At 69.3% G+C, this 54,648-nt stretch carries 63 protein-coding genes (2 of these 63 cut by a window edge); 22 read left to right on the top strand and 41 right to left on the bottom strand.

Annotated features, from left to right (window positions below):
- A protein-coding gene (locus TPAU_RS03275; protein WP_013125345.1) for a glutamyl-tRNA reductase crosses the window boundary here: on the bottom strand, positions 1-328 show its 5' end (the start). The gene continues 1,010 nt to the left of window position 1, outside the view; 328 of the gene's 1,338 nt are visible here — the first part of the coding sequence; its start codon is at positions 326-328; its stop codon lies beyond the left edge, outside the window.
- A 127-nt stretch (positions 329-455) separates the two neighbouring features.
- Positions 456-722 carry a glutaredoxin family protein gene (locus TPAU_RS03270; protein WP_013125344.1) on the bottom strand — a complete coding sequence of 89 codons (267 nt, stop codon included), beginning with the start codon at positions 720-722 and terminating at the stop codon, positions 456-458.
- Between the two features lie 76 nt (positions 723-798).
- Here TPAU_RS03270 and TPAU_RS03265 point away from each other — a divergent pair, with 76 nt between their 5' ends.
- A complete protein-coding gene (locus tag TPAU_RS03265) occupies positions 799-1,686 on the top strand; it encodes an HAD family hydrolase (RefSeq protein WP_013125343.1) in 888 nt (295 codons plus the stop codon).
- A 195-nt stretch (positions 1,687-1,881) separates the two neighbouring features.
- Here the strand turns inward: TPAU_RS03265 and TPAU_RS03260 are convergent, their stop codons facing one another.
- The 9 genes from TPAU_RS03260 to TPAU_RS03225 form a co-directional block, all read right to left on the bottom strand.
- On the bottom strand, positions 1,882-2,952 hold the full coding sequence (locus tag TPAU_RS03260; protein ID WP_013125342.1) for a lysophospholipid acyltransferase family protein: 1,071 nt from the start codon (positions 2,950-2,952) through the stop codon (positions 1,882-1,884).
- Positions 2,953-2,966: 14 nt separating this feature from the next.
- Entirely contained in the window at positions 2,967-4,052 is a 1,086-nt protein-coding gene (locus TPAU_RS03255; protein ID WP_013125341.1) for an NAD-dependent epimerase/dehydratase family protein, read from the bottom strand.
- 108 nt (positions 4,053-4,160) lie between these two features.
- Positions 4,161-4,262 (bottom strand): 30S ribosomal protein bS22, encoded by a 102-nt coding sequence (locus tag TPAU_RS22235; RefSeq protein WP_003402602.1) that lies wholly within the window; start codon positions 4,260-4,262, stop codon positions 4,161-4,163.
- A gap of 161 nt (positions 4,263-4,423) precedes the next feature.
- Positions 4,424-4,666 carry a helix-turn-helix domain-containing protein gene (locus tag TPAU_RS03250; protein ID WP_013125340.1) on the bottom strand — a complete coding sequence of 81 codons (243 nt, stop codon included), beginning with the start codon at positions 4,664-4,666 and terminating at the stop codon, positions 4,424-4,426.
- Between the two features lie 128 nt (positions 4,667-4,794).
- On the bottom strand, positions 4,795-5,610 hold the full coding sequence (gene proC, locus TPAU_RS03245; RefSeq protein WP_013125339.1) for a pyrroline-5-carboxylate reductase: 816 nt from the start codon (positions 5,608-5,610) through the stop codon (positions 4,795-4,797).
- Between the two features lie 11 nt (positions 5,611-5,621).
- Positions 5,622-6,452: a thioesterase family protein gene (locus TPAU_RS03240; protein WP_013125338.1), complete on the bottom strand. Its 831-nt coding sequence runs from the start codon at positions 6,450-6,452 to the stop codon at positions 5,622-5,624.
- A gap of 29 nt (positions 6,453-6,481) precedes the next feature.
- Positions 6,482-7,324, bottom strand: coding sequence for a sugar phosphate isomerase/epimerase family protein (locus TPAU_RS03235; protein WP_013125337.1), 843 nt, complete (start codon positions 7,322-7,324; stop codon positions 6,482-6,484).
- Positions 7,325-7,344: 20 nt separating this feature from the next.
- Entirely contained in the window at positions 7,345-8,502 is a 1,158-nt protein-coding gene (locus tag TPAU_RS03230; RefSeq protein ID WP_013125336.1) for an MFS transporter, read from the bottom strand.
- Positions 8,503-8,672: 170 nt separating this feature from the next.
- Positions 8,673-9,632 carry a Ppx/GppA family phosphatase gene (locus tag TPAU_RS03225; RefSeq protein WP_013125335.1) on the bottom strand — a complete coding sequence of 320 codons (960 nt, stop codon included), beginning with the start codon at positions 9,630-9,632 and terminating at the stop codon, positions 8,673-8,675.
- Between the two features lie 48 nt (positions 9,633-9,680).
- Here TPAU_RS03225 and TPAU_RS03220 point away from each other — a divergent pair, with 48 nt between their 5' ends.
- Positions 9,681-10,496, top strand: coding sequence for a DUF3109 family protein (locus TPAU_RS03220; protein ID WP_041944656.1), 816 nt, complete (start codon positions 9,681-9,683; stop codon positions 10,494-10,496).
- A 109-nt stretch (positions 10,497-10,605) separates the two neighbouring features.
- Here TPAU_RS03220 and TPAU_RS03215 read toward each other — a convergent pair whose 3' ends face one another.
- The 5 genes from TPAU_RS03215 to TPAU_RS03195 form a co-directional block, all read right to left on the bottom strand.
- On the bottom strand, positions 10,606-11,295 hold the full coding sequence (locus TPAU_RS03215; protein WP_013125333.1) for a response regulator transcription factor: 690 nt from the start codon (positions 11,293-11,295) through the stop codon (positions 10,606-10,608).
- A complete protein-coding gene (locus tag TPAU_RS03210; protein WP_013125332.1) occupies positions 11,292-12,485 on the bottom strand; it encodes a sensor histidine kinase in 1,194 nt (397 codons plus the stop codon). The genes TPAU_RS03215 and TPAU_RS03210 overlap by 4 nt, the downstream gene beginning before the upstream one ends.
- Positions 12,486-12,541: 56 nt before the next feature.
- Positions 12,542-12,838 (bottom strand): GNAT family N-acetyltransferase, encoded by a 297-nt coding sequence (locus TPAU_RS03205; protein ID WP_013125331.1) that lies wholly within the window; start codon positions 12,836-12,838, stop codon positions 12,542-12,544.
- Positions 12,839-12,932: 94 nt separating this feature from the next.
- Positions 12,933-13,679 (bottom strand): phosphoglyceromutase, encoded by a 747-nt coding sequence (locus TPAU_RS03200; RefSeq protein ID WP_013125330.1) that lies wholly within the window; start codon positions 13,677-13,679, stop codon positions 12,933-12,935.
- Between the two features lie 5 nt (positions 13,680-13,684).
- Positions 13,685-14,293: a TetR/AcrR family transcriptional regulator gene (locus TPAU_RS03195; RefSeq protein WP_013125329.1), complete on the bottom strand. Its 609-nt coding sequence runs from the start codon at positions 14,291-14,293 to the stop codon at positions 13,685-13,687.
- Positions 14,294-14,368: 75 nt separating this feature from the next.
- On the opposite strand from TPAU_RS03195, the gene TPAU_RS03190 reads away from it, so the two are divergent.
- The 6 genes from TPAU_RS03190 (at position 14,369) to TPAU_RS03165 (ending at position 20,656) form a co-directional block, all read left to right on the top strand.
- A complete protein-coding gene (locus tag TPAU_RS03190) occupies positions 14,369-15,220 on the top strand; it encodes a class I SAM-dependent methyltransferase (RefSeq protein WP_013125328.1) in 852 nt (283 codons plus the stop codon).
- A gap of 60 nt (positions 15,221-15,280) precedes the next feature.
- Positions 15,281-16,519, top strand: coding sequence for a sensor histidine kinase (locus TPAU_RS03185; RefSeq protein ID WP_013125327.1), 1,239 nt, complete (start codon positions 15,281-15,283; stop codon positions 16,517-16,519).
- Complete coding sequence (locus TPAU_RS03180) at positions 16,516-17,154, top strand: response regulator (protein WP_013125326.1); 639 nt, start codon at positions 16,516-16,518, stop codon at positions 17,152-17,154. Before TPAU_RS03185 ends, TPAU_RS03180 begins: the two co-directional genes overlap by 4 nt.
- 117 nt (positions 17,155-17,271) lie before the next feature.
- Positions 17,272-18,060: an ABC transporter ATP-binding protein gene (locus TPAU_RS03175; protein ID WP_049825929.1), complete on the top strand. Its 789-nt coding sequence runs from the start codon at positions 17,272-17,274 to the stop codon at positions 18,058-18,060.
- Entirely contained in the window at positions 18,057-19,421 is a 1,365-nt protein-coding gene (locus TPAU_RS03170; protein ID WP_013125324.1) for an ABC transporter permease, read from the top strand. Before TPAU_RS03175 ends, TPAU_RS03170 begins: the two co-directional genes overlap by 4 nt.
- Positions 19,418-20,656: a DUF418 domain-containing protein gene (locus TPAU_RS03165; protein WP_013125323.1), complete on the top strand. Its 1,239-nt coding sequence runs from the start codon at positions 19,418-19,420 to the stop codon at positions 20,654-20,656. Before TPAU_RS03170 ends, TPAU_RS03165 begins: the two co-directional genes overlap by 4 nt.
- 3 nt (positions 20,657-20,659) lie before the next feature.
- On the opposite strand, the gene TPAU_RS03160 is transcribed toward TPAU_RS03165, so the two are convergent.
- Entirely contained in the window at positions 20,660-21,436 is a 777-nt protein-coding gene (locus TPAU_RS03160) for an LLM class F420-dependent oxidoreductase (RefSeq protein ID WP_013125322.1), read from the bottom strand.
- Between the two features lie 14 nt (positions 21,437-21,450).
- A complete protein-coding gene (locus TPAU_RS03155) occupies positions 21,451-22,719 on the bottom strand; it encodes an MFS transporter (RefSeq protein ID WP_013125321.1) in 1,269 nt (422 codons plus the stop codon).
- Positions 22,720-22,748: 29 nt separating this feature from the next.
- Between TPAU_RS03155 and TPAU_RS03150 the strand changes: the two genes are divergently transcribed.
- On the top strand, positions 22,749-23,678 hold the full coding sequence (locus TPAU_RS03150) for a LysR family transcriptional regulator (RefSeq protein ID WP_013125320.1): 930 nt from the start codon (positions 22,749-22,751) through the stop codon (positions 23,676-23,678).
- On the opposite strand, the gene TPAU_RS03145 is transcribed toward TPAU_RS03150, so the two are convergent.
- Positions 23,668-24,426 carry a methyltransferase domain-containing protein gene (locus tag TPAU_RS03145; protein ID WP_013125319.1) on the bottom strand — a complete coding sequence of 253 codons (759 nt, stop codon included), beginning with the start codon at positions 24,424-24,426 and terminating at the stop codon, positions 23,668-23,670. The genes TPAU_RS03150 and TPAU_RS03145 overlap by 11 nt on opposite strands.
- 36 nt (positions 24,427-24,462) lie before the next feature.
- On the opposite strand from TPAU_RS03145, the gene TPAU_RS03140 reads away from it, so the two are divergent.
- The 5 genes from TPAU_RS03140 to TPAU_RS03120 all read left to right on the top strand — a co-directional run bounded on the left by TPAU_RS03140 (position 24,463) and on the right by TPAU_RS03120 (position 27,901).
- The gene (locus TPAU_RS03140) at positions 24,463-25,260 is read left to right on the top strand and encodes an ABC transporter ATP-binding protein (RefSeq protein WP_013125318.1); all 798 of its coding nucleotides are present in this window, start codon (positions 24,463-24,465) and stop codon (positions 25,258-25,260) included.
- Positions 25,223-25,705 (top strand): mycothiol-dependent nitroreductase Rv2466c family protein, encoded by a 483-nt coding sequence (locus TPAU_RS03135; RefSeq protein WP_425358563.1) that lies wholly within the window; start codon positions 25,223-25,225, stop codon positions 25,703-25,705. Before TPAU_RS03140 ends, TPAU_RS03135 begins: the two co-directional genes overlap by 38 nt.
- A gap of 83 nt (positions 25,706-25,788) precedes the next feature.
- Positions 25,789-26,376: a DinB family protein gene (locus tag TPAU_RS03130; protein WP_013125317.1), complete on the top strand. Its 588-nt coding sequence runs from the start codon at positions 25,789-25,791 to the stop codon at positions 26,374-26,376.
- A 54-nt stretch (positions 26,377-26,430) separates the two neighbouring features.
- Positions 26,431-26,913 carry a MerR family transcriptional regulator gene (locus tag TPAU_RS03125; RefSeq protein WP_013125316.1) on the top strand — a complete coding sequence of 161 codons (483 nt, stop codon included), beginning with the start codon at positions 26,431-26,433 and terminating at the stop codon, positions 26,911-26,913.
- A 1-nt stretch (position 26,914) separates the two neighbouring features.
- Positions 26,915-27,901, top strand: a complete 987-nt coding sequence (locus TPAU_RS03120; RefSeq protein ID WP_013125315.1) for an aldo/keto reductase — start codon at positions 26,915-26,917, stop codon at positions 27,899-27,901.
- A gap of 20 nt (positions 27,902-27,921) precedes the next feature.
- Here TPAU_RS03120 and TPAU_RS03115 read toward each other — a convergent pair whose 3' ends face one another.
- Both TPAU_RS03115 and TPAU_RS03110 read right to left on the bottom strand, forming a co-directional pair.
- The gene (locus tag TPAU_RS03115; RefSeq protein ID WP_013125314.1) at positions 27,922-29,046 is read right to left on the bottom strand and encodes a YbfB/YjiJ family MFS transporter; all 1,125 of its coding nucleotides are present in this window, start codon (positions 29,044-29,046) and stop codon (positions 27,922-27,924) included.
- A gap of 9 nt (positions 29,047-29,055) precedes the next feature.
- Entirely contained in the window at positions 29,056-30,441 is a 1,386-nt protein-coding gene (locus TPAU_RS03110; RefSeq protein ID WP_245537836.1) for an MFS transporter, read from the bottom strand.
- Positions 30,442-30,522: 81 nt separating this feature from the next.
- On the opposite strand from TPAU_RS03110, the gene TPAU_RS03105 reads away from it, so the two are divergent.
- Positions 30,523-31,203: a TetR/AcrR family transcriptional regulator gene (locus TPAU_RS03105; RefSeq protein ID WP_013125312.1), complete on the top strand. Its 681-nt coding sequence runs from the start codon at positions 30,523-30,525 to the stop codon at positions 31,201-31,203.
- Here the strand turns inward: TPAU_RS03105 and nagB are convergent.
- Positions 31,191-31,970 carry a glucosamine-6-phosphate deaminase gene (gene nagB / locus TPAU_RS03100; protein WP_013125311.1) on the bottom strand — a complete coding sequence of 260 codons (780 nt, stop codon included), beginning with the start codon at positions 31,968-31,970 and terminating at the stop codon, positions 31,191-31,193. The two genes, TPAU_RS03105 and nagB, sit on opposite strands and share 13 nt — an antisense overlap.
- A gap of 59 nt (positions 31,971-32,029) precedes the next feature.
- Positions 32,030-32,509, bottom strand: a complete 480-nt coding sequence (locus tag TPAU_RS03095; protein WP_147291142.1) for a hypothetical protein — start codon at positions 32,507-32,509, stop codon at positions 32,030-32,032.
- 143 nt (positions 32,510-32,652) lie between these two features.
- Here TPAU_RS03095 and TPAU_RS03090 point away from each other — a divergent pair, with 143 nt between their 5' ends.
- A complete protein-coding gene (locus TPAU_RS03090; RefSeq protein ID WP_245537835.1) occupies positions 32,653-34,131 on the top strand; it encodes an MFS transporter in 1,479 nt (492 codons plus the stop codon).
- Here the strand turns inward: TPAU_RS03090 and TPAU_RS03085 are convergent.
- The 4 genes from TPAU_RS03085 to TPAU_RS03070 are packed head-to-tail and all read right to left on the bottom strand — an operon-like array spanning position 34,073 to position 37,391.
- Positions 34,073-34,585, bottom strand: a complete 513-nt coding sequence (locus tag TPAU_RS03085) for a type III secretion system chaperone family protein (protein ID WP_013125308.1) — start codon at positions 34,583-34,585, stop codon at positions 34,073-34,075. The genes TPAU_RS03090 and TPAU_RS03085 overlap by 59 nt on opposite strands.
- An 8-nt stretch (positions 34,586-34,593) precedes the next feature.
- On the bottom strand, positions 34,594-35,934 hold the full coding sequence (mshA, locus tag TPAU_RS03080; protein WP_425358562.1) for a D-inositol-3-phosphate glycosyltransferase: 1,341 nt from the start codon (positions 35,932-35,934) through the stop codon (positions 34,594-34,596).
- Positions 35,921-36,775 carry an alpha/beta fold hydrolase gene (locus tag TPAU_RS03075; protein WP_013125306.1) on the bottom strand — a complete coding sequence of 285 codons (855 nt, stop codon included), beginning with the start codon at positions 36,773-36,775 and terminating at the stop codon, positions 35,921-35,923. The genes mshA and TPAU_RS03075 overlap by 14 nt, the downstream gene beginning before the upstream one ends.
- Before the next feature lie 16 nt (positions 36,776-36,791).
- A complete protein-coding gene (locus TPAU_RS03070) occupies positions 36,792-37,391 on the bottom strand; it encodes an SMI1/KNR4 family protein (RefSeq protein WP_013125305.1) in 600 nt (199 codons plus the stop codon).
- Positions 37,392-37,669: 278 nt separating this feature from the next.
- Here TPAU_RS03070 and TPAU_RS03065 point away from each other — a divergent pair, with 278 nt between their 5' ends.
- Positions 37,670-38,641 (top strand): pirin family protein, encoded by a 972-nt coding sequence (locus TPAU_RS03065; protein WP_013125304.1) that lies wholly within the window; start codon positions 37,670-37,672, stop codon positions 38,639-38,641.
- Positions 38,642-38,647: 6 nt separating this feature from the next.
- Here the strand turns inward: TPAU_RS03065 and TPAU_RS03060 are convergent, their stop codons facing one another.
- From TPAU_RS03060 to TPAU_RS03010, 11 genes are all read right to left on the bottom strand, one after another.
- Positions 38,648-39,925, bottom strand: a complete 1,278-nt coding sequence (locus TPAU_RS03060) for an MFS transporter (RefSeq protein WP_013125303.1) — start codon at positions 39,923-39,925, stop codon at positions 38,648-38,650.
- A 167-nt stretch (positions 39,926-40,092) separates the two neighbouring features.
- Positions 40,093-40,899 (bottom strand): IclR family transcriptional regulator domain-containing protein, encoded by an 807-nt coding sequence (locus tag TPAU_RS03055; RefSeq protein WP_013125302.1) that lies wholly within the window; start codon positions 40,897-40,899, stop codon positions 40,093-40,095.
- Positions 40,900-40,952: 53 nt separating this feature from the next.
- Positions 40,953-41,612, bottom strand: a complete 660-nt coding sequence (locus TPAU_RS03050) for a 3-oxoacid CoA-transferase subunit B (protein WP_013125301.1) — start codon at positions 41,610-41,612, stop codon at positions 40,953-40,955.
- Positions 41,612-42,274: a 3-oxoacid CoA-transferase subunit A gene (locus TPAU_RS03045; protein WP_013125300.1), complete on the bottom strand. Its 663-nt coding sequence runs from the start codon at positions 42,272-42,274 to the stop codon at positions 41,612-41,614. Before TPAU_RS03045 ends, TPAU_RS03050 begins: the two co-directional genes overlap by 1 nt.
- Positions 42,274-43,497: a thiolase family protein gene (locus TPAU_RS03040; protein WP_013125299.1), complete on the bottom strand. Its 1,224-nt coding sequence runs from the start codon at positions 43,495-43,497 to the stop codon at positions 42,274-42,276. Before TPAU_RS03040 ends, TPAU_RS03045 begins: the two co-directional genes overlap by 1 nt.
- Positions 43,490-44,692: a bifunctional 3-oxoadipate enol-lactonase/4-carboxymuconolactone decarboxylase PcaDC gene (pcaDC, locus tag TPAU_RS03035; RefSeq protein WP_013125298.1), complete on the bottom strand. Its 1,203-nt coding sequence runs from the start codon at positions 44,690-44,692 to the stop codon at positions 43,490-43,492. Before pcaDC ends, TPAU_RS03040 begins: the two co-directional genes overlap by 8 nt.
- Positions 44,689-46,029 carry a lyase family protein gene (locus TPAU_RS03030; RefSeq protein ID WP_013125297.1) on the bottom strand — a complete coding sequence of 447 codons (1,341 nt, stop codon included), beginning with the start codon at positions 46,027-46,029 and terminating at the stop codon, positions 44,689-44,691. The genes pcaDC and TPAU_RS03030 overlap by 4 nt, the downstream gene beginning before the upstream one ends.
- On the bottom strand, positions 46,026-46,625 hold the full coding sequence (pcaG, locus tag TPAU_RS03025; RefSeq protein ID WP_013125296.1) for a protocatechuate 3,4-dioxygenase subunit alpha: 600 nt from the start codon (positions 46,623-46,625) through the stop codon (positions 46,026-46,028). Before pcaG ends, TPAU_RS03030 begins: the two co-directional genes overlap by 4 nt.
- Positions 46,622-47,389 (bottom strand): protocatechuate 3,4-dioxygenase subunit beta, encoded by a 768-nt coding sequence (gene pcaH, locus TPAU_RS03020; protein ID WP_013125295.1) that lies wholly within the window; start codon positions 47,387-47,389, stop codon positions 46,622-46,624. The genes pcaG and pcaH overlap by 4 nt, the downstream gene beginning before the upstream one ends.
- A gap of 80 nt (positions 47,390-47,469) precedes the next feature.
- Entirely contained in the window at positions 47,470-48,093 is a 624-nt protein-coding gene (locus TPAU_RS03015) for a LysE family translocator (RefSeq protein ID WP_013125294.1), read from the bottom strand.
- 4 nt (positions 48,094-48,097) lie between these two features.
- Positions 48,098-48,655: a PadR family transcriptional regulator gene (locus TPAU_RS03010; RefSeq protein WP_013125293.1), complete on the bottom strand. Its 558-nt coding sequence runs from the start codon at positions 48,653-48,655 to the stop codon at positions 48,098-48,100.
- 97 nt (positions 48,656-48,752) lie between these two features.
- Between TPAU_RS03010 and TPAU_RS03005 the strand changes: the two genes are divergently transcribed.
- From TPAU_RS03005 to TPAU_RS02985, 5 genes are all read left to right on the top strand, one after another.
- Entirely contained in the window at positions 48,753-49,178 is a 426-nt protein-coding gene (locus TPAU_RS03005; protein ID WP_013125292.1) for a nuclear transport factor 2 family protein, read from the top strand.
- A 78-nt stretch (positions 49,179-49,256) separates the two neighbouring features.
- A complete protein-coding gene (locus tag TPAU_RS03000; protein ID WP_013125291.1) occupies positions 49,257-50,153 on the top strand; it encodes a metal ABC transporter solute-binding protein, Zn/Mn family in 897 nt (298 codons plus the stop codon).
- The gene (locus tag TPAU_RS02995) at positions 50,150-50,896 is read left to right on the top strand and encodes a metal ABC transporter ATP-binding protein (protein ID WP_013125290.1); all 747 of its coding nucleotides are present in this window, start codon (positions 50,150-50,152) and stop codon (positions 50,894-50,896) included. The genes TPAU_RS03000 and TPAU_RS02995 overlap by 4 nt, the downstream gene beginning before the upstream one ends.
- Positions 50,897-51,781, top strand: a complete 885-nt coding sequence (locus TPAU_RS02990) for a metal ABC transporter permease (RefSeq protein WP_013125289.1) — start codon at positions 50,897-50,899, stop codon at positions 51,779-51,781.
- A 10-nt stretch (positions 51,782-51,791) separates the two neighbouring features.
- Positions 51,792-52,553: a LamB/YcsF family protein gene (locus tag TPAU_RS02985; protein ID WP_013125288.1), complete on the top strand. Its 762-nt coding sequence runs from the start codon at positions 51,792-51,794 to the stop codon at positions 52,551-52,553.
- Positions 52,554-52,561: 8 nt separating this feature from the next.
- Here TPAU_RS02985 and TPAU_RS02980 read toward each other — a convergent pair whose 3' ends face one another.
- The 3 genes in view from TPAU_RS02980 to cysS are tightly spaced (at most 53 nt apart) and all read right to left on the bottom strand, a layout consistent with a single transcriptional unit that may run on beyond the window.
- On the bottom strand, positions 52,562-53,146 hold the full coding sequence (locus tag TPAU_RS02980; protein WP_013125287.1) for a TetR/AcrR family transcriptional regulator: 585 nt from the start codon (positions 53,144-53,146) through the stop codon (positions 52,562-52,564).
- A gap of 53 nt (positions 53,147-53,199) precedes the next feature.
- Positions 53,200-54,174 (bottom strand): 23S rRNA (guanosine(2251)-2'-O)-methyltransferase RlmB, encoded by a 975-nt coding sequence (gene rlmB / locus TPAU_RS02975; protein WP_013125286.1) that lies wholly within the window; start codon positions 54,172-54,174, stop codon positions 53,200-53,202.
- Positions 54,175-54,188: 14 nt separating this feature from the next.
- On the bottom strand, positions 54,189-54,648 hold the 3' portion of the coding sequence (cysS, locus tag TPAU_RS02970) for a cysteine--tRNA ligase (protein ID WP_013125285.1). The gene runs 938 nt beyond the window's last position; 460 of the gene's 1,398 nt are visible here — the last part of the coding sequence; the start codon falls outside the window, past its right edge — the gene reads right to left on this strand; it ends in the stop codon at positions 54,189-54,191.

The raw sequence follows: 54,648 nt of genomic DNA, 5'->3' as shown, positions 1-54,648 counted from the left end.
TCGAGTCGAGTCCGCTGGCCACCGAGAACAGGTGCTGCACCGCCGCCTCGGAGTACCGGACGAACGCGTGCTTGCTCAGTTCGTTGATAGTGAGGCCGGAGCGGGTGGAGAGGACGTCGGAGACGGCCTCCAGAGCGGGGTGGAACGCCTCGACGACGGCGTAGATCTCGACCCGGTTGCAGGTGGTGACCACCATGACCTCGTCGATGTGGGGCGACTCCATGAGCTGCGCCAGCACCTTGGGGCGATCGGTCTCGGTGATCGCCAATCGCTCGAGGACCGACACCGGCGCGCTGCGGTGCGACGCGCCGAACAGCAGAACCGACACCCTGGCTGCTCCTTCGCAGAACTCACGCGGGAACTACAGAACGTAGTTGTCCCGTTACCCTGCACGCTACCCCCGATCGGTCCCAGAGGGAAAACGCGCTGAGGCTTACCTACGTGTTAATCGGCGTTCACGCCGCGAGATCGGCGCGCAGCCTGGCCTCGTCGACCTCCCAGTAGCTGTGCTGCTCCCCGTCGAGCAGAACCACGGGCAGCATGTCGCCGTATTCGGCACGGAGCTCGTTGTTTCCTGCGGCATCCACATCGACCTGGAGGTATTCGACGGGACGCCCTGCGGCAGCGAGCTCCGCGACCAGCGCGGTGAGTTCCTCGCGGGCGTGAGCGCACATGCCGCAGCCCGCGCGGGTGAGAAGGGTGAGGGTCCGCAACGGTGCCATGTGTCGAGTGTCCCACCCGGCTACCGGCGAGCGCCGCTAAGGTTGAGAGACATCCGTCGCGAGTGGGAGGTGGCCAGTGTCCGACCAGGCCAGCGCCGAAGAGATTCGGCAGAGCGAGGCAGGCGAGGCGAGCGCCGATGCCGCGCATTCCCTGCTGGCCGAGAAGGAGGGCCGCGAAGAGGGTGCGGTGCCACCCGATCTCACCGCGGCCGCGTTCTTCGACGTGGATAACACGATGGTTCAGGGCGCGTCGATCGTCCACTTCGCCCGGGGACTGGCCGCACGTAACTACTTCAGTTACTCCGATCTGGCGTCCGCGATCTGGGCGCAGGCCAAGTTCCGGCTCACCGGCAAGGAGAACAGCGACGACGTGGCCGCAGGCCGCGAGAAGGCGCTTTCGTTCATCGCGGGCCGTTCCACCGAGGAGCTCAAGGCCGTCGGCGAGGAGATCTACGACGAGATCATCGCCGACAAGATCTGGCCGGGCACCCGTGCGCTGGCGCAGATGCACCTCGACGCCGGGCAGCAGGTGTGGCTGGTGACGGCCACCCCGGTGGAGTTGGCGCAGACCATCGCGGACCGGCTGGGACTCACCGGGGCGCTCGGCACCGTCGCCGAGTCGCAGGACGGGGTTTTCACCGGCAAGCTCGTCGGCGACATCCTGCACGGCCTCGGGAAAGCGCACGCGGTCCGGTCGCTGGCGATCCGTGAAGGTCTGAACCTCAAACGCTGCACGGCCTACAGCGATTCGCACAACGATGTGCCGATGCTGTCGCTGTGCGGCACCGCTGTCGCGATCAACCCCGACTCCGACCTCCGCGAAGTGGCCCGCGTGCGCGGTTGGGAGATCCGTGACTACCGCACCGGCCGCAAGGCCGCGAAGATCGGCGTCCCCACCGCCCTCGGTGTGGGTGTGGCAGTCGGCGGCGCCGCGGCTCTCATCAAACACTTCAGCGACAACTGATTCCGCGCCAGACGTGCATCACGCGTCGTACACAGTGCGCATACCCTCGCCAGCTCCCCCGAACCACGACCCGTCGGATCTGCCTTCAGCGACCCGATCCCGCTGAAATCCGTTACTGAATGCAGATTCAACGGAGGGCGAGGGGGCTGCGCGGCTCCCCGCGTCCGCGGCGTCGCGCACGCAGAACTGCCGGGATCAGAAGTCCTGGAAGATGTTCTTACGGCGGGCGAGGATGCGGTAGAGCGACTGCTGGATGGTCTCGCGCACGTTGTCGGTGAGCTCGAAGACCACCATCGGATCGTCGGCGTCGGCCTGGGCGAAGGTATCCGTAGGGATCGGTTCACCGAATTCGATGTGCCACTTCGACGGCAGCGGGATCATGCCCAGCGGGCCGAGCCACGGGAACAGCGGGGTGATCGGCGCGTAGGGCAGCCCCAGCAGCCGGGCGATCGGCTTCACGTCGGCCAGCATCGGATACGTCTCCTCGGCACCCACGATGGACACCGGGATGATCGGCACCTGCGCCTTGATGGCGGCGGTCACGAAGCCGCCTCGGCCGAACCGCTGCAGCTTGTACCGATCCCGGTACAGCTTGCCGATCCCCTTGAAGCCCTCGGGCCATACGGCGACGAGTTCGCCCTGCGAGAGCAGGGATTCGGCGTCGGCGTTGCAGGCGACGGTGGCGCCCATCTTGCGGGCGACCTCACCGATGAACGGGTACTCGAAGGCCAGATCGGCGGCCAACAGCCGCAGGTGCCGATCGTCGGGATGATTGTCGTGCACCGCGACCGAGGTCATCAGCCCGTCGAGCGGGATCACGCCGGAGTGGTTCGCGACCAGCAGCGCGCCGCCTTCGCGGGGCAGGTTCTCGGCGCCGGAGGTGTCCACCCGGAACCACTTGTCGTAGACCGGCCGCAGCGCCGGCAGGAACACCGCGTCCGTCAGGTGCGGGTCGAAGCCGAAGCGGTCGATGTCGTAGTCGCCGGTGAGCCGTTCCCGGACGAAGGCGGCACCGTCGATCACGGACTCGGCCGCGCGTTCGCGCCAACCGGCACCGGGCTCGTCGGATTGCGGTGCATCGGGCATGAAATCAGGATTGAGCGGGTGCACGGTGGCGCGGCCGGACCGGCCCGCGGTGGCGGGACCTCCGGTGAGCGACGAGGGATGCCGCTGTTGCGCCCGCTCGCGGCCCGTGGAGCGCTGAGTGTCGATGGACACGGGCAACTGCAGCACCTTCGCGTGCTGTGAACCTGAAGCGTTCGTCATCTGCTGCCTACCGTCTAGCCGTGCCGTACTCGTGCATCGATACCGGCGAACCGTCGGGCCAGTGCTGCGACCCGTTGCTCGACGGCCAGGATCGAGTCCACCCCGATTGTAGGTTCTATCGGCCCCTGGCGCGTGATGTCTTCCATCGCTTCCCGGGTGGTGAACTTCGGCGTGAAGCCGAGTTCGTCCCGCATACGAGCGGTATCGAAGGCGTTTCCGAAGCTCAGGAAGTCCAGCTGAACCCGGTTGTCGGTAGCGCCTCCGCGGCCACGAATCGCCGCGACGGTGGGCCCGAACGTCGATCGGAGCACGGGGATCGGAACCCGCCCGGCCAACCGGATCGCCTGCGACATGGCGATCGCACCGTCGCCGGCGATGTTGTACGTGCCCGGCCGGCCCGCGACCACCGCGTGCTCGAGCGCGCCCAGCGCGTCGTCCTGGTGCAGCAGTTGCAAGCGGGCGTCGCGGCCGACGATCGACGGAACGACGGGCCGTTCGAACAGCGATCGGAGCAGGGTTTCGATATTGGGCCCGAGGATCGGCGCCATCCGCAGAATGGTGAGCTCCAGATCGGCACGGCGGCGGGCCATGCTGCGGGCATAGGCCTCCGCGTCGAGCAGATCGCGCGGGTGCCCGTTGGCGGCGAGGCCGCTCACCAGGTCTTCGGTGAGAAGTGCGGCGTTGCGCGAGCGGGAACCGTAGACCTGCGTGGACGAGCGCATGATGACCCGTTTGACCGTCTCGGACTTCTGGCAGGCGGCGAACACGCGCATCGAACCGAAGACGATCGCGTCCTTGGTGGACGCCGACGGGAAATGGTTGTCGATCACCGAGGTGGCACCGTGCACCACCGTGTCCACCTCATTGGTGGCCATGATCTTGCCGAAGATGTGGCTGCGGTAGTCGACGCGAATGAACTCCGCGGGGTCCATCCGGCGATGCATCGCCTTCGTGGGCGGCACCGCGTCGACGCCGATCACGCGCTCGATATCGGGGCGTTGCGCAAGCCGGCGAACGAGGTATCCGCCCAGGAAGGTGGAAGCGCCCGTCACCATGACCACGCGCGGTCCCGGGCGCCCTCCGGCGGTCGACTCACTCATTACTGCAGGGTAACCGGAACACGAAAGAACCCGCCCGGGACCGGACGGGTTCTGACGAGATTGTGACGCGGACGCGGTGGACTCACCGATCCGGCGCCGCAGTAACGCTTACTTGCCGAGTTTCCTACGCTGCACGCGAGTGCGGCGGAGCAGCTTGCGGTGCTTCTTCTTCGACATGCGCTTGCGGCGCTTCTTGATCACTGAACCCATGGGTTCCTCACGTCTCTCTATCGATATGACTCGGTCACTTCGGCGCGGCGGGCGGACGGACACGCCCGCGCAACACGCAACAGGCATCCACTCTACCCGCCGTCTCGGCACGGACGAAATCCGCCCGGTGCGGCGTCAGCGGGCACGCGGCCCGCTGCGGCCTAGCCTGCGTCGAAGAACGAGGTCTGGAGGTAATCGTGCACGGCCTTCTCGTGCACACGGAAGGACCGACCGACGCGGACCGCCGGCAGCTCACCGTTGTGCACCAGGCGGTACACCGTCATCTTCGACACCCGCATCAGGGTGGCAACCTCGGCCACCGTCAGGAACGAGGAACCGGCGGCAGCGGGCTGACCCGGTGCGCCGATCTCGGCGGGCTTGCTGTTCTTGTTTGCAGACGCCATGTAATCCCTAACCTCCGGCACATGTCGCGCCGCCGGCTTCCCCTCCGGCGGACCTGACACGCACGTGCTTCGAGCAGCTTAGCGGTACCAATGGGAATAATGCGACGGGAGTGAGCTAACCGAAGCTTCTAGGATCGCTTGCCCAGCTCGGCCGAACGCTCCGCACACGCCCTCGTCGCCTCATAAAACGCAGGTCGGAGGCCATTTTTCTCCAGAGTACGGATCGCCGCCGCCGTCGTGCCTCCCGGAGAGGTCACCGCCGCCCGAAGCTCGACCGGCGACGAAGAAGTCTCAACCATTAGTGCACCCGCGCCCGCGATCGTATGGGTGGCGAGGGTCGTCGCCTGGTCCCGCGTGAGCCCCAGATCGACACCGGCATCGATCATCGCCTCGGCCACGAGGAAGGCGTAGGCGGGCCCGGAACCGGACAGCGCGGTGAGTGCGTCCAGCTTGGACTCGGGCACGACGAGGGTCTGACCGACCGCCTCCATGATGCCGCGGACCAGCGCCACGTGGGCCTCGCCGGCGTCCCGGCCGCCGGAAATCCCGCTCATCGACCGGCCCACCAGCATGGCGGTGTTCGGCATCACCCGCACCACCGGTGTCCCCGCGGGCAGCGCCGCCTCGTACGTCGGCGTCGGCACACCCGCCGCCACCGATGCCACGACGGCACCGTCGCCGAGGGCACCAGCCACATCGGGCAGGACCGACGCCACCACATCCGGCTTGACCGCGATCACCACGAGGCCGGCACCGTCGACCGCTTCGGCGATCGCGGTCACCGTCCGCACGCCGTAGCGCTCGGTCAGCTCGGCGCCCCGGCCGGCGTGCGGTTCGGCGACGACCAGCCGCTCCGGTGCGTGGCCTGCGGCCACCAGGCCGCCGAGCAGCGCTTCGCCGATGCGGCCCCCACCGATCAGGGCGATCGTCATGTTCTCCGTCATGTCCTTCTCCCTCACGCGTTCTCCGCCGGCGCGGCGACGGGCACCATCGCGAGTTGTCGCGAGGTGGCCACCACCCGCCCGGATTCGTCGACCAGGAGGTGATCCTCCTCGAACCACTGCTGCCCCACCACGGGCGACGAGGCGCGGAACCGCAGCCAGCCCGGTATCGGTTCGCGGCGCACCGTCGCGGTGAGGGTCAGGGTGGGCGCCCAGCCGATGGCGCCGGTGTTGGCCACCACGGGCAGTGAGATATCGGTGGCGAGCAGCGCGAACAGGGCCGACACCGGCTCCTCGCGCAGCCGGACCCAGCCGCGGGTCTGCGCCGCACCGGTCCGGCCGTGCAGCACGGGCAACGTCGACGGGTCGTAGCGCACCTCGGCGACCCGGCCCACCTTGAAGACCTTCGCCGCGGGGTGGTCGGGATCCCAGGCGAGCGCGTCGTCCGGCGGCGTGGCCGGCAGGTCGTCGAGCGGGGTCGGTTCGACGTACCGCTCGTCGCCGCTGTCCCGGCGGGCCAGGGTCACCGCGGCCTGCACGTACACCCGGTCACCCTGCACCGCCTGCACATTCACCACCGACGTGGTGCGTCCACGCTTGGCCACCTCGGTCCGCAGCGCGACGCTCCCCGGGTCCGGGGCGCCGAGGTACTCGGCCGCGATCACCACCGGCTGCACACCCTCATCACCACCGTCGGCGAGGTACGCCGCGCGACCGGCCGACGCGAGCACGGCCAACAGCGCCCCGCCGTGCACCTTGCGGCCCACCGACCAGGTGCGGTCGATGTCCGCGGTGAATCCGCCGGGCGCGGGCTCCACCGCGACGAGGTCGGCGAACAATGCCATTGTCAAGCTCCTTCGGCGATGCGACGCGGTCAGGCGACGGAGTCGGCGCGCAGGTGCTCGCGCGCGAACTCCAGCGCTTCCGTGAGCATTGCACGCCGCTCGTCAGGACTCTTCGCTGAGCCCGTCGCGATCTCCAGGATCACGTGTCCTTCGAAGCCGGTGGCCGCGAGCCGGCGGCACACCTGCGCGCAGGGCTGATTCCCCCGGCCGGGCACCAGGTGCTCATCGGTGGCGGCACCGAGCCCGTCGGCGAGATGCAGGTGACTGAGCCCGCCGCCCATCCGGTCGAGCAGATCCAGGGCGTCGACGCCGGCGGTCGCGGTGTGCGAGAGATCGAGCGTGTAGTGCGCGAAGCCCACATCGGTGGGGTCGATCGACGGCGCGAAAGCGGATACCGGCTTAGCGCGCCGCATCAGCCGTTCGGCGGTCTCACCGCGGCTGGCGAAGAAGGCGTCGAAGCGCAGCGGAAACATGTTCTCCACCGCGACCTCGATGTGGCTGTCGGATTCGAGCTCGTTCACCAGATCAGTGAAGTGCTCGGCGTACCGCCGCTGCCACCGGAACGGCGGGTGCACCACGACGGTGCGCGCCCCCAGGTCCTCGGCGGCGGTCACGGCGCGACCGAGCTTGGCCATGGGATCGCTCCCCCACACCCGCTGGCTGATCAGCAGACAGGGCGCGTGCACCGACAACACGGGCACGTCGTAGCGCATGGAGAGCCCGGCGACGTTGGCGATGTCCTGACTGGCGGACTCGTGCCAGACCATGAGTTCGACACCGTCGTACCCGGTCTCGGCCGCGTACCGGAATGCGGCCTCGAGCTTCTCGGGATACACCGAGGCGGTCGACAGGCCGACCTCGATGCCGCTCACAGCTTCGACGGTACCTGCGCTCAGTTCTGCGACGCGAGACTCATCAGCAGCGGGCCGAAGGTGATCACCAGGCCCACGAATAAGGCCAGCCCCAGGGTCAGGTAGTCGGTGGTCTTGCGCAGGTAGTGCGTGAAGGTGACGATCGCGATGATCACCACGAAGGCCAGCACCACGGTGAGCGCGATGGTCCAGGTACCGCCGCCCCAGTTCCACAGCTGGTAGAAGCCGTAGAACAGGGCAGCGCCGGCAACGACGCCGCCGAACACCTCGGCGATGAGCAGCAGCCAGCTGCGAGCGCCGCGCGGGGCCTGGTCCGCGTCGGCGGCCTCGTCGAACGCGACCTCGGTAGGGGTGTCCGTACTCGGCGCCTCGGTGTCGTGGGCGTCGCTGATCTGCTGCACGCTCATCGAGGCGGTGTCCGGGACCGGAACCACGGCGGGCTCGGGTGCGTCGGCGACCTGCGCCTCCTCGGCCAGGCGGGCCTGGCGCTCGCGCACCTGTGCGGTGTTGAAGTCGGCGGTCGCCATACCCGGGGCGGCACCGTCGCTCCACTGGGACCAGGCGTGGCTGACCTCGTCGCGTCCCTCGGTGGTGTGCACGGTCTCGACCACCTCGGCCTCGACGGCCTCGGTGACGGGCTCATCGACATGCGGCGCGTCCGCGGGCCCCTGCGAGATCGGGTACTCGTCGACGTTGCCGGGGTCGATCGCCTGGAACCGGCCGGTATCGGCGACGGCCTGGGCCAGCGACGCGGAACTCGCCGCCTCCTCCTCCGGCTGCTCGGTCCCGTCGGGCACGGCATCGAAGGTGTCGGTGGTGTCGGCGGGCGTGACCGGCGGCTCCGCGACCCGGTTGCGCGGGGCGGGCGGTGCGAACGGGGACTGGGGCGCGGACTCCTCAGGCGCCTGCGGCTGCGCCGCTGCCTCGGCCTGCGCCGCCTGGGTGGCGTCGGGCCGGGTGGCGGCCTCGGACTGGGCCGGCTGCGCGGCATCGGCCGAAGACTGCGCGGGCTGCTCGCCCTCGCCGTCGCGGACGACGGGGATCTCGCCCGTGAGTTCGGCGACGGTGATCGAGTTCTCCCCACCGCGATGCCGCCGCCGGCGACCGCCGGCAGGAGGCTGGGCACCGCCGTTGCGGGCGAGCAGCTCTGCGACCGAGATGCTCTGCTCGTCACTCATGTGAAGTCACCGTCCTCGACTCTCGTTCCGGTCCCGGTGGGACCTCCCGCGCGGGGCGGATGAGGTGGCACCCGCACCCACGTCCGTTTGGGTCTGTCGCAGATTCTACGTGTTAGTGCACGCGCACCTTCGGCGGCGCGCGCAGTGATCGACGATCGGGCCCGCCGGTGTCAGTGGGACTTCCCGCCGTTCTCGGGGGTGAATCCTGCCCGGGTGTCCAGATAGCGGAGGATCACACCCTCGCGCAGTGCCCACGGGCAGATGTCCAATTGCTCCACCTTCATCGAGCGCATGGCGGCCTCGGCGACCAACGCCCCGGCCACGATCTGACCTGCGCGGTCGGAGCTGAGCCCGTCGAGTTCCTTGCGGTCGGCCACCGTCATCCGGCTGATGAAGGCGATCAGCTGGCTCAGCCCCCGGGCGGTCAGGGTGCGCTTGACCCGGGGTCCCGCGGACGACGGTGCCGCGCCGGTCAGGCGGGCGAGCGTGCGCATCGTCTTCGACGTTCCCGCAACGAGGTCGGGCGTGCCGGCCGCCTCGAGCCGGGCGGCCGAGGGTGCGATCTCGGCATCGAGCCAGTCGCGGAGCATGGCGACGCGTCGGCGGCCGGGCGGGTCTTCGGTGAGCCACTCACGGGTGAGGCGGCCAGCGCCGAGCGGCAACGACAGGGCCACGTCCGGCTCCTCGTCGACCCCGTTGCTCATCTCCAGAGAGCCGCCGCCGATGTCGATGTTGAGCACGCGGCCCACGCTCCAGCCGTACCAGCGGCGCACGGCGAGGGCGGTCAGGCGCGACTCGTCCACGCCGGAGAGCACCTCGACATCGACGCCGGAGCTCCGCTTGACGTGCGCGAGCACCGAGTCGGTGTTGCTGGCGTCGCGGACCGCGGAGGTGGCGAAGGCCATCACCTCCTCGCAGCCGGAGCTCCGGGCGATGGTGGTGAACTCCTGCACCGCCGAAACCAACGCGTCCTCACCGGCCTGGCTCAGCCGACCGCTGGGTTCGATCTTCTCGGCCAACCGGAGCGTGGCCTTCGTCGAACTCATCGGGGTGGGGTGCGCGCCCCAATGGGCGTCCACCACCAGCAGGTGCACGGTATTCGAACCGATGTCGAGGACTCCCAGTCTCACAGTGCCAATCTAGACCGGACTACCGTGGAGTCCGTGACCGACCTTCCCATGCCGGGTGTGCGCACTCCAGTGCCGGAAGTCCCCCTCGACTTTCCGCGCGAATGGCTCGAGTTCACCGATCCGGAGAATTCCGAGCACCTCATCGTCGCCGATCTGACATGGCTGCTGTCGCACTGGACGTGCGTCTTCGGCACGCCCGCGTGCCACGGCATCGAACCGGGCCGCGAGAACGACGGCTGCTGCAGCCACGGCGCTTTCCTCTCCGATTCCGACGACCGCAAGCGTTTGAAGAAGGCGGTCGCCATGCTCACGGATGCCGATTGGCAGTTCCGGAAGAAGGGGCTCGGAAAGAAGGGGTACCTCGAAGAGGACGAGCTCGAAGACGAGCCGGCGCTGCGCACCCGCCGCGTCGACGGTGCCTGCATCTTCCTCAATCGACCGGGCTTCCCGGGCGGCGAGGGCTGTTCCCTGCACGCGATGGCGTTGCGCACCGGGGTCGAGCCGCTCACGGTGAAACCCGATGTGTGCTGGCAGCTTCCGGTGCGCCGCACACAGGAATGGGTGGAGCGGCCCGACGGTGAGCAGATCCTCAAGACCACGATCGGCGAGTACGACCGGCGCGGTTGGGGTGCCGGCGGACTCGACCTGCAGTGGTACTGCAGCGGTTCACCGGAGGCGCACATCGGCGCGCAGCAGGTGTGGCAGAGCTACGCACCGGAGCTCACCGAGCTCTTGGGCGAGGCGGCGTACGCGGCGCTGGCCCGCGAGTGCGAGGCCCGTCAGGACCGCCTCGTCGCCGTGCATCCGGCCACCGTCGCCGCCACCGAGCGGCAGAGCTACGACATGAAGTACGTCGAGCTCTGACTCCCTCCCCGACTTAACAGCGTTAGCCCAGACGGCTTCCTGGGGAAACGCCTGCTGCTAACGCTGTTAAGTCAGGGCTGGGTTCGTCGGGGGCTGGGTTCGTCGGGGGCTAGGGCTCGAGCTTGTAGCCCAGTCCGCGAACGGTGACCAGGTGCTTCGGGTTGGCCGGATCGGCCTCGATCTTGCTGCGCAGGCGTTTGACGTGCACATCGAGGGTCTTCGTATCGCCCACGTAGTCGGCACCCCAGACGCGGTCGATGAGCTGTCCGCGGGTGAGTACCCGGCCGCTGTTGCGCAGCAGGTACTCGAGCAGGTCGAACTCCTTGAGCGGCAAGGTGACGGCCTCGCCGGCCACGGTGACCACGTGCCGCTCGACGTCCATCCGCACCGGGCCGCCCTCGAGCACCCCGTCGTCGAGGCCCTCGCCGCCGGCGGTATCCGCACCGCGCCGCAGCACCGCCCGGATCCGGGCGATCAGCTCCCGGGCGGAGTAGGGCTTGGTGACGTAGTCGTCCGCTCCCAGCTCCAGGCCGACGACCTTGTCGATCTCGCTGTCGCGGGCAGTCACCATGATGACCGGCACCGACGAGCGGGCGCGCAACTGCTTGCAGACGTCGGTGCCGCTCATGCCCGGGAGCATGAGATCGAGCAGCACGATATCGGCACCGGCGGAGTCGAAATGCCGGAGAGCTTCGGCGCCGTCCGTGACCACGGTGGTCTCGAACCCCTCCTTGCGGAGCAGGAACGCCAGAGGGTCGGCCAGCGACTCCTCGTCTTCGACAATCAGTACGTGTGTCACCGCAGTACTTCCTCGCTGTGGTCTTCCTGTTCCGTGCCCGCCGTGCCTGCCTCCGTCAACGCCGGCAACACCAGCGTGAACGTCGAACCCATGCCCGGTTTGCTCCAGAGCTTAATGGTGCCGCCGTGGTTGGCGGCGACGTGTTTGACGATGGCGAGTCCGAGTCCGGTACCGCCCGTCATCCGGGAGCGCGCCTTGTCGACGCGGAAGAAGCGCTCGAAGACGCGCTCCTGGTCTTCGGGTGCGATGCCGATCCCGCGGTCGGTCACCGCGATCTCGACCGAGGCGACGCCGTCGATCACGCGGCTGCGCCGGCTGATCGAGACCTGCGTCCCCTGCGGGGAATACGCGATCGCATTGGAGATGAGGTTGGCCAGCGCGGTCAACAGCAGCGTGTCGTCGCCGCGGATCTCCAACCCGGAGGGCTCGTCCACGATCAGCGCGATGTTGTTGGCCTCCGCCGCCACTTGGGCGCGGGCCACCGCTTCACCGACTACGTCATCGACCTCGACGGTGCCGAGGTCGGGCAGCTTCTCCGCGCCCTGCAGGCGGGAGAGCGCGATCAGTTCGTTGACCATGTTGCCCATCCGGGTGGACTCGGACAGCACACGGGAACCGAAGTGCCGCACCGCCTCCGGATCGTCATCGGATTCCAGCAGCGCCTCGGCGAGGAGCCCGATGGCTCCGACGGGGGTCTTGAGTTCGTGGGAGACGTTGGCCACGAAATCGCGGCGGGTGGCCTCCATCCGCTTGTTCTCGGTGTCGTCGTCGGCGTAGACCACCGCGTAGCGTTCGTCGGGATCGCTCCCGGCGATCAGCTCGACGCGGCAGCGCACCGCGATCCCCGCGCGGTCGGCGCGCCGGGTCACCGTCAGTTCCACGGTCCCGGGCGTCCCGGTCTCGAGCACGCGACACACCGTCGCCCAGACGCGGTCATCGAGAAGCTGATCGCGCACGAGGGAGAATTCGGCGGCCCGGTGGTTGAACAGGATCACATCGCGGAAGCGGTCGACCACCACGAGACCGGTGGGCGACTCCTGAATCACCTCACGTTGCAACTGCGCCACTGTCATCCGCGACGGGGCGGCCACGGGCGGGGCGGTCACGCGCTCGCGCACACGATGCGCCAGCCACCCGATCAGCGCGCCCGCGAGGGCGAACACCGCGCAGAGGGCCACAGTCACGCGCATAGTGTACCCAGGCCCGCCGCCTTTGCATTTCGCGAGAACAGCAGGTGAACCGGGGGTTACCGCTCGGCAGCCACCTCGACAACGCTCGCGTACTCCGGGTGCTTCTCGACGTAGTTCGCGACATAAGGGCACACCGCACGGGCGCGTTTGCCCGACTCGCGGACGTCGTCGAGCGCGGCCTTCGTCAGCCGCGCGGCGTATCCGTTGCCGCCGTACGCCTCGTCGACCACGGTGTGGGTCAGCAGTCGCACATCCACCTCATCGAGGTAGTCGAGGTAGCCCGCCAGCTCGCCGTCGACGGTGAGCACGTAGCGCTCCTCCTGGGGGGAGTGGGTCACAGTCACGTCAGCCATGTATCAACGCTATCGCTTCCCCGGCCCGCGTGGCTGTGTAAAAACTGAGGGGCGGTACCGAAATCCGGTACCGCCCCGCAGTGGTTCGAGGGAGCTACTTACCGCCCTGATTCGCGACCGCGGCGGCGCCCGCAGCGGCGGCCTCGGGATCGAGGTAGGTGCCGCCCGGGTTGGCGACGGTGCCGTCGGCGTTGAACTCGTAGGCGAGCGGGATGCCGGTAGGGATGTTCAGGCCGGCGATGTCGGCGTCCGAGATGCCGTCGAGGTGCTTGACCAGTGCGCGCAACGAGTTGCCGTGGGCTGCAACGAGCACCGTCTTCCCTTCGGCGACCTGCGGTTCGATCACGGCCTGGTAGTACGGGATGAAGCGTTTGACCACGTCCAGCAGGCACTCGGTGAGCGGCACCTGCGGCAGCGCGGCATAGCGGACGTCGTCGGTCTGGCTGTACTCGTTGTTCGGGTCGATCGCGGGCGGCGGAGTGTCGTAGCTGCGGCGCCACAGCATGAACTGCTCATCGCCGAACTGCTCCTTGGTCTGCGCCTTGTTCAGGCCCTGGAGCTTGCCGTAGTGGCGCTCGTTGAGGCGCCAGTCCCGGACCACGGGGATCCAGTGCCGGTCGGCGGCGTCGAGCGCGAGATTGGCGGTGGTGATCGCGCGGCGCAGCAGCGAGGTGTAGACGATATCGGGCAGCAGCCCCTTCGCCTTGAGCAGCTCGCCGCCGCGGGCCGCCTCACCGCGGCCCTTCTCCGTCAGCGCCACATCGACCCAGCCGGTGAACTGGTTGGACGCGTTCCACTCGCTCTCGCCGTGACGGAGCAGGATCAAGGTGCCGTAGGTCATGCCGATCAGCTTAATGGGGACGGTCCGCGCTGGTCGGGCGGGCGGGAATCGACCAGTGCGGCGAGCCAGCACGCCACGGGTCGGCGGAGATCGGCGACGCCCTCCACCGGCGTGCGATCGACCAGTGAACGGGCTCCGTACAGCCGGTCGAACAGCAACCCCTCCAGCAGGCTGATGAGATCGTGGGCCGCGTCCTCGGGCCGGTACGCGCCCAATTCGGTGAACAGCCCGGTGGCGAGCGGTACCGAGAACAGGCACGTCGCGAGCAGATCGGCCAGCCCCTCCGCTGCCGCATCGGGCGCGAGCGCATACCGGGCGAGCGCGTCCCGCCGCCGGTCGCCGAGCAACAGATCGAGCTGCGCGGCCACCACATCCGCGGCGGTTTCCCGGTCGACGGCGCGCGGTGCCGCCCGGTCGAACGCGTCGCGCGAACGCGTGGCGAGCCGTCCGATCGCCGCCCTGAGCAGGTCGGACCGGGTGCGGTAGTAGTACGACGTCGACCCCTTGGGCAGATCGAGCCGCCGGTCGACGGCGCCGTGCGTCACCGCGCGATTGCCGCCGTCGGCCGCCAGATCGAGCACCGCCTCGCAGATCGCCGTTCGCCGCTCGTCCACCCGCCCGCCTTTCGCCGCATCGATCCGTCCTCTATAACTATAGAGACTCTATGTTCATAGAGGATTGGAGTGGGTATGACAGACATCGAGATCCAAGCCGTCGACGACACCGCGCGGTGGGTGGCGCATCAGCGGGCACAGGAATCCGCGCGACCCGACGCCCTGTTCAACGATCACCTGGCCGAGCGGCTGGCGGGTGCGCGTGGGCGGGAGATCGCCGCGATGGCGGCCGCCGCCCCCGCCGCGGCCGACGGCGACGGCTGGTACCTGACCACCCGGACGGTGCTGCTGGATCGCGTCGTCACGGCCTCCGTGGCGGACGGATTCGACACCGTGATCAACCTCGGCGCAGGCCTCGACGCCCGTCCCTATCGGCTCGAACTCCCGGCCGACCTGACGTGGGTCGAAGTCGACCTGCCGGAGCTGATCGGCGAGAAGGAAGCACTCCTCGCGCACGAGAGGCCGCGATGCCGGTTGCGGAGAGTTCCACTCGACCTGGGTCGCGACGAGCTGACGACGACGCTCCACGACGCCTCCCGCGGCCGGACCCTGGTTCTTGCCGAGGGCCTGATCATGTACCTCTCCCCCGGTGAGGTGGACGCGCTGTCGGCGGACCTGGTGAACGCGGGGATCACCCGCTGGAGCTTCGATCTGAGTACCGCGGGCGTGGGAACGCTGGTGGCCGAACGCAATCGCACCCTGCTCGCCTCCGCCCCCTGGCGCTTCCTCCCGGCGGACGGGGTCGCGTACTTCGAGAAGCGCGGATGGGCGGTCGAACGGATCGAACCGATCTTCCCCGCGGCCGTGGCACTCGGCCGGCTCGATACACCGGAGGCCAGACGGGCGGCGGCGGGTCCGCAACCCGACCCGCGCGCCCCCGGCGACATCCCCTACAGCGCCGTCGTCACCGTCACCCCCGACCGCTGATCAGCCGGGGCGGCCGCTGCACGAACGCCTGGCAGGTGACCCGACCGATACTGTGGTGAGATGCGCGAGGGACGAGCCGACGGGCCGAGGCGACGGCCGCCGCTCGGATGGGCGGATGACGCGGGTATCCGCGTTCGCGATGTGCTCTGGGCCGTCGTCGTGATCGCTCTCGGCACCCTGATGGCGCGCAATCCGTCGGCGGCTGCCTGGGAGCAGTCGGCGTATTGGGTGGCCGTGGTGGCCCTCGGCGCCGCGGTCCTGATCCGAGCCACGCGCACCGGTGCGGCGACTGCCCTGGCGATCGGCGCCGGCGTCGCGTTCGCCTCGATCCGGTACTTCGGCATCGGCACGGTGGTGATCGGCTACGTCTTGATCTTCTCCATGCTGGGCGCGTCCCGAGACCGTCTGTGGCGCACCGTCGGAGCGGTCGGCATCGTCGCCGGAGGACTCACCGGCGCGGCATGGGCGATCCGGGCGTCCTGGCCCGAATTCTCCCGCGCCCGCACCGACCTGTGGAGTGTGATCGGCTTCTGCGCGCTCGCCGCCGCGATGGTGTGCCTCGTGGGCTACGTCATCGGACTGGTCCGGCGGCAACGGGCCGCCGCCGCCGCCTTCCGAGTGGCACGCGCGGAACAGCATTGGGCCGACCGACTCCTCGAACAGGAGCGAGAGCGCAGCCGGCTGGCACGCGAGATGCACGATGTGGTCGCGCACTCGCTCGCCGTGATCGTCATGCAGTCCCAGGGCGCTCGGTACATCCAGGACAGCGATCCGGCGCGGGCGAGCGCCGCCCTGGAGACGATCGGAGACGTTGCCCGTGACGCCCTTGCGGATGTGCGAACCCTTCTGGGACAGTTGCGAACCGGAACCAGCGCAACCCGATCTCGCGACGATGCGGTGCGCGATCTCGACGAGCTCGTCGCGCGGCTCACTGGCTCGGGACTCGTGATCCGGTTCGACGGTGCGCTCGCCCCACCGCTCCCGGATTGGGTGCACGACACCGATGCCAGCCTGGTCTTGCCCGAGCTGCTCATCAATGCCGCCAAGCACGGCGATGCCGCCGAACCGATCACGCTCACCCACCGATACGGGGCCGGACGGACGACGGTCACCGTGCACAACGCGATCGGTCCCGGTTCGACCGAGTTCCCACGCGGCGGGAACGGTCTCGTCGGCCTCCACGAACTCCTGGCCGAGCTCCACGGCAGCATCGAGGCGCATGCCGAATCCGGCTGGTGGACGGCCACTGTGGTCATCCCCGACCCGGTGCCCACCGAGCTCGACGGGAGGGCGTCATGATTCGCGTGGGGGTGGTCGATGATCAGGCGATGTTCCGCAGCGGGCTGTCGATGCTCATCGACAGTCAGGCCGATATGGAGAACATCGGCGAGGCCGCAGACGGCGTCGAAGCATGCGCACTCGTCCGGGACAAGCGCCCGCAGGTGCTCCTGATGGACGTGCGGATGCCGAACATCGATGGGATCGAGGCGACGGCCCAGATCATGACCGAGCCCGACCCGCCCGCCATCATCATGCTCACCACGTTCGATCACGACGAGGCGGTGGCGCGTGCCATGGAGGCCGGTGCGGCGGGCTTTCTCCTCAAGGAGTCGCAACCGCAGTTCGTCCTCGCCGCCATCCGCGATGTCGCGGCGGGAAACATGGTGGTCGCCGCCTCCGCGGCTCGGCACTTGTTCGCTCATCCCCGCCCGTCGACCGCACCGCATCGACCTGTCGAATTCGGCCGCCTGACCGAGCGGGAACAGCAGATCTTCGTGCGCGCCGCAGAGGGTCTGTCGAATGCGGAGATCGCCGAGAAGGAGTTCCTCGCGGAGACCACCGTGAAGACCCACGTCTCCCGCGTGCTCACCAAGCTCGGCCTCCGCGACCGCGTTCAACTGGTGGTCTACGCACACCGTCACGGTCTGGTCTGATCGGCCGCAACTCGGGGAATCCACCCACGGACCGAGTGCACAATGTCCTCCTGCCGGAGTACGACGGTGGTCCGTGCGGCGGATGTGACGGGCCTGCTCCCGCCCGACGATGGAGACATGCATACCGACCACGCCTCCGCCACGCTCGCACCGCCCCGGCGCACCGTTCCCGTCGTCGCCTTCACGGGCGTCACCAAGTCGTACGGGACGGGCGACGCAACGGTCATCGCGCTCGACTCGGTGAACCTCGCGATCACCGCCGGCGGTTTCACCGCGGTGATGGGACCATCGGGTTCGGGCAAGTCCACACTGCTCAACCTCGCCGCAGGCCTGGACCGGCCCACTCAGGGTGAGGTTCACCTGGCGGGCTCCCCGATCACGGCGATGCCCGACGATCAGTTGGCCGATCTGCGCAGCACCAGGGCCGGGTTCATCTTCCAGGCCTTCAACCTCGTCCAGTCGATGACGGCGCGACAGAACATCGAGTTGCCCTTCCGCCTGCGCGGCGCGAAAGTCACCGCGGAGGACGCCGGCTGGATCGATTATCTGGCCGAAACCCTGGGCATCACCGGTCTCCTGCACCGACGCCCGAGCGCGATGTCGGGCGGGCAGCAGCAGCGCGTCGCGATCGCACGAGCGCTGGCGGCCCGTCCGCAGGTGATCTTCGCCGACGAACCCACCGGGTCGCTCGATTCCCGCACCAGCCGCGAGGTCCTCGGCATCCTCAAGTCGGCCTGCGCCGAGTACCGGCAGACCGTCGTGATGGTCACCCACGATCCGGTCGCCGCCTCGTACGCCGATCGCGTCCTGGTCATCGCGGACGGCCGCGTGGCAGGCGACTACGCGTCGATGCCGGCCGCGCGGATCGCAGAGATGATGGTCGGTCTCGAAGGTGGTACACGGTGACCGCTTTTCGGTTGACCGAACGCCGCGACCTCCGCGCGATCGGCCTGGTGGCCGGGCTGAGTTCGGGTTACGGTGTCGCCCTGGTGATCGCGGCGGGCGCACTCACCGCCGCCGGTGGGGCGGCCGGGACCACCGTCGCCCTGATGCTGGCGGCTCTGCTCATCGGCATGGCGCTCTACGTCAGCGCCATCGTGATCTCCACCGGGGTGTCGTCGGTGATCGTCGGCATCCGGCCGCACGTCGCGCTGCTCCGATTGCTCGGGGCGCGTTCAGGCGTGCTCCGTCGCCGTCTCGTCGCCGAGGTCGTCGGCGTCGCAGCCGCCGCCTCCGTGGTGGGCGCGGTGGTGGCGGGGTGTCTCGGGGTCGGGCTGCGCGCTCATTTCGCGAGCCGCGGCGCTATCCCGCTCGCCGATTCCGGGGCGACCGATCGCTTCATCCCGCTCGTGATCGCCGCGACCGTCGCCGTCGCAGCGATGGCGACCTTCACCGCGAGCCGTTCGGTGCTCGCGGTCAGCCCCGGGTCTGCTCTCGCCGATTCCGACGATCATTGCGACCCTGCCCCGTCGGTCAGTGCCGTACGGCTCGTGATCGCCACGATCCTGCTCGGACTCGGGTCGATCGCCCTGCTATCCCCCGCGTTCGGCTCCCTCCGCGGAACGGACTCCGGTGTTCTGGTGGCCGCGTTGGGCGCGGTGCTGCTCTCACTCGGCGTCCTGGTCGCGGCGCCCGTCCTCCTGCCGGCGGTGGTCTCGGCGATCGGTGCGCTCTTCGGGCGCTCGGCCGCGGCGTCGGTCGCACGCAGTAACGCGTACGCCTACCGCAACCGCACCACCCGCTCGACCATCGGCATCCTCACCGGGGTCACCGTGGTGATCACCCTGGCCACCGGTGCCACCGCGGTCAAGTCGGCCCTCGCCGGCCAGGTCTCCGCGGCCGAGTTTCCCGATGCCGCCCGGTTCATCGACATGACCACCGTTGTCCTGGTGGGGATCACCGTCATCAGCGCGATCATCAGCGCGATCGGTTACGTCAGTGTGATGTCCGCCGGCGTCGAACAACGCCGGCGGGAGATCGGCATGCTCCGGGTATTGGGACTGCGCCGCACGGACGTGTACCGCACCACGGTCTTCGAGTCCTTGGCCATCGCCGGTGCAGCGGTCGCCACGGGCATCGCGCTCGGCATCGTCATCGGATCCGCCGGATCGCGCGCACTGATCCCGTTCGCCGACGACATCGTGTTCATTCCCTGGAAGGCCCTGGCCATCACGGTGCTGGCTGCTGCCGGTGTCGTCGTGGCCAGTGCCGTGACTCCCGCACGCCGCGCCGCCGCGGTGTCCCCGATAGAAACGATCCGCCCATGACCGCATCCGCACCCACGGACACATCCACCGGCTCCGGCGTCGCGAGCCCCGGACGACTGATCGGGGTCGACGCGGCACGCGGGCTCGCCGTGCTGGGCATGTGCCTCGTCCATGTCAATCCGACGGACGGGCCCACCTGGCTCGTCACACTCGCACAGGGCCGTTCGTCCGCACTTTTCGCCGTACTCGCCGGAGTGTCTCTTGCGCTCCTGTCCGGCGGATCGCAACCGCCCGCAGATCTCACGGCGACGCGGTGGCGGATCGCCGTGCGCGCGCTGATCCTCCTGCTGCTGGGCCTGGCCCTCACCCTGCTGGGCACCTCGGTGATGGTGATCCTCTGCTACTACGCGGTGTACTTCCTGCTCTGCCTCCCACTGCTCCGGCTGGGGACGGTTCCGCTGGCCTGGCTGTCGGTGATCACGGCCGTCGCCGGGCCCGTGGTGTCCTTCCTGATCCGCTCGCAGATGGAGATCAACGAATTCGGCGGCGCACCGACATTCGATACGGTGACCGACCTCAGGGGAACCCTCACGCTGGTGTTCCTGACGGGTGCGTATCCCGTGGTGACGTGGATTCCGTTCGTGCTCGCCGGCCTCGCCCTGGGCAGGGCGGGTGTGGCGACGATCCGGCCGGCCCGGATCATCGCGGCCGGCGCCGCGGCGGCCGTCATCGGCTTCGGCGGGTCGTGGTTCGCACAATCGGTTCTCGGTGGACGTGATCGCCTGCTGGAAATGCTCCGCCCGATGCTCGCGGACTCGGGCATCTCGGCGGACAGCATTCTGGACACACCGTCCATGGGAACAACTTCCACCACGTCGTGGTGGAACCTGACGCTAGCGAACCCGCATTCGGGAACACCGTTCGAAATCGTCGGCTCGATCGGCATCGCACTCGTCGTGATCGGCGGTCTGACCGTGATCTGTCAACGGCGGTCGGCGCGCCGGGTACTGCGCCCCCTCATCGCCACGGGAGCCATGGCGCTCACGGCGTACTGCCTCCAGATCGTGCTGCTGGCGGTGTTCCCCCCGGTCCGGGCGGAGGGCGAGCGGATCGTCACGTTCGGGGCCGTATCGGGGTGGTTCTACTACGCCGCGCTCGTGATCGTGATCAGTGGATTCGCGACCGCGTGGATGGCGTACTTCCGTCGCGGCCCGCTCGAATCACTACTCCACCGCGCGACCGCTCTCGTCGGCACCCGACCGGGTGCGAGCACGCGGGGCGCGGAGCAGCGCTGACGCCTACTGCGCGTCGCGCCAGCGGAGGAGGGCCTCGATCACGGTGTAATCGAACTCGGGAGCGGCGAGCTCGGCGGTGAACTCCGTGGCGCCCTCGGCGACGAGCACGTCGGCGAAGGCGATCGCCTCTTCGACGCTGGAGCCGCGCGGAATCGCCACGTTGTGCGCGATCTGCTTCGGATCGCGGCCGATCTTCGCGCAGGCGTCGGCGAGTACGGCCGACTTGTGCCGGTAGGTCTCCAGGTCCACGAAGTAGTGCCACACCGAGGCGTACTGGGCCACGAGCGGCAGCGTCTTCTTCTCGCCACCACCGCCGATCAGGATCGGGATGTCACGGGTGGGCTTGGGGTTGAGCTTGGCCCAGCGTTCGGTGATCCGCGGGAGCGCGGTGGCCAAGTCGTCGAGTCGTGAACCGGCGGTGCCGAACTCGTAGCCGTACTCGTCGTAGTCGCGCTGGAACCAGCCCGAGCCGATGCCCAGGATCAGGCGCCCGTTCGAGATGTGGTCGACGGTGCGCGCCATATCGGCGAGCAGATCGGGGTTGCGATAGCTGTTGCAGGTGACCAGTGCGCCGATCTCCACCCGGGAGGTCTGCTCGGCCCATGCGGCGAGCATGGTCCAGCATTCGAGATGGGTGCCGTCGGGATCGCCGGACAGCGGGAAGAAGTGATCCCAGTTGTACACGACGTCCACGCCGAGTTCCTCGAGCTTGGCGACGGCGTCGCGGAGCTGCTGGTACTCGGTGAAGTGTTGGGGCTGAAGCTGAACTCCGATGCGCATGGCTTCGACGCTACTCAGTCGCCCGCGGCTTCGCCCGGCGAACCGGGGAGCACGGCGGCCGCGAGCACACCGGCGACGACCACCGCGACCCCTACCGCCAGCACGATGCCCGTCCACCCGGCGGCGCTGAAGGCGATACCGGCGGCGGCGCCGAGCACCGACGATCCGGCGTAGTAGCAGAACAGGTAGCCCGACGAGGCCTCGGCGCGGTGTTCGGTGGCGAGCGCGCCGACCCATCCGCTGGCCACACTGTGCGCGGCGAAGAAGCCCGCCGTGAGCACGACGGTGCCGATCAATACCGTCGGAATCGTGTCGGGGAGCGTGATCAACAAGCCCGCCCCCATGGCGGTGATCGACGCGAGCAGCACGCGCCGGCGGCCGACGCGGTCCGCGAGCCGTCCCGCCGCCCCGGACGACCACGTGCCGGCGAGGTAGATCAGGAAGACCAGGCCCACCACTCCTGCCGAGAAGCCGAACGGCGCGTCCAGCAACCGGAAGCCGAGAAAGTTGTAGACGCTGACGAAGCCGCCCATCAGCAGGAAGGCGAGGATGAACAGGACCGCGAGGGCGGGGCGGCGAACGTGTCCGGCCATGCCGCGTACCGTCGTCGACACGGAAACCGGCTTGGGGGAATGGAATCGCGATGCCGGGAGCGTCCGGATCATCACGGCGGTGAGCACGGCGGCGAGCACCGCGAACACCTCCATGGCGCCGCGCCAGGGCAGCACATCGAGCCCCACGGCGGTCACCACACGACCGAGCAGTCCACCGATGGTGGTACCCGCGACGTACCGCCCCATCGCTCCGCCGAGGTCGCGGCCGGCGACCTCCTCGGCGAGGTAGGCCATGGCGACGGCGGGCACTCCGGCCAGGGCGATTCCTTGCAGCGCTCGCAGCGCCAGCAGCACCGGCAGTGTGGGCGAGAGCGGGATCAGCAGCCCCAGCACCACGGCCAGTATCGCGGACGCGGTCATCACGTGGGTGCGCCCGAATCGCTCGGATAGCGCGCTGACGGGGATGATCGTGAGCGCGAGCAGGCCGGTGGTCACCGAGACGGCGAGCGCCGACGTGGCGGGCGCGGCGCCGAACACGCGGGTGAGCTCGGGCAGCACCGCCTGAGTCGAGTACATCGACCCGAAGGTGGTGAGCCCGGCCACGAACAACGCCAGGGTGATGCGGCGGTACGCGGGCGTTCCCGCGCGGAGCGGGGCGACGGTGGCGGAGGCAGCGGTGGCGGTCACGCTGACGAGAGTGCGCCGCGACTCGCGATGTGTGAAATGCATGTATTTGCCGAATCTGATAGACAAGTTGCATGACCGCTGGCGACAAGGCCGCAGCAAGCAGCGCAGACGATCTGGTGAGGTTCATCACGCTCGCCGAAACCGCGCATATGACCGATGCCGCTGCCCTACTGCACATCTCCCAGCCCACCCTCTCGCGGTCCCTCGCCCGGATGGAGACCGATCTCGGGACCCCGCTGTTCGACCGTCGCCACGGGCGGCTCGTGCTCAACGCGAGCGGCGAGATCTACCTCGACCACGCCCGCCGCGCCCACGCCGAACTGGAAGCAGCGCGGGCGCAGATCGCCGATCTCAAGAATCCGTCGCAGGGCACCATCCGCCTGGCCTTCCTTCACTCCTTCGGCGTCGCGATGGTCCCGCAATTGGTCTCCGCATTCCGCGCCTGCGAGCCCCGCGTCACCTTCGAGCTCTCGCAGTTCGCCGCCGGCACGATCACCGATCTGGTGCTCGCCGACGAGGCCGATCTGGCGATCGTCTCGCCCCGTCCCACCACGAGCGCGGTGGCCTGGCAGTTGCTCACCGTGCAGCGCCTGGCCCTCGCCGTACCGTCGGGACATCCGCTGGCGAACCGTAGCTCGGTGCACCTCTCGGAGGCTTCGGACGCCGATTTCATCACCATGCACCCCGAGTACGGGCTCCGGAGAATTCTTGAGGAGCGCTGTGCGGCAGCGGGTTTCCGCCCTCGGATCGCCTTCGAGTCATCGGAGTCATTCACCGTGGCGGGCCTCGTGGCCGCGGGCCTGGGCGTCGCGCTCCTCCCGATGGATCGCAACCCGCTGCTTCCCTCCGGGCTGACGCTCGTGCCGATGGCGGGTCCGGCGCCCACCCGCGAAGTCGGGATCATCTGGCGGCCGGATGTCGCACTCCCCCGGGCGGTGCGCTCGTTCCGCGATCACGCGATCGAGCAATCGGACCGGCCCGGCGAAGCGCTCACATCCTGACGGCGACAGCGAAAATCCGCCGGAACGGCAGTACCGTGCCGAACTCCTGCGGTGGATACGCCGCGGCGAGGGCGGCCTTGTAGCGCCGCACGAAATCATCCTTCGTGGCGCCGTCGAGTCGCGCCAGCACGGGGCGGGCGCCGGTTCCCGAGATCCACTCGAAGACCGCGTCCGGTCCCTGCAGCACGTGCAGATAGGTGGTCTCCCAGGCGTCCACGGTCCAGCCGGGACGCTGCAACACCGCGAGGTATTCCGCCGGATCACGGACATCCACGTGGCGGTAACCGGTGACGCCGAACTCCGCTGCGACCTGTGCGAGCAGCGCGTGCGACGGTGCGTTCTGGTTGCCCGGCACCTGGAACGCGAAGGCGCGTGCGGCACGGTCGGCGATGGCGGCCAGCGCGTCGATGTGCCCGTCGACCCACTGGAACATCGCGTTGGAGACGATCACATCGGGCCGCTCACCGGCCGGGCGCCAGGCGGCGGCATCGGCGACCTCGAAAGTGGCCTCCGGATCGTCGATATCGGCGCGCGCCCGGTCGATCATCTCGACGCTGGAATCCACGCCGTGAATCCGCGCCTGCGGCCACCGTGCCCGCAGGGGCGGCACGTCGTTGCCGGCACCGCAGCCCAGGTCGACGATGGTGCGCGCCGTCCCCGGGATACGGGCGATCAGGTCGAGGAAGGGACGGGTCCGCTCGTCGCCGAACCGAAGGTACTGCGATGGGTCCCAACGATGATCGGTCATAGAATCATCCAATCATTTGGTTGTAGGGTGCACAGCGTGAGCACCACGATCGACGACCCGCACGTCCTGAGCATCGACCACGTGGACCTGGTCCGCAACGGTCGCAAGCTCCTCGACGACGTCTCCCTCCACGTGCGCCGGGGAGAGCACTGGGTCCTGCTCGGCGCGAACGGTGCTGGCAAATCGACATTGCTCGGGCTCTGCGGCGCCGTCACTCACCCCACCCGCGGCACCGTCGACGTGCTCGGTAAACGTCTGGGCCGCGTGGACATGCGCGAACTGCGCACCCATATCGGGCACGTGAACCCCCGGCACCGGCTGGACGCACCGCTGCGCGTACGGGACGTGGTGATCACCGGCCTGACCAACACCCCCGAGTTCCCACCGCGATGGGCTCCCACAGCGGCGCAGCGCGAGCGGGCCGAAGCTCTGATCGACTCGCTCGGTATGACCCGGCACGCGGATTCGGTGTGGCCCACCTTGTCTCAGGGCGAGCGCGGACGGGCTCTGATCGCCCGCGCGCTGATGGGCGAGCCCGATCTGCTGCTTCTCGACGAGCCGGCTACCGGGCTCGATCTCGCCGCCCGCGAGCGCCTCCTGACCTCGGTCGACGGCACCCGGCGCGCACACCCCGATCTGGCCTCGATCCTGGTGACTCACCACCTCGAGGAGATCCCGACCACCACCACGCACGCGGTCCTCATCCGCGACGGTGCCATCACCGCCACCGGACCGGTGGCGGAGGTGCTCACCACCGAACGGATCAGCGCCGCTTTCGACCACCCGATCACCATCGATCGGCAGCACGGCCGGTGGACCGCCGTCTCGCGCTGACGACACCCGAGCGCGGGCGTCGCTGCAACTGTGCCGCGTCCTGGTCGCCGCATCCACCGGCTACGGTGCCGCACTCGGTCCCCTCTACGACAGCCTCGGGGTCACCGTGCACGAGAACGGCATCCGGGACTTCGATCTCGCCAACCGCGAGGCCCTGCGGGCCGCTGGCCTGCCCGCCGAGCTCGTCTCCGCCGCGTCATCGACCGACCACGACGCGGTTCTGCGCGACAACACCGCCGAGGCCCTGGCGATCGTAGGACCGGATGTCGGTACCCCCGTGATCGAAATGGGCGGTGCGGCGGTCTTCGGACCGATCCTCTCCCGCGTGCCCGCACCGGCGGACGCGGTGCGGATCTTCGATGCCGTCGCAACGCTCGTCACCGCACCGCACTTCGTGGAACTCAAGCGCAACCGCACGGAGGAGCCCGTCTTCCGCACGCCGTGAGCGGGAATTTTCCCGGACTTCGCGACACCGCCGGCGGTTCGCGGTTGACTTGCGATCACACCCCACGCGCCCAGGAGTCTGACATGCCCTTCCTCGCCCCCGCCGCCCCCACCGAACGCGATGGCCTGCGCGGCTTCATCGCCCAGCAGCTCGACGGCCTGCGGCACACGTCGTACGGCCTCACCGAGGAGCAGATCCGCCTCTCCCCCGCCCGCAGCGCGCTGACGATCGGTGGTCTACTCAAGCACGTCACGGTGTCGGTGGGCGGCTGGGTGGAGAAGATCGAGGCCGCGCCCGGCGAGCCGCCGCTCGATGTCGAAGCGCAACAGGCCGCGTACGGCAGCGATTTCGTGGTGAACGACGGCGACACCCTCGAATCGATCCTCGCCGCCTACGATGCGGTCGCGGGCCGCGCCCTGGCCGCCGCGGAGTCGGCTGACCTCGACGGTTTCGTGCCGACGCCGAAGGCGCCCTGGTTCCCGCCGGATCTCGACGGCTGGACCGTGCGGTGGGTATTGCTGCACATCATCGAGGAGGTGGGCCGGCACGCCGGTCACGCCGACATCATCCGCGAGCAGATCGACGGGGCCACGATGTACGAGCTGGTGGCCGGCGCCGAGGGAATGGGCGACCTGGGGTTCGTCCAGCCTTGGACTCCCCCGTCGGAGTGATCGCGCGCGAACGCTGTTGACTTCGAGCGCGCTCGAAGGCCTAGCGTTGCTTCCGTGGTTGCGAATACCGAGGAACTCACGGCCCTGCTCGGCTCCCGCGAGCCGCTGCCCGATCTGGGTGCGCTGCTCGCGGGACCGGTGAACGACGGTCCGCTCACCGTTGCCGAGATGGCCGAACTGACCGGCGTCACCGGGCATACGCTGCGCTATTACGAGCGGATCGGTCTGGTCACCGTCGATCGCGACGGTGCCGGGCACCGCCGGTACGGTCCGCGGGCCATCGGGCGGGTCATCTTCATCACGCGGCTTCGCCTGTCCGGCATGCCGATCGCCGATATCACCGAGTACATCCGCCTCGTGGAGGCGGGCGACGAGACGGTGCCCGCTCGACTCGCCCTGCTCAACGCCCACCGCGCCCGCACTGCGGCGCAGATCGAGGACCTCAAGTACTCGCTCGCGGTGATCGACTACAAGATCGCGACCTACGGCGGCGCCCTCGGCGACTGCGCCACGACACCCGACTCCCAGGAGGAATGACATGCTCCCCACTCGCACCATCGGCGATCTCACGGTTTCCGCGCTCGGCCTCGGCTGCATGGGCATGAGCCACGCCTACGGCACTCCGGATACCACCGAATCACTGGCCACTCTCCATGCCGCGGTCGACGCCGGCGTCACCTTCTTCGACACCGCCGACATGTACGGCCCGTACACGAATGAGGAGTTCCTCGCCCCGTTCGTGCAGGCGCACCGCGACGAAATCGTGCTCGCCACCAAGTTCGGCTTCGTCATGGACGAGAATGCACGGCCCATCGGCCTGGACGGCCGACCGGAGCGGGTCGCGGGCTGTGTCGACGGTTCACTGCGCCGCCTGGGGGTCGATGTGATCGACCTGTACTACCTGCATCGCGTCGATCCGCAGGTCCCGGTGGAGGAGACCGTGGGTGCGATGGCCGAGCAGGTGAAGGCCGGCAAGGTGCGCGCCCTGGGCCTATCGGAGGCATCCGCAGAAGACATCCGGAAAGCGGCTGCCGTGCACCCGATCTCGGCGCTGCAATCCGAGTACTCGATCTTCACCCGCGACGTAGAAGAGGGCCCATTACAGGCCGCCCGCGAGGTGGGCGCCTCGCTGGTCCCCTACAGCCCATTGGGCCGCGGCATGCTCACCGGCGGTCGCGCGGCCACGGTCGCGGCTCTGCGGAGCAATGATTTCCGCACCACGATCCCGCGTTGGCAGGGCGAGAACCTGAAGGCGAACCTGGGGCTGGTCGACCGGATCGACGAGATCGCCGCTGAGCTTTCGACCGACAGCCGGACGGTGACCGCCGCCCAGATCGCGCTCGCGTGGGTACTGGCCCAGGGCGACGATGTGGTGCCGATTCCCGGCACCACCAAACGCAAGAACCTGGCCGATAACCTCGGCGCCGTAAACGTGGCGCTGTCTGCGGATCAGCTCTCCGCGCTGACGGCGCTATCCGCGGCGGGCAGCCGCCTCCCGGAGCGCACGCTACGGCAACGGAGCTGACTCCCGCGCAGCGTCTCCGCTCACGGCTGGGCCGAGGTTGCGGTGGCTTCCGGCCGCCGCGCCCGGCCCGCCACCGCCGCGAGTGCCGCCGCCACGACGAGCACCCCGCCCGCGGTGAGGAACGCGGCCCGGTAGCCGTCGCCTAGCATCGGCGCGACCACGAGCGGGCCCACGATCTGCCCGATGCCGTAGGCGGCGGTGAGCACCGCAGCCGAGCGCGGGACGCCGATGTCCGCACCGGCCTCCATCGTGAGCATCACCGCACCGATGAAGGTGCCGCCGAACAACACGGCCGCGATCCCCGCGGCCACGGGGCCGCCGACGAGGGCGGGCAGCACCGCGGAGACCACCTGGAGAAGCAGCGCCACTACCAGCAGATACTCGGCAGACCGATAGCGGCGCAACCGCGTCCAGAGCATGGGCGACGCGGCAGCGGCGAGGCCGACGACCACCCAGGCGGCGGGGCCCTCCCACGGCTGCCCGCCCGCTGCGACGGCAGCCACGAGGAAGGTGCCGAGCACGATGTAGCCCAACCCCTCCAAGAAGTAACTGACGCCGAGCGACCATCCCGCCACACCCGGCCGGGCACCGTCGGGCGACGCAGTGGCGCGCGCACTGCCGGGCGGAACCCGCCACGCGGCGATCCCGAAGGCGGCGGTCGCGACGGCGGAGATCAGCCACAGCGAGCGCCATGCCACCACCTCCCCCAGGGCCACGACGATCACGCCCGATACCGCGATCCCCACCCCGACACCGGCGAATGCGGTTCCCGCCGCGGCGGTTCCGGCCACCGCTCCAGCGCAATAGACGAACACGATCGCACTGGCCAGGCCCGCGAGCAATCGGACCACCGACCACCACGGCACGTCGACCGCGACGACCATAGCGATCTCGCTGGCCACCAGTGCAACAAGGCTGAACCGGAACAACAGCGCGCTGCGGGCGAGCTTCGGCCAGATCGCGGGTGCGAGGGCACCGAGGAAGTAGCCGAGATAGTTGACGGTGGCGACCACGGCGGTCGAGCTGGACGAGACGCCGGTCTGTTCCTGCATGAGCGGGAGGATCGGGGTATAGACGAACCGACCCAATCCCATGGCGGCCGCGAGTCCGGCCAATGCTCCGAAACCCAGGCGCCGCGCATTCACTACGTCATCCTAACTACTGGCGGTCTCCGTCTCGGTCGAGTGGGGGGCAGCGGCGACCACGGCGCGCCCCGGCAGCGCCAGCGCGATCACTACCGCGATACCGACGAGTCCGGCGCTGACGAGCAGTGCGACGCGATACCCGGGCAGTACCGCCGCGGGATCGGCCCCGCCACCCACGCTCGCCGCCACGGTCACCAGGACCGCGAGGCCGAGCGCCCCGCCGAGCTGCCGCGCCGTGTTCACCACCCCGGACACCATCCCGGCCGACGACGGTGCAACAGCGGCGGTCGCGACATTGGGCAGCGGCAGGAAGGTCATACCGATGCCGAATGAGGTGACCAGCGACGGGATCAGCACGGCGCGAACGAATCCGCCGTCAGCGGGCAGCGGCGCGAAGAGCAGGAATCCGACGCTGGCGATCGCGGCACCGATCAGCACGACAGCGCGCGCCCCGATCTTCGGCATCAGCCGGGTGGCCACGGCGATCGCCGCGATGATGCCGAAGCAGAAGGGCAGGAACATCATTCCGGTCTTGGTCGCCGAGTAGCCGAGCCCCATCTGCATGTACAACGAGACGAAGTAGAAGGCGCCGAACTGACCCGCCACCACGAAGGCCAATACCAGGCAGGGCACCAGCACCGAGCGGTTCGCCAGCACGCGGAAGTCCACCAGCGGCACCGGAACCCGGCTCTCCACCAGCACCAAGACGACGAGCAGCAGCGCGGCCAGCGCGAACCAGCCGAGGGTTCGACCTCCGGTCCAGCCGTTGTCTGTGGCAGCCACGATGCCGTAGGTGAGCACCGAGAGACCACCTGTTGCGAGGACGCCACCGAGCCAGTCGGTCCGCCGGTCCGCCTCGGGCGTGGGCGCGGGGGCGGCATAGGTCAGCGCGAGTCCGGCGAGCGAGACGATCGCCCCACACGCGATCACGGTGCGCCACCCGAGCGCATCGGTGACGATGCCCGACAGCACGACACCCACTGCCCCACCGGCCGAAGCACCGATCGCCACGGCACCGAAAGCCTTGGCGCGCATTCTCGGTTCCGTGAACGTGACTGCGACAGCGGTGAGTGCAGCGGGGGCGATCGCCGCGGCCCCGATGCCCTGCAGCACGCGCACGACGATCACCTGCCACGGCTCGGTGCAGGCGTAGGCGCCGAGCGAGGCCACGGTGAAGAGGGTGAACCCGAACCGCAGCACCGCGCGAGGACCGAATCGATCAGACAGCCGCCCGCCCACCAGTAGCAGGCCGCCGAAGGCTATCGCGTAGGCGTTGACCACCCAGGACAGACCTTGCGGGCTGAAGTGCACGTCGTCGCGGATGGCACGCAGCGCGACGTTCGTGACCGAGGCGTCGAACGCCACAAGGAACTGCGCGAGTCCACCGAGGAACATGGCCGCACCCAGGCTCTTTATTTGTGTATCTAGTATCATAATTAATGAGGCTAGCCTTAGCTTTATACGAAGGCAAGGGAGATGAACAACAATGAGGGCATGCGCCAGACCACACCGCGACGAGGCCGGCCGCCGAGCACCTCCCGCGAGGAGATCGTCGAGCACGCGATGCGCCTGCTCGACGAGCACGGCGTCCACGGGGTCACCATGAAACTGCTCGCGACCGAGATCGGAGTGAGTCCGATGGCTCTGTACCGACACGTCGACGACAAGGAGACGCTGCTGGCTCTCGCACTCGATGCGATCGCAGAACCGTTCGCGTCCATGGACTTTCCCGATGATCCACGCGAGCGGATCGTCGCCGCCATGACCACCGTGTACGACTCGCTCGTCGAACACCCGTGGGTACCGGAGGCCCTGATCGGCCCGCAACGCTCAGGACGCGGGGCGCTGCACATCAGCGATGCGGCGATCGGCGCGGCATATCGGATCACCGGAGACCGGGAGGCGGCACTGCGTGCCTACCGCGCCTGCTGGAGTCTCACCCTGGGCACGGTGCTGACCCATCTGCGAGCCAAGGCCGAATCGAACGAGGCCGCCACCGAGTGGATGATCAATCTGCTGGACTCCCTGCCACCGAACTCGGCGCCGGACATGCGCGCCGCGGTGCAGGCGCGGATACCGCCTTCCGGCCGAGATGATTTCGAGGCGAGCCTACGAGCCCTCCTGCACGGCCTGTTCGGCCCCGATCAGAACGGCTGATCCGCCGGCTTGTTGTCGAGCACGTGCCGGTAGTAGTCGCGCAGGCGCAACCGCGATGCGGCGGCATCGTCGATCACGACGGTGACGTGCGGGTGCAGCTGGAGCACCGAGGCAGGACAGAAGGCGGCGACGGGCCCTTCCACCGCGGCCTCGATCGCCTCGGCCTTGCCCGCGCCGGTGGCCAGCAGCAGCAGGTGCTTGGCGCGGGAGATGGTGCCGAGCCCCTGGGTGAGCACGTGGATCGGCACCTCGTCGATCGACGAGAAGAAGCGCGCGTTGTCTTCCCGGGTCTGCGTGGTGAGGGTCTTGATCCGGGTGAGCGAGGCGAGCGACGAGCCGGGCTCGTTGAAGCCGATATGGCCGTCGGTGCCGATGCCCAACAGCTGTACGTCGACGCCTCCTGCCGCGTCGATCGCGGCCTCGTAGCGCGCCCCCTCGGCAGCGAGATCGGACGCGGTGCCGTCGGGCCCCTCGACCTTCGCGTCGGGGATGTCGATGTGCGAGGTGAACTCGCGGCGGATCACCTCGCGGTAGCTCTCCGGATGATCCTTGGGCAGCCCCACGTATTCGTCGAGGTTGAACGAGACGCAGTCCGCGAAGCTCAGGCCGTGCTCCGTGTGCCGGCGGATGAGCTCGGAGTAGGTGGCGAGCGGGGTGGATCCGGTGGCCAGGCCGAGCACCGCGGGACCGCGCGTGACGTGGTCGGCCACGATGTCGGCGGCGGTGAGGGCGACGTCGGCGGGAGTCGGACGGATCACGATTTCCATGCGGCCATGATAACGCCTCGCGGGTCGAATACCCGCAGATCAAACGAACTGGTTATAACCTATTTCGATCGTCGGACCACGGTCACGATCAGCACCGTGAGACCGATCCCGCCCACCACCAGCGCGAACCCGAGCGCACCGAAGATCCCACCCAGGAGCAATCCCATGCTCGGATACCTACCGATGGCCACCTCGTCGCCGCCGGCCTCTGGCATCCCGGCCGAACAGGTCGCCACCACCGGCCCGGCTCCGGTATCGAAGGTGCTCAGAACCATGCGGTTGGAAACGGTCAGATTCCCGCCGGTGGTCCGCTGTTCGACCGGCGCACCGTCGGGTCGGGCCAGGGTGCACGACGGTGCGCCGACGGTGGTCCTGGTCTCCGCGAAGACGGCGTAGGTCCGGTCCGCGGGGACGACGACGGTGTGCGGCGCACCATCAGCGGGCACGGTCTGCATGTCGAGACGGAACTGCGGAAGCACGATCAGCACCGTGATGATCACCGGCACGGCGAACGCGGCGACCAACATTCCGATGCCCACCCAGATCCCTGCCTTCCCAGGTCTGGGCCGCGTGGCGGCCGGATTTGGGATTCCCATGACTGTGACCGTAGTGCAGGTTTGCGAACGTGACGCTCGACGCACTCGGTTGCTGAGGTTGTATTATGCAACTACCGTCGAATCCCATGACAGACAACCTCCGCAGGAACCGTCCCGCGGACGGCGTCCTGATCGCCGTCCTCTGCCTCGGCGGCCTCCTCGCCTCGCTCATGCAATCGCTGGTGGTGCCGATCGTCGGCCAACTGCCGCACCTACTGGACACCACCACCGATAACGCCGCGTGGGTGATCACCGCCACGCTGCTCGCCTCGTCGGTGGCGATGCCCATCGCCGGCCGGCTCGGCGATATGTACGGCAAGCGACTGGTGCTGCTCACCAGCCTGCTCAGCCTGATCACGGGCTCGCTGATCTGCGCGCTCTCGCACACGCTGCTGCTCACCGTGGTCGGCCGCTCCTTCCAGGGGTTCGCGATGGGCCTGGTGCCCGTGGGCATCTCGCTCATGCGCGATGAGCTGCACGCCCGCAAGATCCCGGGCGCCGTGGCACTCATGTCGGCCATGCTCGGCGTGGGCGGTGCGATCGGAATCCCGTTCGGCGCCTATATCTCCGAGCATTTCGACTACCACACGTTGTTCTGGTTCTCCCTCGCCCTCGGCGTGGTCACTCTGGGCCTGGTGTTCGTGGTGGTACCGGAATCACCGAACCGCCACCCCGGCACGTTCGACGTGGTCGGCACCGTCGGCCTCACCGTCGGCCTGGTGAGCGTGCTGCTCTCGATCACCAAGGGCCAGAGCTGGGGCTGGACCTCGGCCGCCACACTGGGCTGTGCCATCGGTGGTGCTCTGGTACTGATCGCCTGGGGATTCTGGGAGACTCGTACCCGGGATTCCCTTGTGGACCTCCGGATCTCGGCCCGCCGCCCGATCCTGCTGACCAACCTGGCATCGATCATGGTGGGCTTCGCGATGTTCTCGCTGATGCTGACCATGCCGCAGCTACTCCAGATTCCCGAGGCCACCGGTTACGGTCTGGGCCAGACGATGCTCAACGCGGGCCTGTGGATGGTGCCCGGCGGTCTGGTGATGATGGCCCTCTCCCCGGTTTCCGCACTGCTCACCAAGCGGATCGGCGCACGGCTGACCCTCGCGATCGGCGCCACCATGTCGGCGATCGGCTATTTCGCCCTGCTCGGCCTCACCGATGCGACATGGAAGATGTCGATCGGCTCGATGATCGTGTTCGGCGGTGTGGGAGTAGCCTATTCGGCGATGCCGGCACTGATCATGGCGAACGTTCCGGACACCGAGTCGGCGGCGGCCAACGGCCTCAACTCGCTGATGCGCTCGGTGGGCACCGCAATCAGCTCGGCCGTCATGGCCACGATCCTGACCCGTTCCACCATCACCCTGCTGGCCGGCACCCCGCGCGAGGTGACGCTGCCCGCCGAGGACGCCTTCACCTCCGGCTTCGTGATCGCCGGCGTAGTGGCCGCGGTGGCCGCCGTGGTGGCCCTGGCGATCCCGCGCGCCACCAAGGGCGGCGAAACTACTTCTGCTGCTCCGGAAGATCGGGAAATTCAGGAAGCAGGTGCTCGAACGGCTTGAGGTTCCACAGCGGTTCGCCGCGAGCGATTCTCCACTCGAACTCGCGGCGAATCGCCGTGGAGAAGCCCAATTCGAGCAGGGTGTTGAAGTCACCATCGGCGGCTTCGAGCACCTGCCCCAGCACGCGATCCAGCTCGTCCTCGGTGAACTCGGCGAACCGGCCGGTGAGGTAGATATCGCCGGTGCGATCGATCGTGTACGCCACGCCGTACAGGCGTCGGTTGCGCCGCAACAGATACCGGTACACACCCTCGAAATTCTCGTCGGGATGCCGGCACACGAAGGCCTCCACCCGGGCACCGTGCACGCCGAGGGTGATCATCGTGGTGGTCTTGAGCTTCTTCTCACCGGGAAGTTCCACGATGAAGTGGGACACGTCCTTGCCGGTCTCCTCCTTCCGCGTGAAGTCCAGCTCGCGCTCGGTGAGTGCGGTCTCCAGTTGCTCGGGTGTCATCGATTCGCTCACGCCCGTACTCCCGCCCGGCGCCGGCGACGGCGCACCGTCTGCGTCGCCTCCTGCCGCGCCTCGATCGCCTTCGCGTAACTGTTCAACAGACCGTCCGCCGTGCGCGCCCAGGAGAACCGCCGCGCGTGTTCGGTCGCACCGGCGGCCAGCTCCGTGCGCAGCTCCGCGTTCGCAGTGAGCTCGTCCAACACCGCCGTCCACTCCTGAGGATCGTGCCCGTCGATCAGCCGACCCGAGACACCGTCCGCTACCGCTACCGACAGGCCGCCGACCTTGGCGGCCACCACCGGCGTACCGCAGGCTTGCGCCTCCACGGCGACCAGTCCGAAAGACTCCGAATAGCTCGGCACCACAACGAGGTCGGAGGCGCGGTACACCTCCGCGAGTCCGGCGGGCGGTCGCGGGGGCTCGAACGTCACGGCGTGTTCGATACCCAGCTCCCGGGCGAGCGCGATCAGCGCATCCGGGCGCTCCAGACCCGTGCCCGACGGTCCGCCCACCACCAGTATCCGGATGCGGCGATCGGGATGCGCGTGGATGAGCGGTGCCGCGGCGCGCAGCAGCAGGTCGGGGGCCTTGTGCGGCTGGATTCGTCCGACGAAGGTGAGCACCAGCTCGTCGGGCGCGATCCCCAGTTCGCGGCGTGCGCCGGCGCCGTCGCCGGGGGTGTAGGTGGCGAGGTCAGCGCCGGGGTAGACCACGTCGATGCGGTCCAGCGGTACATCGTGCAGGTCGGCGAGCTGGCTGGCTTCGACCTCGGTGTTGACGATCAGCCGGTCCGCCTCGTCGGAGACCTGCTGCTCGCCGATGATCCGTGCCTGCGGTTCCGCGGTGTCCCCCTCCGCGAGAGCGCGGTTCTTCACCGCGGCGAGGGTGTGCGCGGTGTGCACCAGCGGCACGCCCCAGCGATCGCGGGCGAGCCACCCGACCTGGCCCGAGAGCCAGTAGTGCGAATGGATCAGGTCGAAGTAGCCGGGCTCCTCGCGGGCCTCGGCGCGCTGGACCCCGGCCGCGAAGGCGCACAGCTGTGCCGGCAGATCGGTCTTGTCGAGCCCCTCGAAGGGCCCGGCGACCACGTTGCGAACGCGAATCCCCGGCGCCGCTTCCACGATCGGAGCGTCCGACGAGCTGGTGGCCCGGGTGAAGATCTCCACCTCGATGCCGCGCGCGGCAAGTTCGAGGGAGGTCTGCCAGATGTAGACGTTCATTCCGCCCGCGTCACCCATTCCCGGTTGCGCGAGCGGGGAGGTGTGCACCGACAGCACCGCGATCCGGCGCGGCGTGACGGCGGCCGCAGACTTCCCGATAGGCACGCCGTCCAGCTTAACCCCGCAGATCGAGGAGTTCGCGGGCGCAGCGGGCCGGGTCCACGATGAAGGGCGCGTGACCTCCGCCGTCCCACCACGACAGCGTGGAATGCGGTAGCACCACCGCGTGGTGCTCGGCAGTGACCGGGGCAACCACCTCATCGTCGCGTCCGTGCTGGATCAATACCGGGAAGGTCCATGTCGCGAGGTCGGCATCATGGTCGACGGTGCGCCGGAACAGCCCGCCGCGCACCGCAGGCGGGGTGGACAAGGAGTGGCCGAAGACACGCTGGGCGACGGGGCCGAGAGTCTCCTGGTCGAAGCCCTTCGGCAGCATCCGGACGCTCGCCAGGGCCGGGATCGCGGTGCCGGGTTTCGCCGACAGCGCAGCGGGCAGAGCGCCGTTCATCGCGGGGCCGGTCACGCCTGCGGGGAACTGTCCCTCTTTCGTTCCGCCGATCGAGGTGATCGCACCGATCAGGCCGACACCGAGCACCCCGTCGGTGCCGTACACGGTGAGGTGGTCGGCGATGATCAGGCCGCCGTACGACCAGCCCACCAGATACACCTCATCGAGGCCCAGCAACTCGCGCACGGCCCTGACGTCGCCGGCGAAGTCCTCGGTCGTGAAAGACGAGGGCACCGAACTGCGCCCGTGGCCGCGGTTGTCGACGGTGACCACCCGGTGTCCTGCCGCGGTCAGCTCGTCGACCAGCGGCAACCCCCAGGAGTCCCCGCTCGCCGACCAACCGTGGATCAGCAGATACGCCGGTTTCGTCGGGTCGACGGTGTCCGCGTACGCGGTGCCGTAGTCGATGTAGAAGATCTCCGTGCCGTCGGCCCCGACGGCGAATCCACATGCACGAGTCACACCCCGACCCTAGCCGTCAGGCCTCTCGGACCAGCGCCAGTCGGGCGCGGAGGTACTCGCGCACGTTCTCGTACCGGTGGACTCCGCCCTCGAGCTCGACGACGGTGCCCGCGTCCCATCCGGGTCCGCTGCCGGCCACCACGAACGCCGCCCCTGAGGCGTCGGGGTCCGATGCCAGTGGGATGCAGTCGAGCGGGTCCTCGGGACTGAACTCGAGACGCCCAACCTCCGCCGCGTACCACTCGTCGATGTACTCCCGCGCGATTCCCCAGATCGATGCCGGGAACTGCGCGGGGTATCCCGCCACCCCGGCGGTGCCCACCCCGGACGTACCGAGCAGCGTGTCGCCGTAGAAGTAGCCGGGGAATCCGTTGGCGACTCCGAGCAGTGCGCGCAATTCCGGTGGATAGGGCCGCCCGAGGGCGGCCTCGGCCTGCGCGATCTCGGCCTCGGTCGCGGGTGGTGCCGGTGCGGCGGTGGCGATCACCTGGCCGTCTGGATCGAGGTCGAGGCGGATCTCGAGACCGTCCCCGTCCTCCTCCCCCGCTCGCACCCGCTCGCGCGCCAGGTCCGCAATGAGCTCCTGCAACTCCTCGACCATCGTCTCCGTATCCATTCCACTCCCATCTGCGCAATCCACGATCGCATCTACGGTATCCAGAATTCCTCGGCGGGCGCCGGGAGACCGCGGAACCGCCACCGAACACCTCTCGGATTCTGTCCGCGGCGGACACCGTATCCACGGCGGACAGAATCGGAGAGCGTCCTGTTCTCGGTATCCCGACCCTCGGAGAACGCCGTGGCCGGTGACTGTGCGACCTCACGGGAATTAATCGGACCGTGGTCCGATTGATGGTAGTGTCAGCCACAGCAGCCCACTTCCAGGAGGACACCATGCCCGCCGTGACCGCCGATACCCTCACCCTCCCCCATATCGCCGCCGCGACCGCGGGCGAGACCGACCGCCCCGTCCGGAAGATCACCACCGGTCCGCGCGGCTACGAGGGCGAGGGCTTTCCCGTGGTGCGCGCCTTCGCCGGTGTGCACCCGCGCGACCTCGACCCGTTCGTCCACATGGACCAGATGGGCGAGGTCGAGTACGAGCCCGGTGAACCCAAGGGCACCAGCTGGCACCCGCACCGCGGCTTCGAGACCGTGACCTACATGATCGACGGCCTGTTCCAGCACCAGGACAGCCACGGCGGCGGCGGACTGATCTCCGACGGCGCCACACAGTGGATGACCGCCGGCTCCGGCATCCTGCACATCGAGACCCCGCCCGCCGAGCTGGTGGAGTCCGGCGGCACCTTCCACGGCATCCAACTGTGGGTGAACCTGCCTGCCAGCGAGAAGTTCTCGACACCCGCCTACCAGAATCTGGAGGGCGGCCAGACGAAACTGGTCACCACCCCGGACGGCGGCGCGCTGATCCGCATCGTGGCGGGTGAGGTGGACGGCCATCAGGGCCCCGGCAGCACCCGCACGCCGATCAACTTCGTGCACGCCACCGTTGCCCCGGGCGCCGAGGCCTCGCTGCCGTGGAACCGCGACTTCAACGCGCTGGTCTACGTGCTCAGCGGGCGCGGCACCGTGGGACCCGTCGGCCACCCGATCCACGAGGGCCAGCTCGCGCAGCTCGGCCCCGGCGACCGGATCACGGTGCGCGCCGACGAATCTCAGGATGCGAACCGGCCCGCGCTGGAGGTGTTGATCCTGGGCGGGCAGCCGATCCGCGAGCCCGTGGTGCAATACGGCCCGTTCGTGATGAACACCAAAGCCGAACTGATCCAGGCGATGGAAGACTTCAACGCCGGCAAATTCGGTCACATCCCGCCCGACGCCCTGATGCCGCACGTGGTGCGCTGACCCGCGTCACGCCACGCGCGCGGCCTGTTCCGCGGCTGAATCCGCAGCCTGCTCCTCGCGAGCGGGCCGCGGCACCGCGACCACGGCCAGCGCCGCCAGGCCTGCCGCGACGGCGAAGAAGTAGAAGCCCCAGGGATATCCGATACCGGCCACGACGAGGCTGCCCGTGACCCACGGCCCGGCGATGGCACCGAGGCGCCCGACCGCGGAGACCAGGCCCATCGCGGTACCGACCTTCGTTCGGGGATAGAGGTATCCGATCAGGCCGTACAGCAGCACCTGCGCAGTGAACACGAAGAATCCGGTCACGAAGATCACCACGTCGAGCACCACCTGGTTGGCCACCTTGATGCTCAGCAGCGCCAGCATCACGCTGGCAGCGGCGAACCACAACACCGTGACCCGTTGCGCGCCAAGACGGTCCGCGACCCTGCCGCCGATCATCAAACCGGCCACCGCGCCCACGTTCAACACCAGCAGCATCACCAGCGCGGTGGACACCGGGTAACCGGCGCCACGCATCAGTTGCGGCAGCCAGGTGTTGAGCCCGTACACCACCAGCAGCCCCAAGAAGGCGGCGACGAACAGCATGAGCGTGGTCCGCAGGTACGGCGCCTGCAGCACCGACGCACGATCGGCACGCTGCGCCGCAATCGGTTTGGCGGTCCCGGCCACGACGGCGGTCTCCGGCATGCGGAGAGCGATCACCGGAACCAACAGCAGGCCGAGGATACCGCCGCCGTAGAACAGCCACTGCCACGAGTTTCCGGCGAGCAATGCGATCAGCGAGGCCAGGACTGCACCCACGTGATAGCCGGTCATCGTGACCGCGCTGGCGTTCGATTTTCGCTCGGGCGCAGCCTCTTGCATTGCAGTGAGCGCCACCGGCATACAGCCGCCCATGCCGAGGCCGGCGATGAACCGGACGGCGGCGAGCGCCCACACCGTGGGCATGACCGGAACCAGCAGCGTGAACACGGAGAACAACAGCACGCACGCCACGAGTGGGCCGCGGCGTCCGTAGCGGTCGGAGATCGCACCGGTGACCGCCGCACCGATGCCGACGCCGACCAGCGAGACCGTGGCGACGGCGCGCAGGTCCGATGCGGTCATTCCGAGGTGCCCGGTGTCGAGCAGCGCGGGAATCGCGGCGCCAAGGGACACCAGGTCGTACCCCTCGAACACGACGACCATCCAGCACAGCAACGCGCCCCAGGCTCTCGGTGAACCTACCGAGCGCAGCGCTGCGTCCGCCGCGGCCGGGGTCAGTGGTGTGGATGCCATCGGATCTCCATCGACGATCGAATGTGACCTGCGCCATAAGCGCATCGCCATACTATCCACGCGTTCGCTGATTGCACAACTGTTCGTCATACGAACACGGTGACGTGGTGAGCGACCACCGAAGAACTCTGCGAGAGGAGCGATGAACTGCGGTTTCGGAAGCCGCGTCAGTCGATGCCGGCTGCTCTGGCCGCCTCGGCGATATCGGCGGCAGCCGCGCTCAGCGCGGCGACCCGGTGCTCGACGGTCGGCTCGTCGGCACCGTCGAGACGCGCGGACAGCGCCATGTTGATAGCCGCCCGGGGCCGACCGTCGCGCCCCGGCACGGGCACCGCGAGTGAGCGCAGGCCCACCTCGAGCTCCTGGTCGACCATCGCGTATCCCTGTGTGCGGACTCGTGCGAGCTCGGCCTCCAGCGCTGCGCGAGTGGTGAGGGTGCGCGGGGTGAGCGGGTCGAGCGTCGCCCTCGCGAAGTAGTCATCGAGCTCGTCTCCGTCGGCGGCCGCCAGCAGGACGCGGCCCATCGACGTGGCGTATGCGGGGAACCGCGTACCCGGGCTGATGCCCACCGTCATGATGCGGCGCGTATGCACGCGCGTCAGGTACACGATGTCCGTGCCGTCGAGCACCGCGAGCGATGTGGACTCCTGCTCGCGATGCGAGAGGCGTTCGAGAATCGGCTGCGCCAACTCGGGCAGCGGTTGACCGGCGAGGTACGCGTAGCCCAATTGCAGCACCAGCGGCGTGAGGCCGAAATCGCGGTCGTCCGAACGCACGTACCCGAGTTCGACGAGGGTCAACAGGAACCGGCGCGCCGTGGCTCGCGTCAGTCCGGTCCGGGAGGCCACCTCGGACAGAGTCATGGCCTGGTGCTCGGCGTCGAAGGCGCGGATCACCTCGAGGCCACGGGCCAACGACTGCACGTACTGGTCGCCCGCCTGCGGTCGCACGTCCTCGCTTCGGTCCGGGCTCACGCGGTCTCCTCGTCATCGGGGGCGACGGGCCTCGGTTCGGGCCCGCGATCAGCCTAATCTCCCTGCAGCACGACTTCGACGATGCCGCGCAGGTCGTCGACCGTACAGCCGAAGCTCTCGCGCACGCGTACCCCGTCCGGCGAGAGCAGGAACACAGCCCGCTCGGTGTACACGCGGGTCACACACGAAAGCCCGGTCACGGGGTAGGTGCAGTGCTGCACCAGTTTCGGACCGCCGGTCTTGTCCTGCAGCGTCATCATCACCCACACCTCGCGCGCCCCGGTCGCGAGGTCCATCGCACCGCCCACCGCTGGTATCGCATCCTCGGCCCCCGTGTGCCAGTTGGCCAGGTCGCCCGCGGCGGAGACCTGAAAGGCGCCCAGCACGCACACGTCGAGGTGTCCGCCGCGCATGATCGCGAACGAGTCGGCGTGGTGGAAGTAGGAGGCGCCCGGCAACTCCGTGACCGGCGCCTTGCCCGCATTGATCAGATCGGGATCGATCCGGTCGCCCACGGCGGCAGGGCCCATGCCCAGCATCCCGTTCTCGGTGTGCAGTGTGACGCGCTGCTCGGGCCGCAGGTGATCGGCGATCGTGGTGGGAAGACCGATTCCCAGATTCACGAAGGCACCCCGCTGGATGTCCGCCGCGACCATCGCGGCCATCTCCCCGCGGGCCAGAGGTTCCGAGCGTGTGTACGCGACCTGTTCCATCACTGCACCTCCACGATCGTGTTCACGTAGATGCCGGGCGTCACCACGACCTCCGGATCGATCGCGCCGGTGGGCACGATCTCGGACACCTGGGCCACGGTGCGCCGTGCGGCGGCCGCCATGATCGGGCCGAAGTTCCGGGCGGTCTTCCGGTACACCAGGTTTCCCACGCGGTCGGCCTTGAGTGCCTTGATCAGCGCGATATCGGCGTGCAGCGGGGCCTCGAAGACGTATCCGCGGCCGTCGATGATCCGGGTCTCCTTCCCTTCGGCCAGCACCGTTCCGAATCCGGTCGGTGTGAAGAAGCCGCCGATGCCCGCACCGGCGGCACGGATCCGCTCGGCGAGGTTTCCCTGCGGGACGAGTTCGAGGTCGATCCTCCCCGCGCGATACGCCTCATCGAAGTGCCAGGAATCGCTCTGTCGGGGGAAGGAGCAGATCACCTTGCGGACCCGTCCCTTCTGGATCAGCAGTGCGAGGCCTCGGTCACCTTGGCCCGCATTGTTGTTCACGATGGTCAGATCGCCGGCGCCGCCTTCCAGAAGCGCGTCGATCAGCTCGAAGGGCTGGCCGGCGTCGCCGAAACCGCCCACCATCACCGTTGCACCGTCGCGCACACCCTGCACCGCATCCAGCGGGTTCCGAGCGAATTCCACGATCATCACAGATCACCTGTTACGTCGACGTTTTCGAGCACGAGGGCCAGGCCCTGTCCGACGCCGATACACAATGCCGCGACGCCCCAGCGCTGCCGGGTAACCCGCAGCGTGTGCGCCAGAGTCCCGATCAAGCGGGCGCCCGAGGCGCCCAGCGGATGTCCGAGCGCGATCGCGCCCCCGAACCGATTGACGATCCCCGGCTCGATGCCCCACGCGTCCAGGCACACCAGTGCCTGGGCGGCGAAGGCCTCGTTGAGTTCGACGGCCCCCACGTCCGACCACTCGATCCCCGCGCGGCGGAGCGCCCGGTCGGCCGCCTCGATCGGGGCGGCACCGAAGCTTTGCGGCGCGCCCGCCGATGCGCCCCGTCCGGCGATGCGCGCCGTCGGAGCCGCGCCGATCGTCTCCTCCGCTCCCGCCGATCCCAGCAGGACTGCGGCGGCACCGTCGGACAGTGGCGACGCATTGCCCGCGGTCACGGTTCCTCCCTCCGGCTCCGGCGCCGCCGGGCGGAAGGACGGCCGCAGCGCGGACAACGCCTCGACGGTGGTGCCGGGGCGGATGGACTCGTCCCGGTCCAGGTCCGTTCCGGGCACCGGATCGACCAGATCCGCGTAGACCCCCTCCTCCCAGGCCCGATGCGCGGCGCGATGCGATCGCGCCGCGAAATCGTCCTGGCGCTGCCGGGTGATGCCGTGCGCCTGCCGCAGTTGCTCGGTGGCCTCGCCCAGGGAAACGGTCCACTCAGCGGGCATGCGCGGGTTCACCAAGCGCCAACCGAGTGTGGTGGATGCCAACGCCTGATCGCCCGACGGGAAGGCGCGATCCGGCTTCGGCAGCACCCACGGCGCGCGAGACATCGATTCCACCCCGCCCGCGAGCACGATCTCGGCATCGGCCACCTCGATCTGCCGCGATCCGGTGATCACCGCGTCCAGCGACGACCCGCACAGCCGGTTGACGGTGGTGCCGGGCACCGTGACAGGGAGGCCCGCCAGCAGTGCCGCCATGCGGGCGACGTTGCGGTTGTCCTCCCCCGCGCCGTTGGCATTGCCGAGAATCACCTCGTCGATCGCGGCGCCGTCGCTCGCAGCAAGGCCGGGTGCCCGATCGACGAGGCGCCGCACCACGTGCGCCGCGAGATCGTCGGGCCGGATGCCGGACAATGCGCCGCCGTACCGCCCGAACGGTGTCCGCAACGCGTCGTAGACGAAGGCGTCAGGCATCGGCGTTCTTCCCTTCCTCGGCGTCGATCTCCGCGAACACCCGGCGGGCAATCCCGAATGCCGCATTGGCCGCGGGGACGCCGCAGTAGATAGCGCTCTGCATGAGTACCGCCTCGATCTCGTCGCGCCCCAATCCGTTACGGAGCGCGGCGCGCACGTGCATGGCGAATTCGTTCCAGTGCCCCAGCGCCAGCAGCGCGGTGAGCACCGCGATGGAGCGCTCGCGGCGGGTCAATTCGGTGCCGGTCCACACATCGCCCCACGCGGTCCGCGTGATGAACTCCTGGAAATCGGAGCCGAATCCACGCACCGTGGCGCGGTCGACATGGGCGTCCCCCAGCACCTGACGGCGCACCGCCATACCGGCGTCGTACCGCTGCCGGGCGGTGACCGTGGCCGATCGCACCGCCCGGGCGGTGGCCGCCGCACAGTGATCGGCCAGCGCAGCGGCCACCAGGTGCGGCGCCTCGACCGGCGCGAGATGCGCGACACCGGCGAGCACCTCGTGACGGCCCTGCGGGACCGCATCGGCCAGGGCCCGCACCTCCCGCGGCGGGCACACCACGTCGAGCTCGCCGCCGACGGCGAGAAACGGAATCTGCAACGAGGGCAATCTATCCCGCACGTCGTATCCGGCGAGCGCCTCGCACACCGCCGCATATCCCGCGTCGCTCACGCTGGCCAGCCCCGCGAACAGATCCTCGGCCACGGCCGGGGAGCGCACCAGGAAATGATTCGAGAGCCAGCGTTGCTTCGCGCCGGGGATCATCGCTGTCGTGCCCTGTGCGCGAACCGTCGCCGCCCGGTCGCGCCACACGCCGGGATCACCGAACCGTGCGGCGCTGCACACCATGGCGAGCGAGCGCACGCGGTCGGGGGCGCGCAGCGCGAGCTCGGCACCGACGGCGCCGCCCACCGAGTCGCCCGCGTAGTGGAAGGCCACCCCCGGATCGTGGGAGTCGACGAGGGCGAGAACCGCATCGGCCAACTCCCCCAGGTCGAATGCGCCGTCGGGCGACGGTGATCCGCCGTGGCCGGGGAGGTCCCAGGCCAGCATGTCGTACCGGTCACCGAGCAGCTCCGCCACCGTCTGCCAGATCGCCGCGCTCGTGCCGAGCGAGGGGCCGAGCACCAGCAGTTCGCGGTGGCCCGGTGGGCGACACGTGGGGGCCGTGGCCACCAGCCGCGGGATCATTGCGCCTCTCCGTTCGTCGACGAGCGCGGGCGAGCCGAGCGCGCGCGCTGCGGCGCGGTGCCGAGATACCCGTCCACGGCGAGCAACTCATCGAGTTCCGCGGCGGTCAGACCGGGTACGGCGCCGGAGATCCCCTCGCGCAGCACCGCAGCGCGATCGTCGACGGGCGCCGCGACCGCGGCATCGATCGCAGCCTGGACGGCGGCGCGACCGCCCCGCGCACGCTCGGCCAGGACGATCATCAGCCGCTCGGATACCAGGAGCGGGGCGGCCGCGGTGACGCGCTGCGCCATGCGGTCGGGAAAGACGCGCAGGTGTTCGCACAGCTCGCGCAGGCTCTCCGCGGTGCCCAGGGCGAGCCGCAGCAAGCTTCGCAGGGCCGGCCATTCGGCGTGCCAGGCCCCGGTGGACCGCTCGTCCTCCGCCTGTCCTGCGGCCAGCTGCAGCACCCCGGCGTGCCCCGGCGCCGAGAGCGCGGCGGCGCGGATGAGCACCGAGAGAACGGGATTGCGCTTGTGCGGCATCGTCGAGGATCCGCCCCGGTCCACCGCGGACTCGGCCAGTTCACCCACCTCGGGACGGCTCGCCTGGATCACATCGTTCGCGATCCGCCCCGCGGCGGCGCACACCGCCGCGAGCGCATCGCCCAGCTCGGCCACCGGTCCGCGCGATGTATGCCAGGGCTCCGACGGGGTCAGCGCCAGTTTCCGCGCCCACTGGGCGCCGGCCTGGACGGGGTCGACGCCCATCGCGACGACCGCCGCGTTCGTCCCGGCCGCGCCGCCGCATTGCACGGGGGTACCGGCGGCGGCGAGCCGGCGGGCGGCACCGTCGATCCCCTGCCTCCAGCCGGCGACCTTGGCGCCGAAGGTGATCGGCACGGCGAACTGCCCCAGCGTGCGCCCGACCTGAGACGTATCGGCGTACTCATCCGCCAGCCGCGCCAGTGCGGCGGACACCGCAGCGAGGTCCTCGGCGACCTCGTCGGCCACGCGTCGCGCGAGCATCATCAGCGCCGTGTCCATCACGTCCTGGCTGGTGAGCCCGCGGTGCACCGGCATCGCCGATCCGAGATACTCCCGCAGCTCTGCGACCAGGGGGATCACCGGGTTGCCGCCGGAGCGAGCCGCACTCGCGAGGCGCGTGGGATCGAACGCTCCCGCCGACCGCCGACTCTCGACGACGAGAGCGGCCGCGCGTTCCGATTCCACGCCGTCGAGCACGCCGATCCACGCGACCTCCGCTTCCAGGAGCGCCCCGATCACGGCCGTATCGTCGGTGGCTTCGCAGGCCCGGCCCGCCGCTACCGGTTCCAGTAATCCGACGTCGCCCGTCATCGCGCACCCGCGCCGACGAAGTCGAGGAAGACCGTCTCCCGCTCACCCTGGAGCCTGATGTCCCACCGGAGGGAGCCATCGTCGCCGCGCTGGGCGATCACGGTGGATCGGCGGTCGGTGGGCAGAGTGGACAGCAGCGGATCGGCCGCCAGAGCAGCGGTCGCCTCGGGCGGGTAGACCCGAGTGAACAGTCCGGTGAGCAAACCCCGGGCGAACACCGCGACCGAGATGAACGGCGCGGCACCGGGTTGCGCCGGCCCCGGCTCGACCGTGGTGAATCCGAATCGACCCGTGTGGCCCGTGGCGGCACGCCCCCACCCGGCGAAATCGTGAGGATCGCGCACCCAGCCCTGGAGCGAGTGACCGTCGCGCGGGATGAGTGCCGCCGGCCGCGCGGGGCGGCCTTGTTCGTCGGGCTGCCAGATCTCCAGCAGGCAGTCGGGGACCGGGTCCCCGGCGCCGTCGAAGACGGTGCCGGACAGCCGGATCGCCCGGGGATGACCGGGTGCGATGAGGTGTTCGGCGCCGGGGAGAGAGAGGCCGTCACCGAAGAAGGGGCCGATGGTCTGATCGGGAGTGCGTGAGCGTGCGGTCATCGATCCGCACCTCCGAACGCCTCGTTCTCGGTCCACGTTCGACCGGCACCGCCGAGCACGATGTCCCAGCGGTAGCCGAGCGACCACTCGGGCGTACTCGCCTCGTGGTCGTAGTCGGCGATCAACCGGTCGCGCGCCGCCGGGTCCACGATCGACTGGCAGATGGGGTCGAGCGCGATCAGCGGGTCGCCCGGGAAGTACATCTGAGTGATCAACCGTTGCGTGAAATCGGTGCCGAACAGGCTGAAGTGGATGTGCGCCGGCCGCCACGCGTTGTGGTGGTTCCGCCAGGGATACGCACCCGGCTTGACGGTGGTGAACCGGTACGAGCCATCGGGACCGGTGAGACAGCGGCCGACCCCGGTGAAGTTCGGATCGATCGGCGCGGGGTGTTGATCCCGCTTGTGGACGTAGCGGCCGGAGGCGTTGGCCTGCCAGATCTCGACGAGTTGGCCCGCGACGGGGCGACCCGCACCGTCGAGCACGTGTCCGGACACCGTGATCCGCTCGCCCAGCGGCTCGCCGCCGTGGTGGATCGTGAGATCGGACTCCAGCGGATGCACGTCCTGCTGCCCGAATACCGGGGACAGCATTTCCACGCCCTCGGGGTCCGCGGGGTGCAGCCGCTTGGTGGGATGCCGTAGCAGGGAGCTGCGGTACGGCGGATAGTCGCGCCGCGCGGTGCTCTCCGGGGCCGCGCCGACGCGATAGGCCTCGCTCAGCTCCGCGATCTCCGCGCTGATGGCTCGCTGGTCATCGTCCACGCCCACTCCTGCCGTCGTCGTGTGACCGCCACCCTACCGCGTGTTCGTATAACGAATCAATGTTCGTCGTGCGAACGCACTCAGCGCGCGACGGCGCTCCGCACACCCAGCCCGACCATCACCACACCGCCGAAGCCCGTGATCCGGCGACGGAAGCGCCGCAGGTCCACCCTGCGGCGTATCGCCGTGACCACACCGCCCCACACCAACAGCCACCCCGCGGCGACCACCGCGTGCGCCATCCACAGCCACAGCAGTTGCGGGGCAACCGGTACGCCCGGGTCGAGGAACTGTGGCGCCAGGGTCAGGTAGACCGCGGCGGCCTTCGGGTTGAGCACGTTGCCCAGGTAGCCCCGCACCACATCACCGCCGCGGTGCCACGGCACGGCAGGCGCGGATGCGGGGGCACCCCGGAGTGAGGTGCGAATCATCCACAGCCCCAGCCCCACCAGGTACCCGGCGCCCAGGAGCTTCACCACGAGAAACGCCTCCGCAGAGGCCATCACCACCGCCGAGAGGCCTGCCGCGGCGAGCAGCGCATGCGTGAGCAGGCCGAGCACCGTCCCCAGGATCACACTGCCCGCCGCTCGCGGCCCGGACGTGAGCGCGCGGTCGGTGACCAGCGTGAAGCTCACACCGGGTGTGAGGCAGATCGGCAGTACCGCGAGCCCGAACCCTGCGGCGGCGAACAGGGGCGAGGACATGAATTCAGGGTAGGCGCGCTTCGAGCACCGGCAGGGCGAGGTCGTACCAGTCCAGATTCTCCTGCTCGAACCGGAGGCCGCGCAACAGCGTCAGATAGGGACCACCGAGCCGATGGTCGGCGAGCAGTCCGGCTTCGGTGCGCCCCTCCAGCCAGCGCGCCCGCACCCGCTCGTAGTGGGCCAGCTTCGCGGCCGCAGCGTCGCGCCGCAACCGCAGATTCGCGCAGATCGCGGCCACGTCTCCGGCCTGCGCCCCCTGCACCATCACCAGGAAGTCGTCCCGGATCGCCATCGGTTTCGGTGATCGCTCACTGAACGCGGCGAGTTCCGTACGACCGTCCGCCGTCACCCGGAAGACCCGTTTGTTCGGCCGCTTCTCCTGCTCGACGGTGCGGGCGACAATCGCCCCGTCAGCCTCCATACGGTCCAGTTCCCGGTACAGCTGCTGCGGCGTGGCGGTCCAGAAGTGGGCGCGGGCACCGTCGAACTCCTTGGCCAGGTCGTAGCCGGACGCCTCCTCGACCACGAGCAGGGTCGCCAGGATCGCGTGCCGTAGCGCCATCCGCCCATCCTATTCAACGAATTGCGTATCCACCTCTGGACAGCCGGAGCGTCGCCCCGCATACTCAACCTATTCAACAAATTTACTAGGAGGAGTTATGCAGGAGTTCCGCGACGCCGTGCTCGCGAAGGATCCCGAGGCGATGGAACGCACCCTCGCCGACGATGTGCGCTTCACCAGCCCGGTGGCGTTCAAGCCCTATGAGGGCAGGCACATCACCGCTGCGATCCTGCGCGGCGTGCTGCGCGTCATGGGCGGCGACGACTTCCGGTACGTCCGGGAGATCGCCAGCGCCGACGGCCGTGATCACGCCCTGGTGTTCACCACCACCCTGGACGGCAAAGAGGTGAACGGTTGCGACTTCCTGCACCTCAACGACGACGGCAAGATCGACGAGTTCACCGTGATGGTGCGGCCACTCTCCGCAGCTCAGGCGCTCGCCGCCGCGATGGGCGCGCAATTCGACCGGATCGCCACGGAGGCCGCCGAGGCGGCGCGGGCCGAGGCCGCGCCGCAGAGCTGAGCGCACCCCGGTTTGCCGGGAGCGCACGATGCGACCTACTATTGACAACGATTCCCATTGCTGTCAAGAGGAGCACTCGTGCGTATCCGCAATCGCCTGGCCCAGGCCGTCGCAGTCACCGCCGTCGCGACCCTGACCCTCACGGCGTGCGGGCAGGCATCGTCGGAGCCGGCCGACGGTAAGCCCTCCGTCGTCGCCTCGACCGACGTGTACGGCGCCGTCGCCAAGGCCGTCGCCGGCGATCACGCCACCGTCACGTCGCTGTTCTCCAATCCCACCGGCGATCCGCATGAATTCGAGCCCTCCGCACAGGACACCCTGGCGGTCAAGCGAGCCGCGGTGATCGTCTACAACGGCGGCCACTACGACGCGTACATCGAGAAGGCCGCCGAGGGCGCCACGGGAGCCAAGGTCGACGCGGTCTCGCAGCAGGAACCCCGGGGCGAGAACGAACACGTCTTCTACGACCTGCCCACCATCCAGAAGGTGGCGACTGCGATCGCGAAGGCCCTCTCCGCGAAGGACTCCGCGAACACCACCGATTACGAGGCGAAGGCCGCGGCGTTCAACAGCCGACTCGACGTCGTGATCGACCGGGCCCGCGAGATCGGTCGGGCCAACCCCGGCGCGAAGGTCGCCGCCACCGAACCCGTGGCCGGCTACCTGCTCACTCTGGCCGGTCTCACCGATGCCACACCGCCCCGCTACACCGCCGCCATCGAGTCGGGCACCGATCCGGCGCCGGCCGATATCGCGGCCGCCACCGCCCTGGTCACCGGCAAGCAGGTACGCGCCGTGATCCTCAACGCCCAGACCGAGAGCCCGGTCACCACCGCGTTCGCGACCAGCGCGCAGAGCGCGGGCGTGCCCGTCGTGCGGATCACCGAGTCCCTCCCCGAGGGCGTCGACGATTACGTCGCCTGGCAGGACAAGAACGTGACCCAGCTCGCCGATGCCCTGAAACCGCGCCCGTGACCGAACCCGTCGTCAGCCTGCGCGGTGCCGCGCTGGCCTACCGCGATCGCACCCTCTGGGACGGGCTCGATCTGGACGTGGCACCCGGCGAGTTCGTCGCCGTCCTGGGTCCCAACGGCGCCGGGAAGACCTCCCTGCTGCGTGTGTTGCTCGGGCAGGCCGCGCTCTCCGCCGGCACCGTCGATGTGCGCGGCCGGTTGGGCTACATTCCCCAGCAGCGCGCTCTCGACGCGGCCGTGCCCCTGCGCGGCCGCGACCTCGTGGGGCTCGGCTACGACGGTGCCTCGTGGGGCATCGGCCTGCGCCGCCGTGCGGAGCGACGGTCCGCCGTGGACGCCGCCCTCGCCCAGGTGGACGCCCAGCCCTTCGCCGATGCCCCCGTCGGCTCCTTGAGCGGCGGTGAGCAGCAACGACTCCGAGTCGCTCAGGCGCTCGCCTCCGACCCGGCGGTACTGCTCTGCGACGAGCCGCTGCTCTCGCTGGACCCCGGGCATCAGCAGCTCGCGGTCGCCCTGATCGAGCGCCGCCGCCGCGAGCACGACACAGCGGTGCTGTTCGTGACGCATGAGATCAATCCGGTTCTGCCGCACTGCGACCGGGTGCTGTACCTGGTGGACGGGCGGTTCGAGGTGGGTGCGACCGCCGAGGTGATGACGTCGGAGACGTTGAGTCGCCTCTACCGGGCTCCCGTCGACGTACTGCACGTGCGCGACCGGCTGGTCGTGGTGGGAGGCGAGGGCTAGATGGACCGGCTCCGCCACTTCTTCGACATCGACCTCACCGCCGAGCTGCTCGCGCAGCCCTTCGTCCAGCAGGCACTGCTCGCCGCGGCGCTGCTGGCGATCCTCGCCGGAATCATGGGCCCGCTCATCGTGTCCCGGCAGATGGCGTTCAGCGTGCACGGCACCTCCGAGTTGTCGCTGACGGGCGCCTCCTTCGCCCTCCTGATGGGGTGGAGCGTCGGTTCCGGAGCACTGGCCGGCGCGCTCATCGCCGGCCTGCTGTTCGGCCTGCTGGGTGTCTACGCCCGAGAACGCGACTCCGTGATCGGCGTGATCATGTCCTTCGGACTCGGCCTTTCAGTACTCTTCCTGGCGCTGTACCCCGGCCGTCAGGGCACCGCCTTCGCGCTCCTGACCGGGCAGATCGTGGCGGTCGGCATGTCGGGCGTGACGCTGATGGCGATCACCACCGTGGTGGTGCTGGTGATCCTGGCCTTCATCTACCGGCCGCTGCTGTTCCTCTCCACCGATCCGGACGTCGCCGCGGCGCGCGGGGTCCCGGCCAAGACGTTGTCGGTGGTGTTCGCGATGCTGGTCGGTGCCGCCGCAGCGCAGGGCGTGCAGATCGTCGGCGCGCTCCTGGTGATGAGCCTGCTGATCACTCCGGCCGCCGCCGCGGCGCGGGTCACCAGTTCGCCCGGCAAGGCCACGCTGCTGTCCCTCGCCTTCGCGATGACCGCCGCCGTCGGCGGCATCGTGCTCTCCCTCGCACCGGCTCTCCCGGTGTCGGTGTTCGTCACGTCGATCTCGTTCCTGATCTACGTGGTGTGCCGCATCATCGGCCAGCGCGGCCGGCGCGGCACCGAAGCACCCGAGGAAGTCCACGACCACCGGCACGCCCACTAACCTGGTCCGGGTGACCCAGCGCATCGACCTCAACGCCGACTGCGGCGAGTCCTACGGCGCCTGGCGCCTCGGTGACGACGACGCCCTCCTCGGGATCGTCTCCTCGGCCAACGTCGCCTGCGGCTTCCATGCCGGCGACCCGTCCACCCTGCGCGCGACGTGTGCCCGCGCTGTCGAGCAGGGCGTGCGGATCGGCGCCCAAGTCGGCTATGCCGATGTGCGCGGCTTCGGCCGCCGGTTCATCGAGGTGCCGCCCGCCGATCTCACCGCCGATGTGATCTATCAGATCGGCGCTCTTCAGGCGATCGCCCGCAGTGTGGGCGGCGAGGTCACGTACGTGAAACCGCACGGCGCGCTCTACAACGCGATCGTCGGGCATACGTCCCAGGCACGCGCCGTGGTCGACGGCGTCCTGGCCTGCACATCCGGGTTGCCCGTGCTCGGCCTGCCCGGGTCCGAATTCCTGCGGATCGCCGCAGAGCAGGGCCTGCACCCGGTGGCCGAAGCCTTCGCCGATCGTGCCTACACACCCGAGGGCACGCTCGTGCCGCGCTCCCACCCGGGGTCGGTGCTCCACGACCCCGACGAGATCGCTGCCCGCGTGGTCCGGATGGTCTTCGACGACACGGTCGAGGCCATCGACGGCACCGAAGTCGAGCTGCACGCCGATTCGGTGTGCCTGCACGGTGACAACCCCGAGGCGGTGCGAGTGGCCGCCCGCCTCCGGACCGTCCTGGAGGGCGCCGGAGCGGAGATCGCTCCGTTCAACTGAGGGCCCTGTTAGGCGCGGGTGATCGGCCCGGCGTACGTGTTCAGCAGGTCGACGCAGTAGCTGACCAGATCCTCGCGGGACACTGCGAGGTGTCCCGACAGGAATTCGGTGAACAGCGCGGTAAGCGCTCCCACCATTCCCACCGAGGCGAGCCGCCGGGACTGCGCATCGATGTTCTGCGGCAACGCTGCTCCGACCACATCGAAGAATCCGGCCATGTGCCCTCGCCCGTACTCGGCGAGGGCGGTTTCCCGGTACGGCGCCAGCAGGAGGACGCGTCCCAACTCCGGCTGGTCGATCACGAGTTCCACGTACGCCGCGACCGCCGCCGCGGGGAGGTCGGGCAGCGAGGCGGTGCCGCGCACCGTCTCGCGCAGGGCGTCCTGCGCGCGGTGACTGACGTCGTCGTAGACCGCGCGCACGAACTCGTCGCGATTACCGAAGGCCTCGTAGAAGTAGCGCTCCGTGATACCCGTCGAGCGGCATACCGCGCGCACACTCACGGTTGCGCCGTCGGGACCGCCGAGCAGCCCCACCCCGGCGTCCAGCATCGTGCGACGACGAGCATGCTGCCGTTGCTCCAGCGAATCCACTTGTTCAGCGTAACGCAGAACGGTGCACGAAAACCCCGGACTCAGGCCCCGATTCAGTTTCGATTTCGTCGCTGTCGTGCGAAGTCCGCCAGGACCACGCCCGCCGCGACCGATGCGTTGAGCGATTCCACCGAGGAAGCAATGGGGATGGAGAGAATGGAGTCGCAATTCTCGCGGACCAGGCGCGAGAGGCCCTTGCCCTCGGATCCGACCACCACCACCACACCGGTGTCGGCGCGGTAGTCGTCGAGCGTCACGTCGCCGCCGGCATCCAGGCCGACGATCTGCAGTCCCGCGGCGGCGTAATCGGCCAGGGTGCGGTTCAGGTTCGGCGCCTGCGCAACGGGCAGCCGCGCCGCGGCCCCCGCGGAGGTGCGCCACGTGACGGCGGTGATGGCCGCGGACCGTCGGGACGGGATGACCACGCCGTGCCCGCCGAACGCGGCCGCCGACCGGATCACCGCGCCCAGGTTGCGCGGGTCGGTGATGTTGTCGAGGGCCACGATCATCGGGGCTTCGCCACGGTCGGCGGCGCGGCGCAGCAGATCTTCGGGGTGCGCGTAGCTGTACGGCGGGATCTGCAGGGCGATGCCCTGGTGCAGTCCGTTCTCGCTCATCCGGTCCAGCTCGGCCCGCTGCACCTCGAGGATCGAGATGCCCTTGTCGGCGGCCATCCGCACCGATTCGGTGAGCCGCTCGTCGTTCTGAGCGCCGACCGCCACGTACAACGCCGTCGCGGGAACGTCCGCGCGTAGGCACTCGACCACGGGATTGCGGCCGAGCACGTACTCGGGACCGTCCTCGGCTGCGCGGCCGGCCACCTTCTGCGGCCGGCGTTGCGGGTTCGCGGCCGCCTTGGCAGCGGCCCGGGCCTTCTTGTGCGCGGGGTGGTACGGACGGTCCTTCGCCGCCGGGGTCGCGCCGCGGCCCTCGAGCCCGCGACGCCGCACGCCACCCGACCCGGTGACCTGCCCCTTCTTGGTGCCGGACTTGCGAACCGCGCCGCGGCGCTGGGAATTGCCCGCCATGTTGCCTCCTGGGTCTACTGAGTCTTCTTGGCCAGGGTCCAGCTGGACCCGTCGGCACCGTCGGTCACGTCGATCCCCGCGGCGTGCAGCCGGTCGCGCGCAGCGTCGGCCTCCGCCCAGTTCTTCTCGGCCCGGGCGGCCGCGCGACGCTCCAGCTCGGCCTGCACCAGCACGCCCAGCGCATCCATGGCGGCACCGTCACCGGCGTTCTCGGTGACCCAGTGCGGATCCAGCGGGTCGACGCCGAGGATCGACGTCATCGCCCGCACCGCACCCGCCAGCCGCCGTGCCTCGTCGAGATCGCCGGCCTCCAGGGCCGCGTTTCCGGCGCGCACGGCGGCGTGCACTTCCGCCAGAGCCGACGGTACGCCGAGATCGTCATCGAGGGCGGCCGCGAAACCGGCGGACCACTGCCCGACCGGGACCTCACCCGTTCGCTCGACGGTGCGCTGGACGAAGGATTCGATGCGCCCG

The organism is Tsukamurella paurometabola DSM 20162, from assembly GCF_000092225.1.
In the GTDB taxonomy this organism is placed as follows: Bacteria; Actinomycetota; Actinomycetes; order Mycobacteriales; family Mycobacteriaceae; genus Tsukamurella; species Tsukamurella paurometabola.
This window is presented reverse-complemented; position numbering and strand designations above follow the sequence as displayed.

Excerpts from the sequence above, each read along its gene's own strand:
- TPAU_RS03270 (WP_013125344.1), bottom strand. The coding sequence starts at position 722 with ATGGCACCGTTGCGGACCCTCACCCTTCTCACCCGCGCGGGCTGCGGC.
- TPAU_RS03260 (WP_013125342.1), bottom strand. The coding sequence starts at position 2,952 with ATGACGAACGCTTCAGGTTCACAGCACGCGAAGGTGCTGCAGTTGCCC.
- TPAU_RS03255 (WP_013125341.1), bottom strand. The coding sequence starts at position 4,052 with ATGAGTGAGTCGACCGCCGGAGGGCGCCCGGGACCGCGCGTGGTCATG.
- TPAU_RS22235 (WP_003402602.1), bottom strand. The coding sequence starts at position 4,262 with ATGGGTTCAGTGATCAAGAAGCGCCGCAAGCGCATGTCGAAGAAGAAG.
- TPAU_RS03250 (WP_013125340.1), bottom strand. The coding sequence starts at position 4,666 with ATGGCGTCTGCAAACAAGAACAGCAAGCCCGCCGAGATCGGCGCACCG.
- proC (WP_013125339.1), bottom strand. The coding sequence starts at position 5,610 with ATGACGGAGAACATGACGATCGCCCTGATCGGTGGGGGCCGCATCGGC.
- TPAU_RS03240 (WP_013125338.1), bottom strand. The coding sequence starts at position 6,452 with ATGGCATTGTTCGCCGACCTCGTCGCGGTGGAGCCCGCGCCCGGCGGA.
- TPAU_RS03230 (WP_013125336.1), bottom strand. The coding sequence starts at position 8,502 with ATGAGTGACGAGCAGAGCATCTCGGTCGCAGAGCTGCTCGCCCGCAAC.
- TPAU_RS03220 (WP_041944656.1), top strand. The coding sequence starts at position 9,681 with ATGCCGGGTGTGCGCACTCCAGTGCCGGAAGTCCCCCTCGACTTTCCG.
- TPAU_RS03210 (WP_013125332.1), bottom strand. The coding sequence starts at position 12,485 with ATGCGCGTGACTGTGGCCCTCTGCGCGGTGTTCGCCCTCGCGGGCGCG.
- TPAU_RS03205 (WP_013125331.1), bottom strand. The coding sequence starts at position 12,838 with ATGGCTGACGTGACTGTGACCCACTCCCCCCAGGAGGAGCGCTACGTG.
- TPAU_RS03200 (WP_013125330.1), bottom strand. The coding sequence starts at position 13,679 with ATGACCTACGGCACCTTGATCCTGCTCCGTCACGGCGAGAGCGAGTGG.
- TPAU_RS03190 (WP_013125328.1), top strand. The coding sequence starts at position 14,369 with ATGACAGACATCGAGATCCAAGCCGTCGACGACACCGCGCGGTGGGTG.
- TPAU_RS03185 (WP_013125327.1), top strand. The coding sequence starts at position 15,281 with ATGCGCGAGGGACGAGCCGACGGGCCGAGGCGACGGCCGCCGCTCGGA.
- TPAU_RS03180 (WP_013125326.1), top strand. The coding sequence starts at position 16,516 with ATGATTCGCGTGGGGGTGGTCGATGATCAGGCGATGTTCCGCAGCGGG.
- TPAU_RS03175 (WP_049825929.1), top strand. The coding sequence starts at position 17,272 with ATGCATACCGACCACGCCTCCGCCACGCTCGCACCGCCCCGGCGCACC.
- TPAU_RS03165 (WP_013125323.1), top strand. The coding sequence starts at position 19,418 with ATGACCGCATCCGCACCCACGGACACATCCACCGGCTCCGGCGTCGCG.
- TPAU_RS03160 (WP_013125322.1), bottom strand. The coding sequence starts at position 21,436 with ATGCGCATCGGAGTTCAGCTTCAGCCCCAACACTTCACCGAGTACCAG.
- TPAU_RS03155 (WP_013125321.1), bottom strand. The coding sequence starts at position 22,719 with ATGCATTTCACACATCGCGAGTCGCGGCGCACTCTCGTCAGCGTGACC.
- TPAU_RS03150 (WP_013125320.1), top strand. The coding sequence starts at position 22,749 with ATGACCGCTGGCGACAAGGCCGCAGCAAGCAGCGCAGACGATCTGGTG.
- TPAU_RS03145 (WP_013125319.1), bottom strand. The coding sequence starts at position 24,426 with ATGACCGATCATCGTTGGGACCCATCGCAGTACCTTCGGTTCGGCGAC.
- TPAU_RS03130 (WP_013125317.1), top strand. The coding sequence starts at position 25,789 with ATGCCCTTCCTCGCCCCCGCCGCCCCCACCGAACGCGATGGCCTGCGC.
- TPAU_RS03120 (WP_013125315.1), top strand. The coding sequence starts at position 26,915 with ATGCTCCCCACTCGCACCATCGGCGATCTCACGGTTTCCGCGCTCGGC.
- TPAU_RS03110 (WP_245537836.1), bottom strand. The coding sequence starts at position 30,441 with ATGTTCCTCGGTGGACTCGCGCAGTTCCTTGTGGCGTTCGACGCCTCG.
- TPAU_RS03105 (WP_013125312.1), top strand. The coding sequence starts at position 30,523 with ATGAACAACAATGAGGGCATGCGCCAGACCACACCGCGACGAGGCCGG.
- nagB (WP_013125311.1), bottom strand. The coding sequence starts at position 31,970 with ATGGAAATCGTGATCCGTCCGACTCCCGCCGACGTCGCCCTCACCGCC.
- TPAU_RS03090 (WP_245537835.1), top strand. The coding sequence starts at position 32,653 with ATGACAGACAACCTCCGCAGGAACCGTCCCGCGGACGGCGTCCTGATC.
- TPAU_RS03085 (WP_013125308.1), bottom strand. The coding sequence starts at position 34,585 with ATGACACCCGAGCAACTGGAGACCGCACTCACCGAGCGCGAGCTGGAC.
- TPAU_RS03070 (WP_013125305.1), bottom strand. The coding sequence starts at position 37,391 with ATGGATACGGAGACGATGGTCGAGGAGTTGCAGGAGCTCATTGCGGAC.
- TPAU_RS03065 (WP_013125304.1), top strand. The coding sequence starts at position 37,670 with ATGCCCGCCGTGACCGCCGATACCCTCACCCTCCCCCATATCGCCGCC.
- TPAU_RS03060 (WP_013125303.1), bottom strand. The coding sequence starts at position 39,925 with ATGGCATCCACACCACTGACCCCGGCCGCGGCGGACGCAGCGCTGCGC.
- TPAU_RS03050 (WP_013125301.1), bottom strand. The coding sequence starts at position 41,612 with ATGGAACAGGTCGCGTACACACGCTCGGAACCTCTGGCCCGCGGGGAG.
- TPAU_RS03045 (WP_013125300.1), bottom strand. The coding sequence starts at position 42,274 with ATGATCGTGGAATTCGCTCGGAACCCGCTGGATGCGGTGCAGGGTGTG.
- TPAU_RS03040 (WP_013125299.1), bottom strand. The coding sequence starts at position 43,497 with ATGCCTGACGCCTTCGTCTACGACGCGTTGCGGACACCGTTCGGGCGG.
- pcaDC (WP_013125298.1), bottom strand. The coding sequence starts at position 44,692 with ATGATCCCGCGGCTGGTGGCCACGGCCCCCACGTGTCGCCCACCGGGC.
- TPAU_RS03030 (WP_013125297.1), bottom strand. The coding sequence starts at position 46,029 with ATGACGGGCGACGTCGGATTACTGGAACCGGTAGCGGCGGGCCGGGCC.
- pcaG (WP_013125296.1), bottom strand. The coding sequence starts at position 46,625 with ATGACCGCACGCTCACGCACTCCCGATCAGACCATCGGCCCCTTCTTC.
- TPAU_RS03015 (WP_013125294.1), bottom strand. The coding sequence starts at position 48,093 with ATGTCCTCGCCCCTGTTCGCCGCCGCAGGGTTCGGGCTCGCGGTACTG.
- TPAU_RS03010 (WP_013125293.1), bottom strand. The coding sequence starts at position 48,655 with ATGGCGCTACGGCACGCGATCCTGGCGACCCTGCTCGTGGTCGAGGAG.
- TPAU_RS03005 (WP_013125292.1), top strand. The coding sequence starts at position 48,753 with ATGCAGGAGTTCCGCGACGCCGTGCTCGCGAAGGATCCCGAGGCGATG.
- TPAU_RS02990 (WP_013125289.1), top strand. The coding sequence starts at position 50,897 with ATGGACCGGCTCCGCCACTTCTTCGACATCGACCTCACCGCCGAGCTG.
- rlmB (WP_013125286.1), bottom strand. The coding sequence starts at position 54,174 with ATGGCGGGCAATTCCCAGCGCCGCGGCGCGGTTCGCAAGTCCGGCACC.